Raw genomic sequence first — 55986 nt, forward strand, 5'->3', positions numbered from 1 at the left:
AGCACACCCCGTCCCAGGAACAGGCGCTGTCCCGCCTGGAGACCGCCCTGGCGCTGGTGGAGGGCTGGGTCGAGGAGGTCACCGCGAACGCGGTGGCCCCCCACCTGCCCCACCACGTGCCGTTGCGGGAGATGCTGCGCCGGCGCCGGGCGGCCGGTGGACCGGCCGAGGACACCTTCCACACCCTCGTCGGCCTGGAGTTGCGGCCGCGGCGGGCCCGGGACGCCGCGTCCCTGTGGGCGCTGGTGGCCCGCGAGCAGGGCCTGCAGGCCCGGGACGCCCTGTGGTCCCACCCGGACGTGATCCCCAACGCGGCCGACCTCGACTCCCCGGCCGGCTTCCTGGCCCGGCGTGCCCTCGCGGCCCAGGAGGACCACGACGTCGACGCCGCACTAGCGGCCATGCTGGACGGCGAGCTCGGGTATGAGGCCGGGGCAGCCGAGAACGACGGCGGCGGGCGGGAAGGTACCGAAGGCTCGCCCGAGGATCGGGGCGGGGCCTCCGAGCCCGACGGCGACCGGGACTGACCGGGCCACGCCACCCGGCGGGCCGGGCTGCGGCGACTCAGCCGGCCGGCAGGTCGCGGGCGTGGGTGACCCCGAGCAGGAAGCCGCGGGCCCGCTCGGTCTGCGGGTAGCGTCCGACCAGGTCCCAGAAGTCCGGGCCGTGGCCCGGGACGAGCAGGTGCGCCAACTCGTGCAGGAGCACGTAGTCGAGCACCCACTCGGGCATGCCCTGGGCCCGGTCGGAGATCCGGACGGTGCGGCGCGCCGGCGTGCAGGAACCCCAGCGGGTGTCCTGGTTCGCGACCCAGGCCACCGACGCCGGCGGGGTGAGTCCGTCGAGGTAGGTGGCACACAGGTACGCCGCGCGCGCGGCGAGCGCGTCGTCGGACGGTCGGCGGCGCTGGTCGGAGGCCGCCATCCGGCTCAGCATCCTGGCGACCCAGGCGTCCTCCTCGGCCCGGGTGAACCGGCTCGGGATCGCCACCACGGTCCGGCCCGCCTCACGGTAGGCGGACACGGTCTTGCGACGGCGGGTGCTGCGTCGCACCTCGACCGTGCCGTGGCCCTCGATCTCCCGCTCGCTCATCTCGGCTTCACTGTGGCACAGCACGACCCGGTTATCCACAGCCGCCGTGACTTCCACGACCGGCTCGCGCGCGCCGTGGCACGCTCGGGTCCGAGGGAGGGGACATGCGACTTCACGACGGATTCGAGGTCTACTGGCGATCGCCCGGAGCGTCCCAGGTGGGGCTGGACCCGCGCTGTTCGGTGCTGCTGGAGGAACTGAGCGACGGCGAGCAGCGGGTGCTCGAGGCCCTCGGTCGGGAGATCGACCGGGCGGCCCTGCTCACGCTCGCGAACGCCCACTCGGTGCGCACCGTGGACGTCGACGCCATGCTCGAACGTCTCCGGACGGCGGGGGTCCTGCGGGAGGACGACGAGCAGAGCGCCGGCTCTGGTGCCGACCCGGATGCCCGGTACTGGCGGGCGGCCGAGGTGGCCGGGATCGAGGGCCCGGGCCCGCGGGTCGACCGGGTGGTCCAGGTCTGCGGGGTCGACCAGCTGGGCCTTCGGGTCGCGGGCATCCTGGCCCAGGCGGGCGTCGGGTCCGTCCTTCTGCAGGACCGGTCCCGGGTGCGGCCGGAGGATGTCGGCGCCGGGATGTTCCGCCCGGGCGACGTCGGCGTCAACAGGGCGGAGGTGGGGCGGTCGGTCCTGCGCGCTGCGGATCCGAAGGTGCGGGTGAGCGTGCCGCCCGGCACCCGTCCGGACCTCGTGGTGGTGGTCGAGCACGGGGTGGTCGACCCGGTGCCGTTGCGGGCCCTGATGCGCGAGGACGTCGCGCACCTGCCGGTGCTGGTCAGGGAACTGGACGTCGTCGTCGGTCCACTGGTGCGTCCGGGGCTTGGCGTCTGTCTGCGGTGCGTGGACCTGTACCGGTGCGAGGCGGACCCACGCTGGCCGGCGGTCGCCACCCAGGTGGCGGCCCGCCCGCCCGCCGGGGTCGAGACCTCGCTCGGGTGGTCGGGTGCGGCGGTGGCCGCGGGCCAGGTCCTCGCCGTTCTGGACGGGCGGCCGGCCGCCGTCGAGGGCGCCGGGGTGGAACTGACGGCGTGGGACCCGGTCCCGGTGGTACGCACCTGGCAGGTGCACCCCGAGTGCGGCTGCTCCCCGGCCGCGCTCAGCGCGCCGTCAGGTGGTTCGACCCGGCCGGCACGTGGTTCGACCAGGCCGACCGGGTCGGCGAGGGGCGGGCACCGGTGACCGGTACCCGCCCCTGCGCGGTGGCGTGACCCGCCGTCGCTCAGGCCGCCGAGGAGTCCCGGCGGGCGGACGGTGCGTACGGGTCGTCCTTGCGCGGACGGCCGCGGCCTCGCTTACGGGCCACGACCTGACCGTCGATGAAGACCTCCCCGCCCCAGACGCCCCACGGCTCGTGCCGCTCGATGGCGCCTTCGAGGCACTCCTTGCGGATCGGGCAGGTAACGCAGAGCGCCTTGGCGCGCTCGACGTCGGCGCCTTGTTCGGCGAACCAGAGGTCCTGGTTCCGCGCGTCCTGACACGGCAGCGGCTGGTCGCCCGAGATCGGGAGGTCGATCGTCTGCTCGGGTAGGGGCCAGGTCGTGGCCGATCCCCCGAGGGAGAGTTGATCGAGAACTGATGTGAACTGCACGAGATGCTCCTGAGGCATGGTGTGTGGGTCGACCGGTGGGGTACCGGGTCTGTCACAGACCGGGGAGATCTATCCCTGGAGTAGTGAGAAGAGCCGCGGACCCTTGATGGGCTCCGCGGCTGGGACTCAGTGCAGTGCTGCTGCTAACTGATCCTGGCGGCGGAGCCGGGCATGGCTGTGCCGGGAACGGCGATACCGATGGGCGCGATGCCGGCCTTGCCGGCCGTGCCGATGGCACGGCCCACAGTGAACACAACGAAGCGCGGTCGGAGATCGACGCGGGTGACGGTGACGTCAGACAGATTCATCAATTGTGTTCACTCCCTTCAGGCCTTGGGGGCTGCTTGTCGCTGGCTAGGCGCAACCCATCGATCAGGAACGTGTGACAGCCTACGTCCCCGCGCCCGCGAGGCCCAACCTTTTATCGAACTTTCTTCGAATCAGTTTTCGCCGGGGTCCTCACCGCGCACGACGGCGAGGATCTGAGGGCCGTAGGCCTCGAGTTTCGTGGGGCCGATCCCGCGCAGGATCGCGAGGTGCCGGAGCTCGCGCGGCTGGGCGGCGGCGACGGCGATCAGGGTGGTGTCGTGCAGGATCGTGAAGGGCGGCTTGTCGATCCGTTCTGCGACGCCGGCCCGCCACCGCCGCAACCGCTCGACGAGTTCGGGGTCCGCGTCCTGCGCGGCGATCGCGGAGGTCAGGGCCGCCCGACGCCCGGCCCGGGAGTCCGAGTGGCGCCCCTGGCGGCGCCCGCCGGCGTCCTGGTCCGGCCAGATCCCGTCCAGGAACCGGGACCGCTTGCGGGTGCCCCGCCCACCGGTGTTGCGGGACCGGGCGTAGGACAGGTGCAGGTGCTCGCGGGCGCGCGTGATGCCCACGTACAGGAGCCGGCGCTCCTCCTCGATCGCGTCGTCGCCCTCGGCGAGCGAGATCGGCAGCAGCCCCTCGCTGACCCCGACCAGGAACGCCGCGTCCCATTCCAGACCCTTCGCGGCATGCAGGGACGCCAGCGTCACCCCTTCCACGGTGGGCGCATGCTGGGCGGCGGCGCGCTCGGACAGCTCCGCCACGAACGCCGGCATGTCCGCCCCGCGGGCCGCCGCGAGTTCGTCCGCGAGCCCGACCAGTGAGTTCAGCGACTCCCAACGCTCCCGGACCGCGCCGCGGGCGGCGGGGGCTTCCGGCTCCCAGCCGACGCTGCTCAGCACGTCCCGGACCAGTTCGGGCATCGGGGTCTCCCCCTGGCTCCGGGCGGCCCCGCGTAGCAGGACGACGGCGTCGCGCACCTCCTTGCGGGAGAAGAACCGCTCGCCGCCGCGCACCAGGTAGCCGATCCCGGCGCCGCTGAGCGCCTGCTCGAACGCCTCCGACTGGGCGTTGGTGCGATACAGCACGGCGATCTCGCTCGGCTTCACACCGCCGCGGACCAGATCCCCGATCCGCGCGGCGACCGCGCGAGCCTCGGACTCGTCGTCGTCGTAGGTCTCGAACCCCACGGCCGGCCCGGACGGCCGTTGCGCCCTGAGCTCGACGGCGGCGCTCGAGCGCGCCACACCCGCGCGGGCGAGCACGTTGTTCGCCAGCGAGACCACCTGCGGTGTCGAGCGGTAGTCGCGGACCAGCCGCACGACCGTGGCCCCGGGATGCCGGCGCCCGAACTCGGTCAGGTAGCGCGGGCTCGCACCGGTGAAGGAGTAGATGGTCTGGGAGACGTCCCCGACCACGCAGACCTCGGACCGCTCACCCAGCCAGAGCTCCAGCAACCGGTGCTGGAGCGGGGAGACGTCCTGGAACTCGTCGACGATGAAGTGGCGGTACTGCTTGCGGACCTCGGCGGCGATGTCCCCGCGCTCGGCGAGGATCCCGACCATGAGCAGGAGCACGTCCTCGAAGTCGATCACGTGCCGCTCGGTCTTGGCGTCCTCGTACACCGAGAGCAGCCTGGCGACCGTGGTCAGGTCCTGACCGGCGGCGCCGGCCCGCCCGGCCCGGGCGGCGGCCGCGACGTAGTCCTCGGCGGTGACCATGGAGACCTTGGCCCACTCGACCTCGGCCGCGAGGTCCCGGATGGCCAGCCGGTCCACGGTCACGCCGAGCCGGCCGGCGGCTTCGGCGATCAGCGGAGCCTTGTGCTCGACGATGCGCGGGATGCCACCGCCGATCGCCGCCGGCCAGAAGTAGGAGAGCTGGCGCAGGGCCGCGGCATGGAACGTGCGGGCCTGCACCCCGGAGACCCCGAGGTCGCGCAGGCGGGCGCGCATCTCACCGGCCGCGCGCGCCGTGAACGTCACAGCGAGCACCGTGGTGGGGTTGTACACGCCGGTGACCACCCCGTGTGCGATCCGGTAGGTGACCGCCCGGGTCTTGCCTGTCCCGGCGCCCGCGAGCACGCACACCGGACCGGTGAGCTGGGCGGCGACGGCGCGCTGGTCCTCGTCGAGGGCGGCGAGCAGCTCCTCGGCGCCGGGCAGGGTGGGTACGGACATCACCGATGATTCTCGCAGCCGGCTCCGACACCGGCGTGCGCCATCCACAGCATCCACAACATCCACAGCAGCGGAACAATCGGACGGGGTCCCTGGTTCGCCTCCATGAGGACACCGTGCCGCCGGAACATCCGAGCGGCGCCCACCGATCGCAATCCGGAGGATTCCGTTGAGCACCACCGCACCCGAGGCCGGCACCATCACGATGTACAGCACCACCTGGTGCGGGTACTGCCGTCGGTTGAAGACGCAACTCAAGCGTGCCGGGATCGCCTACACCGAGATCAACATCGAGGAGGATGCGGGCGCCGCGGCGTTCGTGGAGCAGGTCAACGACGGGAACCAGACGGTGCCCACGATCCTGTTCCCGGACGGATCGGCGGCGACGAACCCGTCGCTCGCCCAGGTGCAGGAGCGCCTCGGGGCATGACCTGCGGTCTGGCGCCGGGACTCAGGCCCAGCGCCGGCCGGCCCGGGCCTCGGGCAACGGTTCGCCGTACCACTCCTCGATCAGGCTCCGCGCGATCGACGTCGGACGCGGGAGCCGGATCGCGCCCGTGGTCCACGCCTCCCGCAGCTCGTCGGCGGAGTAGAACCGCGCCTCGGTGATCTCCTCGCCGTCCGGACGGACGTCGGTGCCCGTCGCTCGACCGGCGAAACCGACCATCAGCGAGGCCGGGAACGGCCACGGCTGACTCGCCCGGTAGGTCACCTCACCGACGACCACGTTCGTCTCCTCGAACACCTCCCGGCGCACCGCCGCCTCCAGCGACTCCCCCGGCTCGACGAAGCCGGCCGGCACGGAGAACTGACCCTCGGGCCATTGCGGGGCGTGCCCGAGCAGGATCCGACCCGCCTCGTCGGAGATCGCCATGATCACGGCGGCGTCGGTGCGCGGGTAGTGCAGCGACTCGTCGGCCGGGCAGCGGCGCACCCAGCCGCCGTCGATCACCTCGGTCGGTGTGCCACACCTGGGGCAGTGCGTGTGGGTGCGGTGCCAGTTGGCCAGGGCGAGCGCCCCGACTGCTAGCCCGGCGTCCCGGTCGCCGAGCTGCCAGCCGATGTCCCGGAGAACGGCGTAGGACGGTGGCGGGGACACGGTCGACCCCTGCGGGTCGTCGGTTCGGCGGTCCAGGTCGCCGGCGGCCGGGCGCGGTCCCGCACCGAGTACCTGGGCCAGGTAGGCGGCGTCCTCGTCGCGCCCGAGGTAGAGGAGGCCGGCTCCGGGCACCCGGTCCGACGGCGGCACGAACGCCAGCGCTGCGTCGTCGCTCCCGGCGGTGGCGACCCGGTCGCCGTCGATGGTCAGCACGCGCGTCGAGGGCTCGGCGAGCAGGTCGTCGAGCAGGCCCGGGCGGACCCGCGCGTGCCCGTCCCGATCGACGCTGGCGCGGGCGAGGGGCAGGTGATCGGAGTGCACCCGTTCACCGTAGATCAGACGCGCCGATGCGGCGCACCCTGCTCGGCGGGCCGGTCGCCTACCGTGGGGTTGTGTCCGATTCGAATCCCTCCCGGTCCCCCCTCGCCCTCGCCGCGCTGGCGACCGTCGCCCTGCCGGGGCTCGACGTGGTCGCCACCCGGCCGCCGCGCACCCCTGGAGCGGACTTCGACGTGGTGGGCGTGATGGACGCCACCGGTTCGCGGTGGATCGTCCGTTCCCCGCGGGACGCCGCCGCCGGGGCTGCGCTCGAGGGCGAGGTCGCGCTGCTGGAGGCGCTCGGGCGGGCCAGCGACGACGGTCTGCTGACGTTCGAGGTGCCCGAGCCGGCCGGTTTCGCCCCGCTCCCCGAGGGTGGCCGCGCGATGGTGTATCCGGAACTGCGCGGCAAGCCGCTGCCGATCGAGCGGCTCGCGGCCGGCCCCGGCCTGGCCGCCCAGGTCGGCCGGGCCATCGCAAGCCTGCACGAGCTGCCGGAATCGGTGGTCGCCGATGCCGGCCTGCCCACCTACGACGCGGACGCCTACCGGGCCCGCCGCCTCGCCGAGGTGGACGAGGCCGCCGCCACCGGGCACATCCCGGCGGGACTGCTGCGCCGGTGGGAGCACGCCCTCGAGGACGTCACGCTCTGGCGGTTCCGGGCCACCCCGGTGCACGGGGACCTCGCGGCCGAGCATGTTCTGGTCGACGACGACGACGTGGTCGCGATCCTCGACTGGTCCGACGCCCGCGTCGCCGATCCCGCGGACGATCTGGCCTGGCTGCTGGCCGCCGCACCGGAGGAGTCCCTGGACGCCATCCTCGAGGCCTACGCCTTGGCCCGGACGGAACGGGCCGACGAGCATCTGGCCGCGCGCGCGCTGCTCGCGAGCGAGCTGGCGGTGGCCCGCTGGTTGATGCACGGCGTGCGCCACCGCGACGGAGCGATCATCGACGACGCCGTCCAGATGCTGCGGGAGCTCGACGAGGAGGTGGCCGACCTGGCGCCGATCGGCTACGCCGAACCCGTGGTTGCGGACGTCACACCGCTCGGTGACGACGACGCGGCGGACGGGTGGGATGAGGACGAGCCGGACGGGTGGGACGAGGCGGCCGACGACGACGAGGACGACGAGGACGCGGAAGAGGAGCATCCCGACCACGCCGACGGCGATCTCGAGTGGTCGTCCGCCGCGGTGGTGGCGCCGTCACACCGGGCGGGCGAACTGACCGGTGACGACTCCGACACGGCCGAGCACCCCGTGGTCGCGGACTCGGGCGAGTTCCAGGTGCCCGACTACCGGCGCGGCCGGCCACGGCGCGGGTTCGACGACACACCGACCGCTGAGTTCCCGCCGCAGGCGCCCTGACCCGGGCGCATGCGGAGTTGACTCACACGCAGTGGACTCACCAGAGCGTGTCGGCCACGATCTCCACCTGCGGACGACGGGCCCGGTCCGAGCGGTCGACCCGGGCCCGCGGCCGCGCGGACAGCACGGTCTCCGGGCCGACCTGGGCGAGCACCTCCTCGACCTCCCACTCGGAGAGATCCGCGCCGCCGACCGTGACGGACTCGGCGACGTAGTGGAAGGACGCCCGGACCCGACCCAGGGGTACGTCGTGCAGCCGTGACCAGGCGATCCGGTAGAGCGCCAGCTGCAGTTGCCGAGCCCGCAGTGCCTCGGGCGAGCGGGGCGCGGTCCCGGTCTTCCAGTCGACGATGTGGACCCCGCCGTCGGTCTCGCCGAATACCGCGTCGATCCGGCAACGGATCGTGATCCCCGCGACCGGGGTCTCGATGTCGACCTCCACGGCGAGCGGGGTCCGCGTGGCCCACGGGGAGCCGAGGAACGCCTGCTGCAGGTCCGCGAGCGCGCGGTCCGCCGCGCCCGGCTCGTCGTCGGCGCCGGGAAGGGCGTCCATCTCGATCAGGGAGCTCGCCCCGAAGTACTGCTCCACCCACGCGTGGAACCGGGTGCCTCGCCGTGCGGCAACCGAGGGCTGGTGCGGGATCGGGCGCCGACGATTGCGGATGAACTCCTCGGCGTCGGCCGCGAGGGAGACCACGGCCGACGCGGACAGGTGTTCGGGCGGGGGGACCTGGGTGTGCCCGGCGGCCTCCCGCTCGGCGAGCAGCAGACGGGCGTCACGCCACCAGCCGGCACCGGAGGTGGTCACCGGCGCGTCGGGGCCGTCGGACGAGACGGCGTCCGCGTCCGCCCAGATCTGCTCCCAGCGGTCGGCGATCACGGCGCCGGTCTCCTGCTCCCGGGGCCAGTAGCCCTGCGCCTGCGCTCCCGTACCAGGATTCGACTCGTACGCCGACGCGGCCGGCCACTCACCGTCGGTCTCGACGAGACCGGCGCGGACGAGTTCGAGCAGGAAGACCGACGGCGCCGTGGGGGTCTTGCGGTCGGCGGTCCAGAAAGACCCGCTCAGCATCAGGGTTCGCTTGGCCCGGGTGAGGGCGACGTAGGCGAGGCGGCGCTCCTCGGCGAGGAGCCGCTCACCCTCGGCCTCCTTGAACTCGGCGACCGCGAGATCCATCTCCTTGTGCGTGGTCGGGCCCTCGATGTCCAGCTCGGGGAGCCAGTCGGTGTCCCCGCGCAGCTCGTAGGGCAGGCTCGCGACGGCCGTCAGCCAGCCGTTCCGGGACGGGATGGACGGGAAGCTGCCCTCGTTCAGGCCGGCGACCACGACCGTGTCCCACTCCAGACCCTTGGCCGCGTGCACGGTCATGATCTGGATCGCGGTGGGATCCGGTTCCGCCTCGATCACCTCGAGGCCGCGCTCCTCGTCCTCGGCGACGTCGAGGTACGTCAGGAACGCGCCGAGGGTCGGGGAGTCCGAGTCACCGGCGAACGAGGCCGCGGCCGACGTGAACGCGTCGAGGTGGCGGCGGGCGTGGCCGACGCTGCCCGGGACGGACGCGAGGACCTCGATGTCCAGGTCCAGGATCGTCTCGGCGGCCGTGACCAGTTCGGGCATCGACAGGTAGGTGAGGGACCGGATCTGACGGATCTGGCCGGAGAGCCGGGCGAGCCGCCGGCGCGCCCCGTCGCTGAGGCTCCGACCATCGGCGGTGCGCCACGAGGGAGGTGGCAGGACGTCCACGGCCTCCACGAGGGAGGCCTGCTCGGCTGCCTCGAGGACCACCGGTACCTCGTCGGCATCGTCGTCGGAGCGGGCCACCCACGTGCTCGCCTGCGACCGCGCCCACCGCGACAGCGCGTACAGATCGGCAGCCCCGACGTTCACCGACCCACCGGTGAGCAGTCGCATCATCGCGTCCCCGCGGGACGGGTCGTGCGCGACCTGCAGGGCCGCACGGATGTCCGACACCTCGGGCGTGGACAGCAGCCCGGCCAGACCGACCACCTGGCAGGGCAGCCCGGCTGCGCGCAGCGCCGCCTCGATCACGGGGAACTGGGCGCGCTTGCGGCACAGCACGGCCGCGCTGGCCTGCTCGGGATGCCAGGTGTCGGCGAGCAGGTCGGCGATCCGCGCGGCCTCCTCCGGTGCGGTCTCACAGAACGCGGCCACCGCACGGCCGGGACCGGCGCCGGGCCGGGCCCGCAGTTCGCGCACAGCCCCGCCGACGGAGGCGAGTTCCCGTAGCGGTCCGGCCGTGCGGTTGGCGGCAGTGAGGATGGCGACGTCGTTGCGCCACGCGGTGCTCAGGTGCGCGATCCGGGCCGGCTCCCCGGCGCCGTCGCTGAAGGCGGCCGGGAACGCGAACAGCGTCCCGGCCGCGGCGCCGCGCCACCCGTAGATCGCCTGGTTCGGGTCGCCCACGGCGGTCACCGGGTGCCCCCCGGCGAACAGCGCCCGCAACATCTGCACCTGCGCGATGGAGGTGTCCTGGTACTCGTCCAGGAGCACCACGCGGTACCGGGACCGTTCCGCCTCGCCGACCTCCGGGACGCTCGCGGCGATGGTGGCGGCCAGGCGCACCTGGTCGCCGAAGTCGACGACGCCGTCCCGCTGCTTGCGCTGGGCGAATGCTCCCACGAGGTCCATCAGCTGGCCGCGGGTGCCCAGCGATCCGATCACCTTGAGGACCTGGGCCATCGGTGCCCGGTTCCGGCCGGTCGCCTCCTTGTCCGCGAGCGCGCCGGCGATCCGGTCGATCGCGGCCGCGGCCTCCCCGGGTTCGAGACCGTGCTCGCTGAGTTCGGCGGACAGCGCCGCGACCGCGTCGATGATGGTGGTCGGAGCGAGGCCGGTCTCGATGTCCCCGCTCCATGCGGTCACGATCTGCTCGGCGAGCTGGTAGCGGCCGGCGTCGCCGATCAGGGTCGCATCGGGGTCCACACCGATCCGCAGGGCGTGATCGCGCACGATCGCGGATGCGTAGGAGTTGTAGGTCGCGATCCGCGGCCGGTCCTCCACGGCGTCGCCGCCGTTCACCCCCACCCGGGCCAGCGCGCGCAGCCGCACCCGGATCCGGCCGGAGAGTTCCGCGGCCGCCTTCCTCGTGAAGGTCAGGCCGAGGATTTCCCCGGGCGCCACGAGTCCGTTCGCGACCAGGTGGACGACCCGCGCCGCCATCGTCTCGGTCTTGCCCGAGCCGGCCCCGGCCACGACGAGCATCGGCTCCAGCGGTGCCTCGATGACCTCGGTCTGCTCCGCGGTCGGCGGCGGCTGTCCGAGCGCCTCCGCGATCCGCGCAGCGGTCCAGGTGTGGGTCTGCCCGGTCACGGGGTCGCCTCCGTGGTGGCGCCGCCGAGGGGACCGGTGACCCGAGCCCCTTCCGGCTGCGCCGGGCAGGAGGTCCGCACCGCGCAGGTCCGGCACAGCGGGCCGGGCTGCGCGACGAAGCCGGCGCCGGCCATGGTCTCGGCCGCCCCGGCGAGCATCTCGGTGGCCCAGCCCGGGTCGGGATCCTCACGCAGCGGCGTCTGGTCCCGGGTCACCGCCCCGGACTTCGCGCCGGTGCCCACGTAGAGGAGCGCGGCGCCCGCACCGCGCTGCCCGTCACGGTCACCGAACGCGCCCTGCTCGACGGCCACCTGGTAGCTACCGAGTTGCGGGTTGCGGGCGGCGTCGGCGGCACTGATCGCGGTGCTGCCGGTCTTGAGGTCGACGATCCGCACCCCGGCGTCGGTGTGCTCGACCCGGTCCACCCGGCCCCGGAGGGCGACCCGGCCCAGGTCCGCGGCGAACTCGACCTCGGTCTCCACCGGTCCCGGGTGCGCTGCCTGGTAGCCGGCCAGCTTGCGGACCATCTCCTCCGCCCGGCCCCGGTCCCGGCGGCCGACCCAGCCGTCCCCCAGGTCCAGCTCGTGCCAGCGCGCGTCAAGTTCGGCGAGCAACTCGGCCTCGGTTCCGTGCGGCGCCGCCGCGGCGATCTCGTGGACGAGGTTGCCGAGGCTCTGCGATGCACTGTCCCCCCGGCGCCCGCCCGAGGTGGTCAGTGCCCAGCGCAACGGACAGGCTGCGACGGTCTCGACGGTGGAGGGGGTGACGGTGACCGGGATGCCCTCGCGCCAGAGCGGCTCGGCGGACGTCGGTGCGGTCAGCGCCGGCCAGGTGGCCGGGTCCGCGCCGGGCACGCGGTGTCCGGCCAGATGGGTGAGGACCGCGGCCGCCTCGGACGCTCGGGCCACCTCGTCGGCGCTCACGCGCGCCCCACCGAGCACCGGGCGCACCGCCGCCCGGAGCTCGCCCACCAGGCCCCGCAGGTCCAGTGGGCTGGGCACCCCCCGGACGGCCGCGGACTCGGCGCCGTCCGGGGCAAGTGCCTCGAAGAACGCCGAGGGCCGGGCATCGGTGTCCAGGACCGCGGTGACCAGCAGGCACCGGCGGGCCCGTGAGCACGCCATCACGAACGTGCGCAGCTCCCCCTCGTAGACCTCGCGGCGTGCGCGTCGGTGCCGATCCGCGGCGATGGCACCCCCGCTGCCCCCGTCACCGTCGGCCGAGAGGTCCACGTGCCGAGCGGTGGCGATGTCGGCGAGGTCGGCGGCACCGAGGAGGGTGTCCCGGATGCGCAGGTCCGGCCAGGTGTCCTCCTGCACCCCGGCCACGACCACGACGTCCCACTCCGCACCGGCCGCGCTCGCCGGGGTGTGCACCGCCACCGACTCACCGAGCTCACCGCGGGCGGCGAGGGTATCGGCCGGGAAGTCCTGGGCGGCCAGATGGTGCAGGAAACCCGCGGGTGTGGATCGGGCGGTGCGGTCCACGAACTGCTCGGCCGCACGGAACAGCGCCATGACGGCGTCCAGGTCCGCGTCCGCACGGTCGGCGGCCGCGCCGCCGGTGAGGGCGCGCTGCTGCCAGGTCGCGGCCAGGCCCGCAGTGTCCCAGAGGGCCCAGATCACCGTCTCGACGCTGGACTCGGGGGCGGCCAGGGCCGCCCGTCCGGCGGCCAGCACGTCGGCCACCCGCTGCGGTCCGAGCCGGTGCCGGGTCGGCAGGCTCGCCGCGATCCCGGGCTCGGCGAGTGCCGCGGCCAGTAGATCGTCGGAGTGCCGGTCGCCGCCGTCGACCCGTTCGGCCTGGCGCAGCGCCCGTCGTAGGGACCGCAACGACACCGGGTCCAGCCCACCGAGCGGGGACAGCAGCAGTTCCGTGCCGGCCACCGGATCGACGGCCCCGGCGAGCACGCACTCGAGAGCGATCAGCAGCGGCCGGACCGCGGGTTCGTCCCGCAGTGGCCGGTCCGGAGCCGCCATCGCGAGCGGGACCCCGGCGGTGCGCAGACCGCGCCGGATCGTCCCGATGTCCGAGCCCGAGCGCACGATCACCGCCATCTCGGCCCACGGCACCGCGTCGTGCAGATGCCGCTCCCGCAGTTCCCGGGCGATGAAGGCGACCTCCTGGGCCTGGCTCGCGAGCACCGCCGTACGCACCTGGCCGTCAGCAGGTCCCGCGGCGGCGCCGGCGCGCCGGCGCCGGGTCTCCTGCATCGTCGGCAGCGACGCGGTCAGCGTCGAGATCGCCCCGCGCAGCGGCTGCGGATGGCGCCAGACCGAGCCGAGGACATGCTCCGTGGCGCCCCACAGGCCCGGCGCCTCCGGGCCGGAGCCCGGTCCGCTCCGGGGCGGCGGCAGGGTCGCCGAATGCAGCAACGCCGGCACGCCACCACGGAATCCCTGGACCCCGATGTCCGGGTCGCCGAACAACGCGAGGCGAGTGCCGTCGTCGGCCATCGCGTCCAGGAGCCGGGCCGTGGCCATCGTGGCGTCCTGGTAGTCGTCGTGGACCACGAGCTCCCAGCGCGGGCGGGGCACCCCGGGCACCTCACGCTCCCAGGACCGCAGTGCGCCGACGGCCTCGTCGACGATGGTCGCGGCGTCGAAACGGGCGCCGCGGTCCGGTGTCAGCTCACCGAGGGAGGTGACCTCGGTGTACTCGGTGAGCAACTGGCCCGCGGCCAGCCACTCCGGTCGGCCGTGACGCCGACCCCACTCCGCCAGGCCCGGACCGTCGAGGCCTGCCTCGGCGGCGCGCATCAGCAGGTCGCGCAGTTCGTCACGGAAGGCCCGCAGCGCCCGGGTCTGGGGCCCGACGGCGTTCGGCCAGTCGATGTGGGCGCCCTCGCCCTCGAGGTGGCCGGCCAGGAGCTCGGCGAGCACCTGGTCCTGCTCGGGTCCCGTGATCAGTGTCGGCGCGGCCTGACCCCGGTGACTCGCCCGCAGCCGGAGGATCGCGAACGCCACCGACGCGGGGGTCCGGACCAGGGCCGTGCCTGTGGTCCGCCGGAGCCTGCGCGCCACCTCGTCGCGGAGCACCGCCGCGCGTTGGCGGGTCGGCACCAGGAACAGGTGCGAGGGCTGGTTGCGCCCGGCGGACCGGGCCCCGGCCGGAACAGCGAAGGCGTCCACGAACACGGCCAGGGCCGTCTGCGTCTTCCCGGACCCCGGCGCGCCGTGCACCACGTGGTGTCCGCCGGCGCCGATGGCCCGCCGCACCGACTCCTGTGCGGGGTCCAGCGAGCCCGCCGGATCCCACGCAGCAGGCGGGTGACGGGGTGCCGAACTCATGCGGGCATCACATCACGTGGAGCCGACACCCGGGCGGTTCCCACCCCACCGAGGCGGGACGCCAGCGGGTGGTGGACCGTCACGGATTCGGCCAGGGGTTCGGCAGGCAGCCCCCCAGGCTCATGCTCTGCTGCACCATGACGGGCGCGGGAGCGCCGGCCGCCGGGCACTGGGCATGCTGGTGCCCGAGCAGGTGACCCACCTCGTGCGTCACCAGGTACTGGCGGTAGGACGTCACGTCCCCGCCACCCTCCAGGAACGGGTCGGCGCCGTTCGCCCAGCGTTGCGCGTTCAGCGCCGCGTGTCCGTTGCGGCCACAGGAGTAGAGGGAGACCGTGCGCAGCGGGACGCACAGCTGGTCGATGCGGGTCGGCGAGGCCAGGACCACCCGCAGGTCCGCGTTGCCGTCGGTGCGCGCGAAGCTGATCGCTCCCCCGGCGCCCCAGCCGCGCGGGTCGTTGAGGACCTCCAGCACGAATTGAGCGAACGCCGCGCCGTCCACGGGCAGGCCGGCCTCGACCTCCACCCGGACCTGGAGCACCTCCGGGGCGTCGGGGACCGGCGCGGCCACCACGCCCGGGATGACCAGCAGCTCCCCGCCCAGGGTGGTGGGCACCGCCCGGTCGAGCACGCCGGCCCGGGCATCCGCCAGCTCCTCCGGGCTCGGCGCCGGCACCGGCGTCGGCGGCGCCGGGCCGATGACCGCCTCCGGCCGGACCGGGTCGGCCGGACCGGACTTGGCCAGCCGCTCCGACGGGGGCCATCGATCCGAGAGCACGGTCGGCGCGATCACAAGGCCCGCGAGCAACCCCACGAGGAGGGCAGCGATCAACCAGGCCCGGGCACGCATGGGTCCATGGTGTCATCGACCGGGACATAGACTCGAACCCGCAGCCGCACGCCGGAGGCGGACCACCGCCCGACGCACCGGCCCGCATCCGAACGGCGCACGCGCCGGACCCCGCCGACCTGGCGGACGGCCGCCTGAGACTCGAGGAGAGCACCATGGAGATCACCATCGGCATCAAGAACGTCGCCCGCGAGCTGAGCCTGGAGGTCAGCGAGGACGGGGATGCCGTGGTCGCGGCGATCAACGCAGCCATCGCCAAGGCGGCCGACGGCGAGAACGGCGGGGTGCTCGACCTCACCGACACCAAGGGCCGGCGCGTGGTGGTCCCCGTGGCCGCACTCGGCTACGTGGAGATCGGCGCCGACGAGCCGCGCCGGGTCGGATTCGGCACGCTCTGATCGGGGCGCCCGGTCCCCGATGACCAGACGGCCCGCCTACTTCGAACCCGTCGGCACCGACCGCTACCTCCCGACCGAACACGCCGGTGGCGCCTGGCGCGACGACGAGATCCACTTCAGCCCGCTCGGCGGGCTGATCACGCACGCGATCGACCAGCACCGCGCAGGCCGGCACGACCCGGACCAGCACCCGGACCAGCACCCGGACCAGCACGATGACGGCAAGCACCTCGGCCGGATCAGCTTCGACATCCTGGGGCGGCTCGGCACGGACGAGTGCGGGATCCGGGTCGAGACGATCCGGCCGGGCCGGACCATCGAACTCGTCGAGGCCACCGCGAGCATCGGCGGGAGAGCGGCCGTGCTGGCCCGGGCCTGGTTCGTCGCGTCCGGCGACACCGCGACGGTGGCCGGCGGGCAGCCGGCACCCCTGCCGGCGCCGGACCAGGCGGCCCGTCATCCGATGACGCAGCACTGGGGTGGTGGCTTCGTGACCTCCCTGGACGTGCGGGCGACGGCACCGGCCCAACCGGGCCGCACCACCGCCTGGGTGCGCACCGGCACGGACCTGGTGGCGGGTGAGCGGGTCAGCCCGCACGCCGGCTTCATCGCCCTCGTCGACACCGCGAACGGCATCGCCGTGCGCCAGTCGCCGGCCAGGTGGATGTTCCCGAACCTCGACCTGACCCTCCACCTGCACCGGGTTCCATCCGGTGAGTGGACCGGGCTCGACACCACCGTGACGTTCGGACAAGAGGGCCTGGGGCTGACCAGCACCGTCCTGCACGACGCCTCCGGCCCCGTCGGTCGAGCGGAGCAACTCCTGACCGTGCGGCAGCTCTGAGGCACGTGCCGGGCCCCAGCACGGCGGCCGGCCGGCTGGCGCTAGACTGGTGCCGTACACGGTTGCCCGGTCGCCACTTCACTGGTAGATCACGCGGTACACGTCGGCCCCGGCCGGCAACGAATCCTTCGCGATCGGCTGCCACGACCAGGCGTCCTTCCTCTCCCCCACGCCGCGTGGGGCGGATCCGAGCGAGCGGCGCCGCCAACCGAAGGCATCCTCAGTTGAACGATCACGACACCACAGCTCCCGACCTGCTCGATCCGATCGCCCCCACCGCCGAGCCGGCCGACCCCGCGGAGGCCCTCGACGACGTCGTCGGCGAGACCGTCGACGCCCCGGCCATCGACCCGCACGCGGAGGTCGCCAAGACGTTCGCCGACTTCGGCGTGGACGCCGCGATCGCGGAGGCGCTCTCCGACGTCGGGATCACGCACCCGTTCCCGATCCAGGCGCTCACCCTCCCGGTGGCCCTGCAGGGTCGCGACATCATCGGTCAGGCCAAGACCGGCACCGGCAAGACCCTCGGCTTCGGCATCCCGCTGCTGCAGGGTGTGGCCGGGCCCGGCGAGGACGGCTGGGACGCCGTCCGCGAGCAGGGCAAGCCCCAGGCGCTCGTGATCGTGCCGACCCGTGAGCTCGCGGTCCAGGTCGCCGGCGACCTGGCCACCGCCTCCCGCAAGCGGTCCGTGCGCGTGCTGCAGGTCTACGGCGGCCGCGCCTACGAGCCCCAGATCGACGCGCTCACGAAGGGCGTCGAGGTCGTCGTCGGCACCCCGGGCCGGATGATCGACCTGCTCAAGCAGGGCTACCTCGACCTCGGCCACGTGCGCACCGTGGTCCTCGACGAGGCCGACGAGATGCTCGACCTCGGCTTCCTCCCGGACGTGGAGACCCTCCTCTCCCGCACCCCGGCGAACCGCCACACGATGCTGTTCTCGGCCACCATGCCCGGCCCGGTCATCGCGATGGCCCGCCGTTACATGAGCCGTCCGACGCACATCCGCGCGCACGACCCCAACGACGACGGCGCCACCCTGAAGGCGATCAAGCAGGTGGTCTACCGCGCCCACGCCCTCGACAAGATCGAGATGCTGGCCCGCATCCTGCAGGCCAAGGAACGCGGCCTGACCATCGTGTTCACGCGCACCAAGCGGACCGCCGCGAAGGTCGCCGACGATCTGAACGACCGCAACTTCGCCGCCGCCGCGATCCACGGCGACCTCGGCCAGGGCGCACGTGAGCAGGCCCTGCGGGCCTTCCGCAACGGCAAGGTGGACGTGCTGGTGGCCACGGACGTGGCGGCCCGCGGGATCGACATCGACGACGTCACGCACGTCGTCAACTACCAGTGCCCCGAGGACGAGAAGACCTACCTGCACCGCACCGGGCGCACCGGCCGCGCCGGCAACACCGGCACCGCGGTCACGTTCGTGGACTGGGACGACGTCCCGCGCTGGGGCCTCATCGACCGCGCCCTGGAACTGGGCATCGGGGAGCCGCCGGAGACCTACTCCTCCTCGCCGCACCTGTACAGCGACCTGGAGATCCCCGAGGGTGTCAAGGGCCGGCTGCCCCGGTCCGAGCAGACCCGCGCCGGCCTGGCCGCCGAGGCCGTCGAGGATCTCGGCGAGACCGGCAAGCGGACCGGGTCGGGCGAGCGCTCCGGTCGGGGCCGCGAGGCCAAGCACGACGGCGGCCGGCCGCCCCGGGAGCGTCGCCGCCGCCGGGAGGACGGTCCGGCACGCCAGGGCGACGGCGGACCGTCGGGTTCGCCGAGCCCGTCCGGTTCGTCCGGGGCCGCCGCCGGGGACGGCCCGTCACCGGCTCGCAAGCGTCGCCGCCGCCGTACCCGCGGCGGTCAGCCCACCACTCAGTCCGCGCCGACCGCGGAGTGAGGGCGGCCTGAGCATCGTCCACAGCAAGCGCGCTGAGATAGGACCTGACACGTCGACCTCGACCGTCCCGACGTCCTAGCTCAGCACGGCAGGTCCTAGGTCACCGCACGGTGTGCGGGGGCCCGGCGGAAGCGCGCGCGGCGCCCGCCGCGGCCGGCGCCTCAGGCCGCCTCGATGAACGCCTGGATGGCGTCCGCGATGAGCTGCACGGCGATCGCCGCGAGCAGCAGGCCGGCGATCCGGGTGACCAGGAGGGTGCCGCCGTCGCCGAGGACCCGGTGGATGATCCCGGCGAACCGCATCGCCAGGAACAGGGACAGGTGCACCGCCACGATCGCGAGCAGGATCGCGACCCAGTCCGCGACGCTGCCGTCCGAGCCCTGCACGGCGAGCATCGAGGCCACGATCGCCCCCGGCCCGGCCAGCAGCGGCGTACCCAGCGGCACCAGGGCGACGTTGACCTTGCCGGAGGCCTGTGGTTCCTCGGTCTTGCCGGTGAGCAGGTCCATCGCCACCAGCAGCAGGAGCAGTCCACCCGAGGCCTGCAGGGCGGGTACCGAGATGTGCAGGAAGTTCAGGATCCCCTGACCGAACAGGACGAACGCGAGGATCACCCCGAACGCCACGAGCACCGCCTGGCGGGCCGCCCGGGCGCGCTGCTTCGCGGTCATCGTGGACGTGAGGGCGAGGAACACCGGCACCGTGCCGGGTGGGTCCATGATCACGAACAGGGTCAGGAACGTGGTCAGGAAGAGGGTGCCGTCCAGGACCGCGCTCACGGCCGGACCACCGGCATCCGCCCCTGCTCCTCGATCCGGGCCAGCACCTGCGGGTCGGTCGTGTGCTCGCCGAGCCGGTTCGGCTTGCCGGCGCCGTGGTAGTCGCTCGAGCCGGTCACGAACAGGCCGAGCTCATCGGCGAGCGCGAGCAGTTCGGCGACGGCGGCCGGGGCGTGGTCGCGGTGGTGCACCTCGAGCCCGGCGAGGCCGGCCCCGGCCATCTCCCGGATCACGTCGTCGCCGACCACGCGCCCGCGCAGGACCGCGCGGGGGTGCGCGAACACGGGCACGCCACCGGCGCCGCGGACGAGACCGACCGCGGCGACGGCGTCGGGCGCGTGATAACGGACGTAGTACGGCCCCGCGGGCGACAGGACGCGCTCGAACGCGGCGGAGCGGTCCGTCAGGTATCCCTTCGCCACCAGGGCATCGGCGATGTGCGGGCGCCCGATGGTGGTCCCCGGCTGTGCCTGCGCCTGCACGTCCGCCCAAGTGAGCTCGTAGTCCACGGCGAGGCGGGTGACCATGTCCTGGGCGCGGGTGTCGCGCGAACCCCGGGACGCCAGCAGCTGCGCGACAAGCGCCGGGTCGTCGGGGTCGTGCAGATAGCTGAGCAGGTGCACGCTCATCCGGCCGGCCCGGGCGGAGATCTCCGTGCCGCGGACCAGGGCCACCCCGGTGGCGGGGACGGCGTCGGCGGCCTCGGCCCAGCCGGCGGTCGTGTCGTGGTCGGTGAGGGCCACCACGTCCAGGCCGGCCGCCGCGGCGTCGCGCATCAGAGTGGCCGGCGCGTCGGTGCCGTCGGACACGCGTGAGTGCGTGTGCAGATCGATGCGCATGGGACCCCAGACTAGGTCCTCGGCGACCCTGAATCCCACCACGTGAGACGCGCACGGGCGGGCAGCAATGAGACGATGAGCACATGATGTCCGAGCCGACCCCCGAGACCACCCCCACCGCCAGCGAACAGGACCTCACCGACCGAGGCTCGAACCGCTCCCAGCGACCCCAGTCCCAGGCGTTCCGGGAGTTCGTGGCCGCCGACTGGGCGCCGCGGGCCGAGCCGGACGTGGCCCGGGACCCGGTGGCCGATCACGCCGCCCGCCGCCGGGAGTCGATCTCGGCCACGTTCGCCGGCGACCGGCTCGTGGTGCCGGCCGGCGGCCTGAAGGTGCGCTCGAACGACACCGACTACCGGTTCCGTCCGCACTCGGCGTTCGCACACCTGACCGGCCTCGGCTCCGACGAGGAGCCGGACGCGGTCCTGGTGTTGCACCCCGAGGACTCCGGACACGAGGCGGTGCTGTACTTCCGCCCGCTCGCCGCGCGGGACACCGAGGAGTTCTACGCCGACGCCCGCTATGGCGAGTTCTGGGTCGGAGCGCGCCCCACCCTGGCCGAGCTCGAGACCCGCACCGGGCTGCGCTGCGCCCACATCGACGAACTCCGTGACGCCCTCGCCAAGGACGCCGGCCAGGTCCGTCTCCGGGTGGTACCCGGCTCGGATGCTGCGGTCGAGGCACTGGTGGAGGAGATCCGCGGCGAGGCGACCGAGGAGGCCGACGACGCCCTGGCCGAGGCGCTCTCCGAGCTGCGGCTGGTCAAGGACCCCTGGGAGGTCGAGCAGCTGCGCGCGGCGGTGGCCGCCTCCGTCGAGGGGTTCGCCGACATCGTCCGGGCGCTGCCGGACGCGGTGGCCCACCGGCGCGGTGAGCGCGTCATCGAGGGGGTGTTCGGGGCGAAGGCCCGCGAGGAGGGCAACGGGATCGGGTACGACACGATCGCCGCGGCCGGGGACCACGCCACCACGCTGCACTGGATCCGCAACGACGGTGCCGTGCGCGCCGGTGAACTGGTGCTCGTCGACGCCGGCGTGGAGGTGGACTCGCTGTACACCGCGGACGTCACCCGCACCCTGCCGGTCGACGGCACGTTCACCGACATCCAGCGCACCATCTACACGGCGGTGCTGGACGCCGCGGACGCCGCGTTCGCCGTCGCCCGTCCGGGCCTGAAGTTCCGGGACCTGCACACCGCCGCCCTCGAGGTCCTCGCGGACCGGCTCGAACGGTGGGGCCTGCTCCCGGTCGAGGCCGCGGTCGCGATCACCCCGGAGGGGCAGCAGCACCGCCGGTGGATGCCGCACGGCACCAGCCACCACCTCGGCCTGGACGTGCACGACTGTGCGCAGGCCCGGCGGGAGATGTACCTGGACGCCGAGCTCGTCCCGGGCATGGTCTTCACGATCGAGCCCGGCCTGTACTTCAAGGCGGACGATCTGGCGATCCCGCCGGAGTACCGGGGCATCGGCGTGCGGATCGAGGACGACGTCCTGGTCACGGCCGACGGCGTGGAGAACCTCTCCGCCGCACTGCCCCGCCGTCCGGAGGACGTCGAGGCCTGGATGGCGTCCCTGGCCCGGTGAGCACCGCCGTCACCGGGGCCGACGAACGTCCGGTCCACGGCGCCGCGGGCGCCGCCGCCTATCGCCCGCCCCGGCGCGCGCACCTGCTGATGGCGAGCACCGCCGTCGGGCTGGTCACGACGCTCCTGTACACCGTGTTCTCCTGGCGGCAGTGGGCGCGGTTCCAGGTGCCGTCCTGGGACCTGGGCATCTTCACCCAGATCCTGCGGGCCTACTCCGAGGGCCGGGCCCCGGTGGTGCCGATCAAGGGCGAGGGCTTCATGATCCTCGGCGACCACTTCCACCCGCTGCTGGTGGTCCTGGCGCCGGTGTACGCGGCGTTCCCGTCCGGCCTGACCCTGCTCGCGGCGCAGGCGGTGCTGGTCGGGATCTCGGCCGTGGTCGTGACCTGGTGCGCGGTCCGGCACCTCGGGCGGCTGCCCGGGACCACTCTGGGGCTCGCCTACGGGCTGTCCTGGGGGCTGCAGTCCGCGGTCGCGTCGCAGTTCCACGAGGTGGCCCTGGCGCTGCCGTTCCTGGCGCTGTCCCTGGCCGCGCTGGTCCGCCGGGACCACCGGGCCGCGGCGCTGTGGGCGCTGCCGATGGTGCTGATCAAGGAGGACCTCGGGCTCACGGTGGCCGCGATCGGCGTGGTCATCGTGATCCGCGGCTCCCGCCGGCTCGGCGCCGCCCTCGCGGTGGGTGGCGTGGCCGCGTTCGTGATCACCACGAGGGTGGTCCTGCCCGCCCTCAACCCGGACGGCGTCTGGGACTACGCGGACGACTCGATCGTCTCGGTGCTGTTCACCGATCCCGGCGCAGCCCTCAACGGGCTGTTCACCGGCGTCGGCCACAAGGCCGCCCTGGTGCTGCTGGTGTTCGGGGTCACCGGGTTCCTGGCGCTGCGCTCACCGCTGGCGCTGATCACGTTGCCGACGTTCGCGTGGCGGCTGACCTCGGACGTGCCGTTCCACTGGAGCGCCGACTGGCACTACTCGGCGGTGCTGATGCCGATCGTCTTCCTCGCGGTGGTCGACACGTTCGTGACGGCGCGCGGGGCGCGGCGGTTCGCGGCCCCGGTGGGCATCGGGGCCCTGATCCTGGCGCTCGTGATCACCGTGTGGTTCCCCTTGTGGAAGTTGACCGAACCGGAGACCTACGCGCCGTCCCACCAGGATGCGGCGGCCCGCCAGGTGCTCGAGCTCATCGGCGACGGGGCGGTGGTGGACACCGACATCACGATGATGGCCTATCTCGCCCCCCGGGCCGACGTCTACTGGGTCGGCAACGAGGGCAACCCGGTCCCGGACTACGTGGTGGTCAACCGGCAGTCCGGGATCTACGGCGGGAACCCGCCGTCGGACGTCGTCGAGTACGCCACCTCGAAGTTTCCCGGGGAGACGTTCGTGGAGGTGCTCGACTCCGACGGATTCCTTGTGGCCGAGCACGTGCCGCAGGCCAACTGACCCGGTCTCACGTGGACCCGTGGTGAGCGGTGCGGCGGTCCGCCGAGCGGCGGGCCTCAGCGACCGAGCGGGTCCTGCTGCGGCGGGAGTTCCTGCAGGAGCGCCCGGGCCTGGTGGGCGGTCTCGGCGAGGCAGAGGACCGCGAACTTGCTGGCCACCACCTGAGAGGAGGAGGTGAAGTCGCGCCGGCCGCCGGTGAACGCGTAGGACACCACCGCGAACAGCATCCCGAAGCCGGCACCGATGAGCAGCGCCGGCACGATCGTGGTCAGCAGCGATCCGGTGCCGAACAGCGAGAGCAGCAGGCCGACGAACAGACCGAAGTACGCACCGGAGGCCGCACCCTGCAGCGCCACCGACGGGTACGTGCGCCGGCCGGTGATCCGCTCGACCATCTTCAGGTCGGTGCCGACGATGGTCACCGCCTTCACCCCGAACTCCTTGTCGGCGAGGAAATCGACCGCGCGCTGCGCCTCGAGGTAGGTGTCGTAGCTGGCGATCTCGTCGCCACGCGGCTGGATCCCCCCACGCGGGTCGGTCGGCGTTCCCATGGATGGCATGGGGACATTCTCCCCCGTCGGTGTCGCGGCTGTCACCTCGGGCCCCCATAGGGTCGCTGGCATAGGCTGACGGCCGTGAGCAATGCGACGAGCCGGGTGTACGTGGCCCGCCTGGCCGGGACCGGCGTCTTCGACCCGCTCGGGGACCGGGTGGGCCGGGTCCATGACGTCGTGGTGCTGCTCCGGGTCAAACTGCCACCGCGGGCGGTCGGCCTGGTGGTGGAGGTCCCGGGCCGACGGCGGGTGTTCCTGCCGCTCTCACGCGTCACCTCGATCGACCAGGGTGCCGTGATCACGACCGGCCTGGTGAACATCCGGCGGTTCGAGCAGCGCGCGGCGGAGACCCTGGTCGTGAGCCAGCTGTTCGACCGACACGTCACGATGCTCGACGGCTCCGGGCAGGTGGCCATCGAGGATGCGGCCATCGAGCAGCAGCGCAACCGGGACTGGCTGGTCACGAAGCTGTTCGTGCGCCGACGGGCTCCCTCCAAGGGCGGACTGTTCCGCCGCGGCGAGTCGATGGTCATCGACGTCGGCGCCGTACAGGGGCTCGCCCCGACGGAGTCGCAGCAGGGCGCCACCGCCCTGTTGGCGACGATGGAGGACCTCAAGCCGGCCGACCTCGCGGACGTGCTGCACGACCTACCGGACCGGCGCCGGCTCGAGGTCGCCGCGGCGCTGCCGGACGAGCGCCTGGCCGACGTCCTGGAGGAGCTCGGCGACGACGACCGGGTTTCGATCGTCTCCGCCCTGACCGCGGACCGCGCCGCCGACGTGCTCGATGCGATGCAGCCCGATGACGCCGCCGACCTGATCTCCGAGCTGCCCACCCAGCAGGCGTCCGAGCTGCTCGAGCTGATGGAGCCCGAGGAGGCCGAGGACGTCCGCCGCCTGCTCGTCTACGCCGACCACAGCGCGGGTGGTCTGATGACCACGGAACCGATCATCCTGCCGCCGGAGGCCACCGTGGCGACGGCCCTGGCGCACGCGAGGCGCGAGGACGTCACCCCGGCCCTGGCCGCGATGGTGTTCGTGGTCCGCCCCCCGCTGGAGACCCCGACCGGGCGGCTGCTCGGCGTGGCGCACCTGCAACGGATGCTGCGCGAGCCCCCGCACGAGGCGATCGGGACGTTCCTGGACAAGGACATCGAGCCGGTCAGCCCGCACGCCGGCATCGGGTCGCTGACCCGGCTGCTGGCCACCTACAACCTCACGGCGCTGCCGGTGGTCGACGAGGAGCGGCGACTCCTGGGCGCGGTGAGCGTCGACGACGTGCTCGACCACCTGCTGCCGGAGGACTGGCGCGAGGCCGACGACGACGTGACCGACCGGGCGATGGGGGGCGCTCATGGCTGACGACGACGGCCTGGCCGTCCCGCTCTCGGCGCGGCGTCGCTGGCTGCCCCGGCGCACCGAACGGGACAAGGACACGTTCGGGAAGGTCGCCGAGGGGATCGCCACGTTCATGGGCACCCCGCGGTTCCTGCTGTACATGACGGTCTTCTGCTTCGCGTGGCTGGCCTGGAACACCCTCGCCCCCGAGCACCTGCAGTTCGACCCGCGGGCCCTGAACTTCACGCTGCTCACCCTGATGCTCTCGCTGCAGGCGTCCTACTCCGCCCCGCTGATCCTGCTCGCCCAGGACCGGCAGGCGGACCGGGACCGGGTCTCGGCCGAGCAGGACCGCCGCCGGGCCGAGCGCAACCTGGCCGACACCGAGTACCTGGCTCGCGAGATGGCGGCGCTGCGGATGGCGCTGAACGACGTGGCCACCCGGGACTTCGTCCGCGGTGAACTGCGCTCCTTGCTGGAGGAGATCCAGGCTGAGCGGGCCGAGGAGCCCGCCGAGGACGCGGGCTGAGAGACCCCTCACACCCCTCCCGCCGGGGGCCGGAGGCGGTTGCGACGGGCTTAGACTCGACGCATGTCAGCGTCACCCTCCCCGGCCCCGTCCACCAGTTCCTCCGCCGCTGCGGCACCTTCCGAGGAACGGGTCCGTGAAGCCCTGACGACCGTCCTCGACCCGGAGATCCGCCGGCCCATCACGGACCTCGACATGGTCCGTGGCGTCGGGATCGAGCCCGGGCACGACGGCGCGGCGGTGACCGTCGGTATCGCGCTGACCACCTCCGGGTGCCCGCTGCGGGACACGATCATCCGCGACGTCACCGCCGCCGTCGAGAAGGTCCCGGGCGTGGCCCGGGTGGTCGTGGACATGACGGTGATGACCGACGACGAGCGCACCGCCCTGCGGACGAAGCTGCGCGGCGGGGTCGCCGAACCGGTCATCCCGTTCTCCCAGCCGGACAACCTGACCCGCGTCTACGCCGTCGCCTCCGGCAAGGGCGGCGTCGGCAAGTCGACCGTGACCGCGAACCTGGCCGCCGCAATGGCCGCCGACGGCCTCAAGGTGGGCGTCCTGGACGCCGACGTGTACGGCTTCTCGATCCCCCGGATGCTGGGCGTGGAGCACCCGCCCACGAAGGTCGACGACATGATCCTGCCCCCGGTCGCCGGGGATGTGAAGGTCATCTCGATCGGCATGTTCACCCAGCCCGGGCGGCCCGTGGTGTGGCGCGGCCCGATGCTGCACCGGGCGTTGCAGCAGTTCCTCGCGGACGTGTTCTGGGGCGACCTGGACGTGCTCCTCCTGGACCTGCCACCGGGCACCGGCGACATCGCCATCTCCGTGGCCCAGCTGCTGCCGAACGCGGAGCTGCTCGTGGTCACCACCCCGCAGCTCGCGGCCGCCGAGGTCGCCGAGCGGGCCGGTTCGATGGCCCAGGCCACGTCGCAGAAGGTGGTCGGCGTGATCGAGAACATGTCCTGGCTCGTCCAGGACGACGGGTCCCGCCTGGAGATCTTCGGCTCCGGCGGTGGCCAGCGGGTGGCCGACGAGCTCGGCCGGACCCTCGAGACCGAGGTGCCGCTGCTCGGGCAGGTCCCGCTCGAGGTCTCGCTGCGTGAGGGCGGCGACAGTGGTGAGCCCTCGGTGCGGACCGCGACCGACTCCCCTGCCGCGGACGTGCTGCGGGACATCGCGCGCACCCTCGGTCACCGTTCCCGCGGCCTGGCCGGACGCAAACTGGCGATCTCGCCGGTCGGCTGAGCCCGGACGACCGGGAGCCAGGGTTCAGGCGGTCCGGACCGACGGCGTCAGGTGGCCTCGTCGTCGAACGGCGCGGCGGTCATGGTCGCACCGACCAGTTCGCCGCCCTCGTCGCCGTCCGCGACCGCTCCGGTGGCACCCGAGGCGCCGGCGACCGCCGCCGCTGTACCCGTGGCGGCTGCCGCCACCGTGCCGGCGGCCGTGGCGGCCACCTTCTCGGTGGACCGGGACGACTTCGGCTTCGCCGGGGAACTCGCGAACGGGGTGTCCTCGAGCAGGGCGTCCCGCACGATCCGGCGCGGGTCGTACTTGCGCGGGTCGAACTTGCTGAGGTCGATGTCGGCGGCGTCCGGGCCGAGCTCCTCCTTGACCATCTGGGTGGCGCCGGTCGCCATCTGCTTCAGCTGGCGCACGAGGCGGCCCAGCTGTTCGGCATAGGCCGGCAACCGCTCGGGGCCGATGACGACCGCAGCGATGACGATGAGGAGGAGGATCTCCTCGCCGTTGAGATTCACGATGCCATGCTACCTGCCGCTACTGGCTCTCTTGTTCGCCGAGGGTGACCTCGATGTCCCGCTCGCTTCCGTCCTCCAGGAGCGTGAGGGTGACGACATCCCCGGGCGCGTGGGCGCGGATCTTCACGATCAGCTCGTCGGCGGTGGTCACCGGCTCGCCGTCGATGGCGACGATCACGTCGCCGGCCTCCAGCCCGGCCGCGTCCGCCGGACCGCCGGGGGTGACCGGCTCCACGCCGTCGGCCTGGTCCGCGGGCACCACCTGCACGCCCTCGCCGGTGTAGTCCCCGGCGATCGTGGCGCCGATGATCGGGTAGGTCGCCCGCCCGGTCTCGATGATCTGCTCGGCGGTGCGCCGCACCTGCACGCTGGGGATCGCGAACCCGAGGCCGATCGCGCCGGCCTGCTGGTCCGTCGCGATGGCGGTGTTCACGCCGATCACCTCACCGGAGGCGTTCACGAGCGGGCCGCCGGAATTGCCCGGATTGATGGCGGCGTCGGTCTGGATCGCGTTGATGAAGCTGCGATCGCTGCCGCCGGCCACACTGACCGGCCGGTCCAGGGCACTGACGATGCCGGACGTGACCGTGCCCTCGAGGCCGAGCGGGGCGCCGATCGCGACCACGGGTTCCCCGACCACGACCGCGTCGGAGTCCGCGAGCACGAGTGGGGTCAGGTCGCCACGGTCCACCCGCAGCACGGCGAGGTCGTAGTCCGAGGTGGACCCGACGATCTCGGCCTCCTCCTGGGACCCGTCCGGGAACACCACCACGACCTGCCCGGCGCCGTTGCTCGCGGCCGCGATCACGTGTGAGTTCGTGACGACGTAACCGTCCTCGCGGAGCACGAAGCCACTACCGGTGCTCCCGCCCGCGCCCGTTCGTACCTCGATGTAGACGGTGCTGGGCAGGACCCGTGCGGCGATGCCTGCCACGGAGTCCGGGTTCAGGTCACCGCCGGCGGAGCCACCCGAGCCGGTCGCGACGTCCGAGGTGGGGATCTCCGACCCTCGGGAGCCGTCCTGGAGCAGCACCCGTCCGCCGACGATCCCGCCGAGGACGCCCAGGAGCAGACACAGGGCCATCAGGAGCGCGACCACGGCCGCGGGGACGCCCCGGCGCCGCGGCCGCGGGCGTGGTGCGTCACCGGGATGCGGCGGGAAGCCGGTGGGCCCCTGGTTCGCCGGCACCGACGGCGGTGTGGGCCCTGATGAAATCGAGGGCCCCGCCGTCGGGCCCGCGAAGCCCGACGGCGCAAGGGCGCCCGTGCCCCGCGGAGTCGGCTGGGTCGGGTGGCCGGGTGGGCCGTAGCCGCCCTGGGCCGAGCCGTCCGTGCGGCCGGGTGAGGCGTAGCCGCCCTGGGTCGTCACCTCGGTCCGGCCGGGCGCGGCATACCCCTGGTTCGGGGCGGACCAGCCGGCCATCGGCGCGGTCGCGTTCGTCGGGCCGGGACCGCCGGCCGCCGCGGCGCCGCCGGTCGGCGCCCAGGCCCCGTCGGGATGCGGGCGCTCTTCCGGCCGGTCCTGCTCGCCGGACGGTCCGCCGGATGTGGTCATGGGGTCCATTCTCTCCCGATCCACGGCGGCCCGGCACACGGTGGCCGAGCCGCGCACCTCCGGCCCCCGGGTTCGGGCGTCCGAGCCACGGCGATCAGAACGTCGGGATCAGGCCGGACAGGGTCGTGGTCAACCGGTCGAGGACGGATCCGCCGCCGGCCGGCAGGCCCTCGATGAAGTCGTGGGCGGCGCTCCCGTCGGTTCCGGAGCTGACCGCGACCACGGAGTCGTCGCACTGGACGACCCACCACTCACCGGAGACGAGATAGACGGTGTGGTCACCGATCCGGGTCGGCTCCAACGGGGCGAGCATCGCCGGGTCGAGCACCCCGTGCTGCTCGAGGACCATGACCTCCCGGTCGGATCCGGGTGTGCTGAGGGTGACCTGCAGGATCTCGCCCGTCTCGGGCGCCGGCGGCAGCAGACCGACATCGGCGATCACCATGCCGGCGGGGAGCTCGTCCGGGGCGGCCCATCCCGACTCGATGATCCACTCGGTGCGGGACCTGTCGTCGGCGGTGTCCGCCGGGGCGGCCCCGGTCCCGGGGGTGGTGCTGGTGCTGCCCGCCTGGGCGCCGCCGGCGTCCATGAGCGGAGTCAGGTCGTCGACACGGCGGGGCTGCTCGCCCAGCACGAACAGCGTGAGTGCGAACACTCCGAGCGACGCGACCGCGCCGGTCAGGACCCGGGTCCGCAACGGATGGCTCGCGGTGACGGGTCGCCGGGCGGGCGCTCCCAGTGCTGCCGGGTCGATCCTCGGGCCGACCGGTCCGGGGCGTTGTCCGGGGATCTGGAGCGCGAGCAGGCGCGCGGTCAGGTCCTCGCTCGGGCGGGCGTCCCCGGCGGACCGGGCCGCGGACCGCCAGGCGCGCTCCTCGGCGACCTCCGCACGGCACTGCGCGCAGGAGGCCACGTGCGACATCGCTCGTTCGGCCTTGGCCGGCGGCAGCTGGCCGTCGATGAGTGGGGAGATCAGCGGTCCGAGGTGGCTCATTGCTCCGCCTCCTGGGCCGCGGCGATCGCCTGTGGCGACCGGTGCGCGAGTTCCTTGCGCAGCTGGGCGCGGCCGCGGTGGATCCGGGAGCGGACGGTGCCCATCGAGATCCCGAGGGTGGCGGCGATCTCCTCGTAGGACAGTCCCTCGATGTCGCAGAGCACCACGGCCGCGCGGTACTGCGGCTTGAGGGTGTCGAGTGCGACCTGGATGTCCAGATCGAGGTTCTCGTGCTCGTAGCCACGTTCCGGCGACCCACGTTCACCGGTCTCGGGGATCCACTCGGCCGCCTGACCGAGCGCGTCGAAACGGATCCGCTTCTTGCGCCGCTGACCGTCCAGGAACAGGTTCGTGGTGATGCGGTGCAGCCAGCCCTCGAAGGTGCCCGGCTTGTAGGAGTGCAGGGAGCGGAACACCCGGACGAAGACCTCCTGGGTGAGATCCTCTGCGTCGGCCCGGTTGCCGGTGAGCCGGTAGGCCAGCCGGTAGACCCGGTCGGAGTTCTCGCGGACCACGCGCTCCCACGTGGGCGGTTCCCAGAGCGGCTCGGTTGCCTCGGGAGTCGTCAGGTCCCCCGCGACCGGCGTGACCGAGCCACCGACCAGTTCCCCTACGTCGGCCTGGGCCACCACCACCGGCTGCTCCTCCATGATCCGTCGAGTCTAGGTCGGTTACCTGAGAACTCCCTGGGAGAACGAACGGGGACGCCGCGAGGTTCCGAACCGTTCCGCGGCGTTCGTGGCGCAGGTTCTCGTGGGCTCGTCGGGCTGCTCAGGACGGCTGGTGGCGGGTCAGCAGTGCGATCTCGGCGTCGACGTACTCGTCGTCGATACCGGCGGCGAGCAGGTCACGCTTGAGGGCGCGCTGCATGCCCAGAGCCTGCGCGTCGCGGCCGAGGAGCCGTAACGTCCACGCGACCATCCACCGGGCGATCTGCTCCTCGCGTCCCTGCCCGGCGTCGTGCCGGAGCCGCTGTGCCTGCCGGAACACCGCCAGGGCGGAGTCCGGATCGCCGGCGTCGACCAGCGCGCAGCCGAGGTTGTTCAGCACACTCGCCTCCCATCGCCGGGCCCCCGGGTCCACCGCCGCCCGCGCGGCCCGCAGCGCCGTGCGGTTCGCGGCCACCTGCTCCTGCGGGGTCGGCGCGATCAGTGCCAGCATGTGCAGGGCGTCGATCCGGAGCGCCTCAAGCCCCGCGGCGGCGGCGAGCTCGGCGGCCTCCCGCAGCGGCGGCTCCGGGTCGGAACGCCCGCCGCTGCGACGGAGCCGGCCGCGCTCGAGGGCCACCCGGACCGCGACCTCGGCCGGGGGCGCCCCAGGACGAGCCCCGGGGGTGAGGCTGTTCAGCAGGCGCTCCGCCTCGTCGTGCTCGCCGCACAGACCGAGCGCGCGGGCGAGGTGCGTGGTCAGGACGTCCCGTTCGATCCCGTCGGCGCCCGCGATCGCCACCCGGAACCGTTCGGCGCTGCCGGCCGGGTCGTCGAAGTTCCAGAGTGCGTCGACGTCGTCGGACATTCCTCTCCCTCCGGGCCGGCAGGGCCGACACTGCCCGGTACCGCCCGACCCGCAACCACCCGGCGCAGGCCGGCGCGGGATGGCGACCCACCCGCCCGCCTGCGGTAACGATACGATCCACTCCACACACGCTCGCACCGGGAGGCCCACCATCGCTGCCGACAAGGCCCAGAGCTGGGCCTACACCGAAGACTTCATCACCGAATCCGAGGCTGCCGCGGCCGCCCGGGCGCGCGCGGAGGAGTTCGGTATCCCCGCCGTCTCCACGGGCACCGGCGCCGCCCTGCGGCTCCTCGCTGCCGCCTCCCATGCCCGCGCGGTCGCCGAGATCGGCACCGGGACGGGGGTTTCGGGCCTGTGGCTCCTGGACGGGATGCACCCCGAGGGCGTCCTGACCACCATCGACGTCGAGGTGGAGCACCAGCGCGCCGCCAAGGAGGCGTTCGCCGCCGCCGGGGTCCGTGCCACCCGCACCCGACCGATCTCGGGGCGCGCCCTCGACGTGCTGCCCCGCCTGGCGGACGCCGCCTACGACCTGGTGTTCATCGACGCCGAGCCGTCCGAGGCGGGCGACTACGCCGACCAGGCGGTGCGGATGCTGCGCAGCGGCGGCTCGCTGGCGGTGACCGACGCGCTCTGGCACGACCGCGTCGCCGACCCGGCGCGCCGGGACGAGGCGACCGTGGCGATGCGCGAACTCGGCCGGCGTCTGCGCGAGGACGAACGGCTGATCCCGGCCATGCTGCCCAGCGGGGACGGCCTGCTGGTGGCCGTCAAACGCTGAGGCGAGTTCCGCCGTCGCCCCTCATGACAGCGACTGCAACCAGCGCAGCAGCACCCGGGCGCCGAACCCGGTGGCCCCCTCAGTGACCTCGTGCTCGGCCTTGGCCGAGCGGGCCGGGCCGGCGATGTCGAGGTGCGCCCACGGCGTCGCCCCGGCGAAATGCTGCAGGAACAGCGCGGCCGTGATCGACCCCCCGGACACGTGCGGGTCCGTGGTGATGTGGGACAGGTCCGCCACGGCCGAGTCGAGGGCGTGCCGGTACTCCTCGACGAGCGGCATCGGCCAGAGGGGCTCGCCGGCCAGCTCCCCCGCGGCCACCAGCGCGTCGCGCAGGTCGTCTGCGGTGGCGTACAACGCGCCGTGGCGCTTGCCCAGGCCGAGGCTCGCGGCGCCGGTCAGGGTGGCCACGTCGACCAGGATGCCGGGCTCGAACTCGGTCCGGGCCCAGGCCATCGCGTCGGCGAGCACCAGCCGCCCCTCGGCGTCGGTGTTCCCGATCTCGACCGTGGTGCCGTCCACCATGGTCAGCACGTCGCCGGGTCGGTAGGAGGACCCGGAGAACGCGTTCTCGGCCAACGGCAGCACGCCGATGACGCGGACCGGCAGTTCGGCCCGGGCGGCGCCGAGCACCGCCCCGAGCACCGCCGCCGCGCCGGCCATGTCCGTCTTCATGCCGATCATGGCGTCCCGGGGCTTGATCGAGATACCGCCGGAGTCGTAGGTGATGCCCTTGCCGACGAGGACGACGGGGGTGCCGCTCGCCCCGGCCGGGTTGTGGTCCACGACGACCAGGCGAGGTGGCGTGACCGAGCCGTGCCCGACCGCGAGGATCCCGTTCAGTCCCCGATCGGCCAGCCAGGTCTCGGTGTGCACGGTGACCTTAACCGTGCGCCGGCCGCGGGCGAGGCTGCGGACCTGGTCCGCGAGCCACTGCGGGTTCTTCAGGTTCGAGGGGGTGGCCGCGAGGGTTCGGGTGAGCAGGGTGGCGCCCGCGGCGATCTCGGCGTGAGCCACGGTGCCGCGGTCCGCGTCACCGACCAGCGCGATCCGGCCCACCGGTGCACTCGGCCCGGTGCCGGTCCCGGTGAACGGCGGCCGGTAGGAGCCGAGCAGCGCGCCCTCGACGAAGGGCTGGACCTCATCCTCGACACCGTCGGCGGCGAGCGTGGTGACGACGGTCCCGACGCCGGCCGCGCACTTCGCGACGGCGGCACCGGCGCGTCGCATGGCGACGGTCGAGCCGTCCCCCACCCCGACGAGGACGATCCGGCCCGGCAGCCCGTCCCACGGCGCGGCCCCGCCCGTGAGGGCGGGCAACGGAACGCCGATGGCCTCACCGACCGCGCCGGTGGAGCCGGACCGGGCGGCGAGGTCGTCGAGGTCGATCCCGTAGGCGGTCGCGGCCTCGGCGGCACCGGCCCCGGGTTGCACCCGGCCGCCGTCGGAGCCGGCCGGGGCGATCGGCAGCGCGAGCACGGCCTCCCGACCGAACCCGGCGAGCAGGTCCCGGCTCAGCGGCCCCGGTCGTACCTCAAACTCGGGACTCGCCTGCACCATCGGGGCGTCAGCCGGCGACGGCGCTCAGTGCGTCACTGAGTTCGCTCGCCTCGGTGGCGTTCAACTCGACGACGAGTCGACCTCCGCCCTCAAGCGGAACGCGCATGATGATGCCCCGACCCTCCTTGGTGACCTCGAGCGGTCCGTCACCGGTCCTGGGCTTCATGGCGGCCATGGGCAAACTCCCTGCTGTCATCGGGTGGTGCGCCCTCGCGGTTGGAGGCAACGTTGTCTGCCGACGTCCCCGGAGTGGTGCTCTGCTCGGCCCATTCTATGCCAGTTCGCCTCCCGGCTTCCGCCGCGCCCCCGATCCGGCCGGTCGAGACGAGCCAGGCGACGACCAGCACGACCACGATCATCAGCGCGAACACGCCGGTGACCCACGTCACCCAGCTCATGCCTCAGCCCCGGCCGGTTCGGGAACGTGTCGGCGGGCCGCCCGAGACCGTCATTCCGGGCCCATGGCGCCGGCCCGGGAGGCGGCCGCCTGGGCTGCTGCGAGTTCCTCGCGGCGTCGGCTCCGGTTCGCGTTCAGCACGATCTCGACGGCCTCACGCGGGTCGTCGGTCAGGTGCAACAGGTCCGGGTCGTGCGCCGAGATCGTGCCGCGCTCGACCAGCGTGTTCTGCATCCAGTCGATCAGACCGGCCCAGAACGTCGTCCCGATGAGCACGATCGGGAACCGCTTGACCTTGGTGGTCTGGACCAGGGTGAGCGCCTCGAAGAGCTCGTCGAGAGTGCCGAACCCGCCGGGGAGCACGATGAAACCCTCGGCGTACTTCACGAACATCGTCTTGCGGGCGAAGAAGTACCGGAAGTTCACCCCGAGGTCCACGTACTCGTTCATGCCCTGCTCGAACGGCAGCTCGATGCCGAGACCCACGGAGGTCCCCCCGGCCTCGTGGGCGCCCTTGTTCGCCCCCTCCATCACGCCGGGGCCACCGCCGGTGATGACCGCGTACCCGGCCTCGACGATGTGCCGGGCCACCTCGATCGCCAGGGCGTACTCCGGGTCCGCCGGCTTGAACCGCGCCGAACCGAACACACTGATCGCGGGGCCGAGCTCGGCCAGGGCGCCGAAGCCCTCCACGAACTCGGCCTGGATGCGCATCACCCGCCACGGGTCCATGTGCAGCCAGTCCGCACCCTCGGCCGGCTCGAGGAGCCGTTCGTCGGTGGTCTTCTCCGGGATCAGCTTGCCGCGCAGTTGCACCGGACCCTTCCGGTAGTTCGCTCGGTTGTTCGTGATGCTCATCGGCCTTCCGTTCCGTCCGTGGCGGCCTGCGGAGCCGAGGCCGTCGGTGTACTCAACCACGCCGCGAGAGCCCGCGTGCACGTCCTGATCTGTTCGGTCGCCACCTGTTCGTCGTCGGCATGCGCCAGCATCGGGTCGCCCGGGCCGAAGTTCACGGCGGGTATCCCGAGTTCGGTGAACCGGGCCACATCGGTCCAGCCGTACTTCGGGCCCGCCTCGCCGCCGGTCACCGCGGTGATCGCCTCCACGAACTGGCGGGCAACCGGGTGGTCCAGGCCGGGCCGGGCGCCGGCGGAACCGTCCGTGAGGGTCACCTCGAAGCCGTCGAAGACCTCCCGCACGTGCTCGAACGCCTGCTCGAGGGTGGCCGACGGGGCGAACCGGTAGTTCACCGACACCGTGCACTCGTCCGGGATCATGTTGCCCGCGATGCCGCCGGAGATGCCGACGGCGTTCAGCCCCTCCCGGTAGGCCAGCCCGTCGACGTCGACCTCGGCCGGGACGTACCGGGCGAGTCGGTCCAGGATCGGGGCGGCGTCGTGGATGGCGTTGTGCCCACGCCATGCGCGCGCCGAGTGGGCGGTGGTGCCGTGCGTGCGGACATCGACTCGCAGGGTTCCGTTGCAGCCGCCCTCGATGCCCCCGGCGGTGGGCTCGCCGAGCACGGCGAAGTCGCCGGCGAGCCAGTCCGGGTGGGCGGCGACCACGCGGCCGAGGCCGTTCTCGTCGGCGCTGACCTCCTCGTGGTCGTAGAAGACCCAGGTGACGTCCTTGCCCGGTTCGGGCAGCGTCATCGCCAGGTGCAGCGCCACCGCGACGCCAGCCTTCATGTCGACGGTGCCGCGCCCCCAGAGGACCGGCTCGCCGTCGGGGCCGGTGCGCTCCTGGGTGGGCAGATTGCCCTGGATCGGGACGGTGTCGATATGCCCGGCGATGACGACCCGCTGGGCCCGCCCGAGCCGGGTCCGCGCCACGACCGTGTCGCCGTCCCGGAGCACCTCGAGGTGCGGTGCGCTCAGCAGGAGTGCCTCGATGAGGTCGGCAAGCGCCGTCTCGTCGCCGCTGACACTGGGGACGTCGCAGATCGCGCGGGTGAGTGCGACCACATCGGTGGTCGCCGGATCGGGCAGTCGGTCAGGCGCGGGTCCGAACATGATGGCGAGCCTAACGGGCGGCACGGGGGCTAACCCCACCCCGGGTTCAGGTGCGGGCCCGATCGTCGGGGGCCGTACGACCGCACAGGCTTGAGGCACACCCGAGCGGCCTGTGCCGGTGCTCGGCCCCGACCCGAACGGACCCCCATGACCGGACCTCGCCCGCCAGGTCCGGGAGGCCGGCCTCCTGCGCCGTCGACCCCGGTACTACGCCGCGAAGATGACCGGACTGCTGGTCGCGTATGTGATCGCCGGATGGGCGCTGGTGACCATCGGCACGTCCTGGTGGCAGCTGGCCCTGGCCGCAGGGCTTGGGGTGCTGCTGACCCAGACCGCCTACCTCGCCCACGATGCCGCGCACCGGCAGATCTTCACCTCGGGACGAGCCAACGACTGGGCGGCGCTGGTGATCTCCGACCTGTTCGTCGGGCTGAGTCACGGCTGGTGGCAGCGCAAGCACACCCGTCACCACGGGAAGCCCAACCAGATCGGCGCCGACCCGGACATCGGCACCGGGGCGCTGGTGTTCATCCCCGCGGACGTGCCCACCCGCACGGGCTTCGCGGCGTGGTTCGTGCGCCGGCAGGGGTGGCTGTTCTTCCCGTTGATCACCCTGGAGGGTCTGGCCCTGCACGTCACCGCGATCCGCACCGTGTTCGGGCGCGCGCCCGTGAAGCACCGGTCCGTGGAGATCGTGTTCCTGCTGGTGCGGATCGTCGGGTACCTGGCCGTGGTGTTCTGGGTGATGGGCGTCGGACTGGGGCTGGCGTTCGTGGCCGTCCAGCTCGCCGTGTTCGGCTTCTACATGGGCGCCACGTTCGCACCGAACCACAAGGGCATGCCACTGGTCCCGCCGGACGCCCGGATCGACTTCCTGCGCCGCCAGGTGCTGATGTCCCGCAACATCTCGGGCTCGCGGGTGGTGGACGTGCTGATGGGTGGGCTGAACCACCAGATCGAGCACCACTTGTTCCCGAGCATGCCCCGTCCGAGTCTGCGCCGGGCGAAGCCGCTGGTCCGCGCCCACTGCGCGGCCCACGGGATCGCCTACACCGAGACCACGCTCCTCGGGTCGTACCGGATCGTGGTGCGTTACCTCAACGACGTCGGGCTGGGCCGGATGGACCCGTTCGAGTGCCCGGTGACGGCACAGTTCCGGACCAGATGACGTTCGGCGGTCCCCGGCACGCCGCGCGGGCGCCGACCTTCTGCCCTAGCCTGCGTTGCGAGGGCCGGGCGAGACCGGCGCGACCACGCACCGCGCCTGGCCCGTAGGGGAGGGCCCCATGTCCGCAGGGAGTGAAACCGGCGACACCCCCGCGGTGAGCCGGTTGAACGCACGCATCATCGGGATCTGTGTCGCTGCAGCCGTCGGGGGGTTCCTGTTCGGTTTCGACACGGCGGTCATCAACGGCGCCGTCGACGCGCTGGCCGAGGAGTTCGCGCTCGGCGCCGGGCTGAAGGGCTTCGCGGTCTCCTCGGCGCTGATCGGGTGCGCCGTCGGTGCCTGGTTCGCCGGCCCGGTCGCGAACAAGCTCGGCCGGGTGCCGGTGATGCTGATCGCCTCGGTGCTGTTCCTGGTGTCCGCGATCGGTTCCGGGCTGGCGTTCGGGGTGACCGACCTGATCATCTGGCGGGTGATCGGCGGCTTCGGCGTCGGCGCCGCCTCCGTGATCGCTCCCGCCTACATCGCGGAGGTCTCCCCGGCCCACGTGCGCGGTCGCCTCGGGTCGCTCCAGCAGCTTGCGATCGTCACCGGCATCTTCGTGGCCCTGCTGTCCGACGCGCTGCTCGCGAACACGGCGGGCGGGGCCGCCGAGGAGCTCTGGCTCGGTCACCAGGCGTGGCGCTGGATGTTCATGGCCGAGGCCATCCCGGCCGTGCTCTACGGTCTGTTCGCGCTGCGGCTGCCCGAGTCGCCGCGATTCCTGGTGGCGCGCGGCAAGTACGACAAGGCCTCGGCGGTGCTGCACGACTTCACCGGGATCGTCGAGGTGAACCTGAAGATCGAGGAGATCAAGAAGACCCTCAACCGGGAGAAGAAGGAGTCGCTGAGCGACCTGCGCGGGCGTCGGCTCGGACTCAAGCCGATCGTCTGGGTCGGGATCCTGCTCTCGGTCTTCCAGCAGTTCGTCGGCATCAACGTGATCTTCTACTACTCCACGACGCTGTGGCGCTCGGTCGGGTTCGAGGAGTCCGACGCGCTGACGATCACGGTCATCACCTCCGTCACGAACATCCTCGTCACGATCGTGGCGATCCTCCTCGTGGACCGGGTCGGACGCCGCCCGATGCTGCTCGTCGGCTCGGTCGGCATGGCCGTGTCCCTTGGCCTGATGGCGCTGGCGTTCTCGTTCGCCACCGTCGTGGAGGCCGCCGACGGCACCAGCACCGCCGAGCTGGCGGCACCGTGGTCCACGGTCGCGCTGATCGCGGCGAACGTGTTCGTGGTGGCGTTCGGGGCCACCTGGGGTCCGCTGGTGTGGGTGCTGCTCGGCGAGATCTTCCCCAACTCGATCCGCGCCGGAGCGCTCGCCGTCGCGGCCGCGGCGCAGTGGGCGGCAAACTTCCTGGTCTCGACCACGTTCCCGGCCCTGGCCGACGTCGGGCTCACCCTCGCGTACGGCATCTATGCCGTGATGGCCGTGCTGTCCTTCTTCTTCGTGTGGTTCAAGATCCCCGAGACCAAGGGGCGCGAGCTGGAGGACATGAACGAGGACCTGGTGGTGCGCCGTGGCCGGGTGCGAACGACCTGAGCCGGCCACGGGCCGCACGGGCCGAACCGGAAGGAATAGCCGGACCCGCTGCGGGCGTTGACCGCGATGACCCCAAGAACCGACCCGGAGTGCCCCGTGACCGACCTCGCCCCGTCCGCCGATCGTCCCGACGACGGAGGGCGAAGCGGCCCCGACCACACCGGCGCCACGGCCGAGGGCGCAGCGGCTGCGAGCGCCAGGCCGGGGAGCGGCACCGTGGCCGTCCTCGGCGCCGGCCGCGTCGGCACGGCCATCGCCCGGGTCGCGATGCGGTCCGGATACCGGGTCCGGCTCGCCGCCTCCGGCGACCCGAAGCTGATCGAGCTGATCGCGCAGATCATGGCGCCCGGGGCCCTCACGGCCACGGCGGCGGAGGCGGTCGCGCCGGCGGACCTCGTGATCCTGGCCGTGCCGTTGGGCAAGCACACGACGCTCGACGGCGACGCCCTCGCCGGGAAGATCGTCGTGGACGCCATGAACTACTGGCCGAGCACGGACGGCCGCGACCCCGAGCTCGAGACCGCCCCCAGCACCTCCGAGGTCGTCGCGCGGCACCTGACCCGCTCGGCCGTGGTCAAGACGCTCAACCACATCGGCTACCACGACCTCGAGGAGCAGGGCCGCCCGGCTGGCAACCCGGGTCGGCGGGCCCTCGCGGTCGCGGGTGACGACCCCGACGCCACCGCGTTCGTGCGCACCTTCGTGGACCGACTCGGCTTCGACCCCGTCGACGCCGGGGACCTCGCCGCCGGCGTGCACCTGCAACCGGGCACGCCGGTCTTCAACGGGCAGCACGACGCGACCACCCTGGTGACGCTCCTACGCGAGGCACCCGCCGCCGTCGGGCACTGAGCAGACGCCCGGCACGCCGGGCAGATGCCCGGCGGCACCCGGACCGCCGGACTCAGCCGCGGGCGTCGTGCAGTGTGCGCGCGGCCTCGGCGATCGACCCGGACAGCGAGGGGTAGACCGTGAACGCGCTGGCGACCTGGTCCACGGTGAGCCGGTTGCTGATCGCCAGGGTGATCGGGAAGATCAGTTCGCTTGCCCGCGGTCCCACGACCACCCCCCCGATGACCAGACCCGAGGCCCGGTGGGAGAACATCTTGACGAACCCCTCGCGGATGCCGAGCATCTTCGCACGCGGGTTCCGGGCCAGTGGCAGCGTGGTGATCGCGCCACGCACCTCACCCGACGTGATCCGGTGCTCGGGCACTCCCACGGTGGCGATCTCCGGCGCGGTGAACACGTTCGCCGAGACCTGGCTCAAGTCCAGCGGGGCCACGGCGTCACCCAGTGAGTGCCACATGGCGATCCGGCCCTGCATCGCCGCCACCGACGCGAGGGCGAGCACGCCGGTGCAGTCCCCGGCCGCGTAGACGCCCCGGGCGGTGGTCCGGGAGACCCGGTCCACCTGGATGTGGCCGGACTCGCTGACCCGCACCCCGGCGCTGTCCAGCCCGAGGCCCTCGGTGTTCGGCACCGCGCCGACCGCGATGAGGCAGTGCGAGCCGCTCACGACGCGACCGTCCGCGAGGTCGACCTCGACCCCGTCGCCGACCCGGCGTGCCCCCGCCGCCCGCGACCGGGAGAGCACCACCATGCCGCGCCGCTTGAACACGGTCTCGATGAGCTCGGCGGCGTCCGGGTCCTCGCCGGGCAGCACCCGGTCCCGGCTGGACACCAGGACCACCTCGGCACCGAGCCCGTTGTAGGCGCCCGCGAACTCGGCCCCGGTGACCCCCGAGCCCACCACGATCAGTCGCTCCGGCACCTCCGTCATGGCGTACAGCTGGGTCCAGTTGAGGATGCGCTCGCCGTCGGGAACGGCGGTCGGCAGCACCCGGGGCCGGGCACCGGTGGCCAGCAGCACCACGTCCGCGGGCAGGCGCTGGTCGCCGTAGTCGGTGCTCGCGACGACCGCGCTCGGGCCGTCCATGCGCCCCTCGCCGTCGACCAGGGCCACGCCCTCGCGCTCCAGCCGGGTGCGGATGTCCGCCGACTGGGCCTTCGCGAGGTCCAGCACCCGGGCGTCGACGGTCGCGAAGTCCGCCTCGAACGAGCCGGCCTCGCCGTCGGCCGGCCGGATCCCCAGCTCCGCGGCACCCTCGGTCAGGGTCATCCACTCGGCCGTGGCGATCAAGGTCTTGGAGGGCACCACGTCGGTCAGGACCGCGGACCCGCCCAGGCCCTGCCGCTCCACCACGGTGACCTCGGCGCCTAGCTGCCGGGCCACCAGGGCCGCCTCGTACCCGCCGGGCCCGCCACCGATGACCACCACCCGGGATCCCTCTCGGGTGGAGGAGCGGCCGACGCCGGACGCGGGCTCGGTGGTCGTCGGTGCAGTCGGGGTGGAAGTCACGTGCGACATTGTGCCGTCACGAAGGTAGGTTCGGCATCGTGAGCAGCACCGAAGCCCCCGAGCCCGGCCCCGGCACCGACCTGGACGACCCGGCGACCGACCCGTTCGACGCCGCCGCGGAGGCCGCGGCAGCCATCACGGCGCGCAGCGGCGTCCCCCATCACGACGTGGCCCTGGTCCTCGGCTCCGGGTGGGGCGAGGCCGCGGACGTCCTCGGTGAGACCGTCGCCGAGATCGCCGCCGAGGACGTGCCCGGATTCTCCCGGTCCGGGGTGGCCGGGCACGCCGGCACCCTCCGCTCGGTGCGCTTCGTCGCGGCCGACGGCGAGACCCGCCACGCGCTGGTGCTCGGCGCCCGAACGCACTACTACGAGGGGCGCGGCGTGCGCCGGGTCGCGCACGGCGTGCGGACCGCGGCGGCCGCGGGCGCGCGCACCGTCGTCCTCACGAACGGGTGCGGCGGGCTGCACCGCGCGTGGGTGCCGGGGACCCCGGTGCTGATCAGCGACCACCTCAACCTGACCGGCACCTCCCCGCTCGAGGGGGCCACGTTCGTGGACCTGACCGACCTGTACTCGGCCCGGTTGCGTGAGGTGGCGAGGTCCGTGGACGAGACCCTGGACGAGGGCGTCTACGCCCAGTTCCGCGGCCCGCACTACGAGACGCCCGCAGAGGTCCGGATGGTCAAGGGGCTCGGCGGCGACCTGGTCGGCATGTCCACCGCGCTCGAGGCGATCGCCGCGCGGCACGCGGGGCTGGACGTCCTCGGGATCTCCCTGGTCACGAACCTCGCCGCCGGCATCTCGCCGGTCCCGCTCTCCCACGCCGAGGTTCTCGACGCCGGGGCGGCCGCCGGCCCGCGGATCAGCGCCCTGCTGGCCGAGATCGTCCGCCGGATCGCCTCATGAGCGACCTGGTCGCCGCCGCCCGGGCGTGGATCGCCGACGACCCGGACCCCGCCACCGCGGACGAGTTGCGGGAACTGCTCGACCACGCCCTCGGTGACGGGTTCACCGAGGGGGAGCAGCGGGCGGCACTGGCCGAGCTCGCGGACCGGTTCTCCGGGCCGCTCGAGTTCGGCACCGCCGGCCTGCGCGGGGCACTCGGCGCCGGCCCGCACCGGATGAACCGGGCCGTGGTCATCCGGGCTGCGGCCGGACTGGTGCGCTACCTCACCGATACCCTCGGCGCCGGGCCGCGCGTGGTGATCGGCTACGACGCCCGGTTCGGCTCGAGCGACTTCGCCGCCGACACCGCCGACGTGGTCGCCGCGGCCGGTGGGCACGCCTACCTGCTCCCCGCGGCGCTGCCCACCCCGGTGCTCGCGTTCGCGGTGCGCCACCTCGATGCGGATGCCGGCGTCATGGTCACCGCCTCCCACAACCCGCCCCAGGACAACGGGTACAAGGTCTACCTCGGCGGCCGTGTCGTCACCGACGCCGGGCAGGGCGCACAGATCGTGCCGCCCGCGGACGCGGAGATCTCGGCCCGGATCGCGCAGGTGCCCTCCGTGGCGTCGGTGCCGCGTTCGGCCGATGCCGCCGCCGCGACCGGCGGCCGGCGGGAACTGCTCGCAGCCGACATCGTCGACGCGTACGTCGACCGGGCCACGGGCCTGGTGCCCGACGGCGCCCCGCGCGACCTGCGCATCGTCCTCACCCCGCTGCACGGTGTGGGTGGGGCCCTCGCGGGCCGGGTGCTGGCCGAGGCGGGGTTCGCGGACGTCACACTCGTGGCCGAGCAGGCCGACCCCGACCCGACGTTCCCGACGGTGGCGTTCCCGAACCCGGAGGAGCCGGGGGCCCTCGACCTGGCCTTTGCCACGGCGGCCCGGGTGGGTGCGGACCTGATCATCGCGAACGACCCGGACGCGGACCGGTGTTCGGTGGCGGTGCCCGACCGCGACGCGGACACGGGCTGGCGCCAGCTCACCGGCGACGAGGTGGGTGCCCTGCTCGGGGAGCAGGCGGCCACCTCGTCGGCGCCGGCCGGTGGTGATGGTGAAGGCGTGCTGGCCAGTTCGATCGTGTCCTCCCGGCTGCTCGCAGCGATCGCGGTGCACCACGGCCTGACGCACCGGGCGACGCTCACCGGGTTCAAGTGGATCAGCCGGGTGGACGGGCTCGTCTTCGGCTACGAGGAGGCCCTCGGGTACTGCACGGACCCGGCCGCGGTGCGGGACAAGGACGGCATCACGGCCGCCGTCCGGGTCGCGACCCTGGCCGCCGGCCTGCGTGCACGCGGGCGCACGCTCACCGACGTGCTCGACGATCTGGCCCGGCGGCACGGGCTGCACGCCACCGCTCCGCTGTCGGTGCGGGTCGAGGACCGCGCCCTGATCGCGGCGGCCCAGGACCGGCTCCGGAAGGTGCCGCCGACCACCTTGGCGGATTCCGCCGTCGTCAGCGCGGTCGACCTGGCCACCGGCAGCCCTGACCTGCCGCCGACCGACGGCCTGCTCTACCTGACCGAGGCGAACGACCGGATCATCGTGCGACCGTCCGGGACCGAGCCGAAGCTCAAGTGCTACCTCGAGGTGATCGAGGCCGTCGGCCCGGACGAGGACCTCGGCCCCGTGCGGACCCGGGCCGTGGCCCGCCTGGACCGGCTGAGGGCGGACATCGCCGCGGCGGCCGGGCTGGATGCCGTGCCATGACCGGGGCGGCACCCGATTCGGTGACCGCGACCGGGGTGCGTGAGTCCGCCCAACGGATCCAGCACGCGGTGCACCGCACCCCGCTGCTCCGGTGGGAGCGGATGAGCGCGGCCACCGGTGCGACGGTGCTGCTCAAGCGCGAGGACCTGCAGACGGTGCGCTCGTACAAGGTGCGCGGAGCGTTCAACCTGATGCTGCGGCTGGACGCTGCCGAGCGGGAGCGGGGCGTGGTGTGCGCGAGCGCCGGCAACCACGCCCAAGGGGTCGCGAAGGCCTGCCACGAACTCCGGATCCAGGGTCGGATCTACGTGCCTCGGACCACTCCGCGGCAGAAGCTGGACCGGATCACCGCGCTCGGTGGTGCGTTCGTCACGATCGTGCCCGTGGGCTCCACGTACGACGAGGCGTCCGCGGCCGCCGCGGACTTCGCCCGTACCGACGGCGCCGTGCAGGTGCACCCGTTCGACGATGCGCGCACGATCGTGGGGCAGGGCACCGTGGCCAAGGAGATCCACGACCAGCTCGGCCGGAGCCCGGACGTCGTGGTCGTGCCCGTGGGCGGCGGCGGCTTGCTGGCCGGCATGGGGACCTATCTCGCGGACGCGTGCCCGACCACCCAGGTCGTCGGGATCGAACCGGCCGGGGCGGCATCCATGGCGGCCGCCCTGACCGCGGGCGGACCGGTCACCCTGGAGAACATCGACACGTTCGTCGACGGCGCCGCCGTGCGCCGGGTGGGCGCGCTCAGCTACGCGGTGGTCGCCACGCTCGGCGCCCCGGTGCGGCAGATCGCCGAGGGGCGCGTGTGCACCGAGATGCTCGAGCTCTACCAGACCGAGGGGATCATCACCGAGCCGGCGGGTGCCCTGGCCCTGGCGGCCGTCGGCCCGGCCGGCTCCGGTGCTCCCGTCGAGATCTCGCCCGGCTCGACGGTGGTGTGCCTGCTCTCCGGTGGGAACAACGACATCTCCCGATACGCCGAAGTGGTCGAACGGTCCCTGGTCTATCAGGGGCTGCGGCACTACTTCGTGGTCGACTTCCCGCAGGAGCCCGGGGCGTTGCGCACCTTCCTGGACTCGGTGCTCGGCCCCGAGGACGACATCTCGCTCTTCGAGTACACCAAGCGCTCCAACCGGGAGACCGGGCCGGCGTTCGTGGGGCTGACGCTCGGCTCGGCGGACGGCTACGACCCCCTGCTGGCCCGGATGGACGCCTCCGGGCTCACCTACCGGGTGATCGCCCCGGACTCCCCGCTGTTCCGGTTCTTCGCCTGAGCCGGCCACAGTGGACCGCGAGCAGGGCGCACCCTGCGGACGCCGTCAGGCCGCGAACACCGATCGGGCCGCCCCGTTCGAGGGGCGGCCCGACCACTCCCGAGCGGTGCTGCCTGCGCTTCGGGTGACCCCGGCGTCGCCAAGACGTTGGCCTTCCCCCCTGCCGCAGCACCGCGGGCGGACGCGGCGTTACCAGTGTGACTGGGGCGGGTAGCCTGACTCCCCGCGCGCCGCGGCACCAGGATAGCGGCACCCCGGGCGCGGAACGCGCCGGGGCATCCCCTCGACCCGCTGGCCGGACGAGCCGGGAATCGGCGGATTCCGGGCGCTCGCGCGGTACCGTCGGACCATGAGTGACACCGGGTACGGCGACTTCGAGTTCGAGCGGAAGTTCCTCGTCACCGATCTGCCCGTCGCGCTCCTCGACGAGCCGGCGCCGGACGTGATCGTGCAGAGCTACTTCCTCGCCTCGGACGGCTACGCGCTGCGGATCCGGCTGCAGATGCCGGCGCCGGCGGACGTGCCCCGCACGGGTGCGGAGGTGCTTGACGCGCTCTCGGGAGGGTTCACGTTCTGCACGCTGACCGCGAAGGGGCCCTCGAACGGCGGCACCAGGTATGAGGCCGAACGCGAGCTCGACCCGCATGTGGCCGAGCAGATGGTGCGCCGGGGCGGACAGCACGTGGTCAAGTTCCGGCACGCCGTGTGGCTCGGCGGGGACGGGTGGGTCATCGACGAGTTCCTCGACGACAACGCCCCGCTGCTCGTGGCGGAGGTGGAGCGCGGTGGCCCGGTCACCGACCTGGTCATCCCGGACTTCTGCGTCACCGAGGTCTCCGACGACCCAAGGTTCGGCAACGAGGCGCTGGCCGGGCGTCCCTATCGAGGTTGGGCGGCCGACTTCGAGCGTGAGTTCGCTGCCACCGGTCCCCGGTTCCTCCAGGAGTTCGGCCGCAACGAACGGCCCTGACCCGGCGCTGCGCTCGGCACCGCCATGTTGCCGCGGGCGCGACCGACCCGGGTCGTCCGGATGCCGGACACCAGTAGACTCGACGGCATGACTTCAACGGTGACGACGCCGTCGTCCGAGTCCGTGCCCAGGTCCCACCCGGCGGACCGGACCGGCGCCCAGGTGGCCGCCGACGCGGCCGCGGTGATCGGCTCGGCGGACCTGTCCGAGGCCGGCCTGCGCAGGTTCCTGCACGGCCTGCCCGGCGTGGACCGGGTCGGCGCGGACGGGCGCGCGGCCCACCTGGGCACCCGCTCGATCAAGACCACCGCCAAGGCGTGGGCGCTGGACCTGACCATCTCGATGGTCGACCTGACCACCCTCGAGGGCGCCGACACCCCCGGCAAGGTGCGCTCCCTGGTCGCGAAGGCGCGCACCCCCGAACCCGGTGACCCGACCTGCCCCCGTCCGGCGGCCGTGTGCGTGTACGGCGACATGGTCGCCGAGGCGCGCGACGCCGTCGGGAACTCCGGCATCAGGGTGGCCGCGGTCGCCACCGCGTTCCCCTCCGGGCGGGCCGGGCGCCAGGTGCGCCTGGCGGACACCCGCGACGCGGTGGCCGCCGGCGCCGACGAGATCGACATGGTGATCGACCGGGGCGCGTTCCTGTCCGGTGGGTTCCGCAAGGTCTACGACGACATCGTCGCGGTCCGGGAGGTCTGCCACGACGCCGAGCATCCCGCGCACCTGAAGGTGATCCTGGAGACCGGCGAGCTCGCCACCTACGACAACGTACGCCGGGCGTCGTGGCTCGCGATGCTCGCCGGCGCGGACTTCATCAAGACCTCCACCGGCAAGGTCTCCCCCGCCGCGACGCTGCCCGTCACCGTGATCATGCTCGAGGCGGTCCGGGACTTCCTGGCCACCACCGGGGTGCAGGTCGGGGTGAAGCCGGCGGGTGGCATCCGCACCGCGAAGGACGCGATCAAGTATCTGGTCTCGGTCAACGAGGTCGCCGGCGAGCCGTGGCTGGACCCGGACTACTTCCGGTTCGGGGCGTCGTCGCTGCTCAACGACGTGCTCCTGCAGCGCCAGAAGCTGGCCACCGGCGCCTACTCCGGCCCCGACTACGTGACGATCGACTGAGGACCCCACCCATGCCACGATTCGAATACGCACCGGCCCCGGAGTCCCGGGCCGTCGTCGACATCGCCTCCTCCTACGGGCTGTTCATCGACGGCGAGTTCGTCGAGTCCGCCTCCGGTGGTTCCCTGAAGACGATCAACCCCGCCACCGAGGAGTCCCTCGCGGACGTCGCCGTCGCCGACGAGGCCGACGTCGACCGAGCCGTCCGCGCCGCCCGCAGGGCCCAGGAGAAGGTCTGGGGCCCGATGCCGGGTGCGGAACGGGCGAAGTACCTGTTCCGGATCGCTCGGCTGCTGGCCGAGCGTTCCCGTGAGTTCGCGGTGCTCGAGGTGCTGGACAACGGCAAGCCGATCCGTGAGGCCCGGGACGTCGACGTGCCGACGGCGGCCGCGCACTTCTTCTACTACGCCGGCTGGGCGGACAAGCTCGACCACGCCGGCTTCGGGCCTTCGCCGCGCCCGCACGGGGTGGCCGGGCAGGTGATCCCCTGGAACTTCCCGCTGCTGATGCTGGCCTGGAAGATCGCGCCGGCGCTGGCCACCGGGAACACCGTGGTCCTCAAGCCGGCCGAGACCACCCCGCTCACGGCGCTGCTGTTCGCGGACCTGCTCCGCCAGGCCGAGCTGCCGCCGGGCGTGGTGAACATCGTCACGGGGGCCGGGGCCACCGGCGCCGCCGTGGTGGCCCACCCGGGCGTGGACAAGGTCGCGTTCACAGGCTCCACCGCGGTGGGCAAGCGGATCGCGAAGGAGATCGCGGGCACCCGCAAGCACGCCACCCTCGAACTCGGCGGCAAGGCGGCGAACATCGTCTTCGACGACGCTCCGATCGACCAGGCCGTCGAGGGCATCGTCAACGGCATCTTCTTCAACCAGGGCCAGGTGTGCTGCGCGGGCTCGCGGCTGCTGGTCCAGGAGTCGGTCGCCGCAGAGGTCGTCGAACGGCTGAAGGTCCGGCTCGGCACCCTGCGGGTCGGGGACCCGATGGACAAGAACACGGACGTCGGCGCGATCAACTCGGCCGCGCAGCTGGCCCGGATCACGGACCTGACGAAGGCCGGCGAGGAGGAGGGCGCGGTGCGCTGGACCGCCGACTGCGCCCTGCCGGAGCAGGGCTTCTGGTTCGCGCCGACGGTGTTCACGGACGTCTCCGCGGCGCACCGGATCGCCCGTGAGGAGATCTTCGGCCCGGTGCTGTCGGTGCTGACCTTCCGCACCCCGGCCGAGGCCGTGGCGAAGGCGAACAACACCCCGTACGGTCTGTCCGCGGGGATCTGGACGGAGAAGGGTTCGCGGATCCTGTCGATGGCGGACAAGCTCCGCGCCGGCGTCGTCTGGGCGAACACGTTCAATAGGTTCGACCCCACCAGCCCGTTCGGTGGGTACAAGGAGTCCGGCTACGGCCGGGAGGGCGGCCGCCACGGCCTGGCCTCCTACCTGATCGAGGGGAGCACCCGATGAGGGCGCCCGCACCCGCACGCATCGACGTGCGCAAGACCTACAAGCTGTTCATCGGCGGCGCCTTCCCGCGCTCGGAGTCCGGCCGGACGTACGAGGTGACCAGCGCGAAGGGCGCGTTCCTGGCGAACGCCGCGCAGGGTTCGCGCAAGGACGCCCGGGACGCCGTTCGGGCGGCCCGGTCCGCGCAGCCCGGGTGGGCCGGGGCGACGGCGTACAACCGCGGGCAGGTCCTGTACCGGGTCGCCGAGCTGCTCGAGGGCCGCCGGGCCCAGTTCGTCGCCGACGTCGCCGCCGGGGAGGGTCTGACCGAGCGGCGCGCACAGGACGCGGTGGCCGCGGCCATCGACCGGTGGGTCTGGTACGCGGGCTGGTCGGACAAGGTCGCCCAGGTCGCCGGCAACGCGAACCCGGTGGCCGGGCCGTACTTCAACCTCTCCGCCCCGGAGCCGACCGGGGTGGTCGCGGTGATCGCGCCGCAGGCCTCCTCGCTGCTCGGCCTGGTGTCCGTGCTGGCACCGGCGATCGTCACCGGGAACACCGTGGTGGTGGTCGCGTCCGAGGACCGCCCGCTGCCCGCGATCAGCCTCGCCGAGGTGCTCGCCACCTCGGACGTGCCCGCCGGTGTGGTCAACATCCTGACCGGCCGCACCGCGGAGATCGCCCCGCACCTGGCCAAGCACATGGATGTGAACGCCCTCGACGTGGCCGGTGCCCTCGGCGCCGACGGCATCACCTGGGGTGCGCTCGAGGCCGACGCCGCGGACACCGTCAAACGGGTGCTGCGCCCGGCCGGGGACGACGAGGCCTCCTGGGCCGACGCCCAGTCCCTGAACGCGATCCTCGCCTACACCGAGACCAAGACGGTCTGGCACCCGAAGGGCATGTGAACGGTCGAGAAGGACGCTCGACCGCGCGGAAACCCCCGGTCCGGCCCGGCGAGACCGGGGGCTTCCGCGCGGTCGGCAGCAGGTCGTCGATCCCTTGCCCGAGGCGCGGGCTGGCCAGGACCCACGGTCAGGGTCTGCGCCCGACCAGTTCGTCGTATCGGATCGCGGCCACCCCGGCCACGATCAGCAGTCCGCCGAGGAGTTGCACGAGGCTCGGTAACTCCCCGACGAGCAGCCACGCGAGCACGATCGCGAACAGCACCTCCACCAGGCCGACGAACGAGGCGAGCTTGGCGCCCAGGCGCCGGGTCGCGGCGATCCCGGTCGTGTAGGCGACCACCGTGGAGACCAGGACGAGCGCGATCAGCGCCCCCCACCACGGCACCGAGGCGCCGCTGAGGGTGACGTCCGCCGCGACCACGTGGAGCGGCAGCAGGCCGACCAGGCCGAGCAGCCCGAGGGCTGCCCCGCCGACGGTCATGCCACCCGCCGCCAGCACGAGCGGCGGCAGACCGGTGGTCACGTTCCCGCTGAGCACGAAGTAGCCGGCCAGCCCGCAGGCCGCGGCCAGACCCCAGAGCACGCCAACCAGGTCCACGTCCGCGGCGCCGGTGAGGTCGAGGACGAGCACGAGCCCGGCGAGGGCGAGGGCAACCCCGGCCACGGTCGCCCTCCGGGGCCGCTGGGCGTGCCGCAGCCACAGCCAGAGCACCACCAGGACGACGCCGAGGTATTCCAGCAGCAGTGCGACCCCGACCGTGACGTGGGCGATCGCGGAGAAGTAAGCGAACTGGGTCAGGGCCAGGGCGAGCAGCCCGTAGCCGACGATGAGGCGGGCGTTCGTGCGCAGCAGCGACCACCGGCCGCGCAACTGCACCAGCGCGGGCACCAGGAGCACCAGGGCGGCGCCGGCGATCCGGGCGGTCACCGCCGCCCCGGCGCTCCAGCCGATCTCGAGCAGCGCCCGGGCGATCGGCCCGGACGTTGCGAACACGGCGGCCGAGACCAGTCCCAGCCACAGCCCGCCCACCTGAGCCCGGACCGCGGGGACGGTGTGCGCGAACGAGCCACCGCCGTCGGGCCTGTGCGGACCGGCCCCACCCGCGGCGCTCACGCGTGCAGCCGGGCGAGGAACTCGCGGGTACGCGGCTGCTCGGGTGCGCCGAGGACCTGTTCCGGCGGACCGGACTCGAGCACCCGGCCGCCGTCGAGGAAGCAGACCAGGTCCGCGGCCTGCCGGGCGAAGCCCATCTCGTGGGTCGCGACCAGCATCGTCGTGCCTTCGGCGCGCAGTTCGGCGAGCAGGTCGAGGACCTCCCCCACGAGTTCCGGGTCGAGAGCGGAGGTGACCTCGTCCAGGAGCAGCAGTTCGGGGCCGTTGACGAGGGCCCGGGCGATCGCGGCCCGCTGTTGCTGCCCACCGGAGAGCTGGTCGGGGTAGGCGGTGATCTTGTCGCCCAGACCCACCCGTTCGAGCATCGCGACCGCCGCGGCCTCCGCCTCCTCCTTCGTGCGGCCGTGCACCAGCCGGGGCGCGAGCGTGACGTTCGCGAGCACGCTCATGTGCCCGAACAGGTTGTAGGACTGGAACACCATGCCCATCCGGGCGCGGGCCGCGTTCGCGTCCACCCAGGGGTCGGCGAGATCGACACCACGCAGTTCGATGACGCCGTCGTCGACCTCCTCCAGCAGGTCAACGGCGCGCAGCAGCGTCGACTTGCCGGACCCGGAGGCCCCGATGAGCACCACGCAGGAGTGCTCGGCGACATCGAGGTCCAGGTCGTCCAGCACGAGGTTCGTCCCGAACGACTTGCGGAGCCCGGCCACCCGCAGCAGCGGCGGTCGGAGCGGCTTCGGGGTGGGCCCGGTCATCGGATCGCCCCCACCATCGCGGCGCCGACGCCCCGGCCGCCGCGCCGAGCGTTGTAGGCGTCCACGAGCCTGGTCAGCGGCACCGAGATGAGCAGGAACAGGAAGCCGGCCACCACGTAGGCGGTGAAGTTGTAGCTGCCGCTGACCGCGATCTCGGCGGCCCGGATCGCGTCCACGGCGCCGAGGATCGAGATCAGCCCGGAGTCCTTCTGCAGGGCCACGATCATGTTCAGCAGTGCCGGTGTGACCGCCCGCACGGCCTGCGGGACCACGACCCGGCGAGTGGTCTGGCCGCGGGTGAGGCCGAGGGCCCGGGCCGCCGCCACCTGGGAGGGGTGCACGGACTCGATGCCGGCCCGGAAGATCTCCGCGAGGTAGGCGGTGTAGGTGAGCACGATGGCCAGCGTGCCCAGGAACGTCGCGGTGATCGGCAACCAGGGCAGCCGCAACGCAGGCAGGCCGAAGCCCACCAGGAGCAGGACCAACAGCACCGGCACGCCGCGGAACACGTCGATGTAGATCGTCACGACCGCGCGCAGCGGGAACAGCGCGGGGGCCGTGGTGGTACGGGCGACCGCCAGCGCCAGCCCACCGACCACGGCGATCACACCGGCGACAACCCAGACCCGCAGGTTCAGCCAGAGCCCCTGCGCCACCGCGGGCAGCACCGCCACGAACTCGACCGGGTCGAAGAACGCCTCCCGGGCCCGGTCCCAGCCTGGCGAGCCGACGAGCACCACGAAGGCGAGCACGGCCACCACCACGGTGGACGCGAGCGCGACCAGGAACGACCGGCGCCGCCGGCCGCGCCGGTACGCCGCGCGCGCCAGCGCCCGCTGCGACGGTGTCCACTGCCCGCTCACGGCGGCGGCGTCAGCTCAGCGCGGGGATGTCGTCCGTGCGCAACCACTGCGTGCTGAGCTCGGCGAGCGTGCCGTCTCCCTGCAGGGCGTCGACGGCGGCGGAGACACAGCCGGTCAGGTCGGAGCCGAGGTCGAGGACGAAACCGATCTGGGCCGTCTGACCCGCCTCGGGCAGGGTTCCGATCACGGCGGAGTCCGGGAAGTACACGGTGGAGGCGGCCACGGCCTGGTTCACGTCCATCACGACGGCGTCGATCTGGTCGTTCGTCATCGCCTGCATGGCCAGGCCGGCGTCGTCGAACGGCACCAGCTCGACGGCGTCGCCCCAGGCCGCCTCGGCGATCGGCATCGAGGTCTGACCGGCGGTCACGCCGACCCGGGCGCCCTCGAGCTCCGCGAGCGTGGTCGCGGCGCCGTAGGCACCCGTCTCCTGCACGACGAGTCCCTGCAGGGTGTCCAGATACGGGGTGGAGAAGTCGACCACCTCGGCACGCTCGGGCGTGATCGTGGTCTGGTACGCAGCGAAGTCGAAGGGCTTGATGCTCGGGGCGATGATCTGCTCGAACGTCACGGTCTCCCAGATCACCTGGTCGTGGTCGTAACCGAGGTGCTCGGCGACGGCGTACACGAGCGCCGACTCGAAACCCTCGCCCGTGGTCGGATCCTCGCCCACGTACCACGGCTCGTACGGGACGCTCGTGCCGACGGTCAGGACGCCGTCGGTCAGGGTCGGCAGGTCGCCGCCCACGCACACGGACGCGTCGCCGGTGCTCCCGGGCTCCGTGGTGGATTCCTCGGCACCGCCACCGGAACAGCCGGCCACGGTGGCGAGCGCTGCGGTCAGGACCAGGGCAGGAAGACGACGACGCACAACAGGCCTCTCTCAGGCGAACCAGGGTGGCGCCAGCCGCTGGGCACTGCCCGCGGGCGACATTTGAACTCTAGAACAATCCCGCTGGTACGGGTCCTGATGGCCGGCGACCGAGACATACGTCACGTCACCGGCCGGCCTCAGCCGCCGGTCCGCTCCCGGTGGCTGGCGCGGGCGCGCTCGAGCAGTCCCATGAATTGCGCCTCATCGCGGATCCAGGCGCGCTGCTTCTCGGGCAGCGCCTTCAGCATCGCTTCCTCGGCGAGCAGCTGGTTGTAGACCTCCGCCTGCACCTGCGGGTCCTCGTCCTCGGCCTCCAGGTAGGTCGTCGCGTGCCGCTGCGCGCCCTTGATCGCGTTCATGGCCCGGCCCTTCGGGCTCAACAGCGACGCGAAGATCGTGACCACGAGCACCCCGATGATCACGGTCAGGGACAGTGCGGTGGAGATCTCCACCACCGGGACCGGGTCGCCATCGTTGATGAACGGGACGTTGTTCTCATGCAGCGCGTGCAGGATCAGCTTCACCCCGATGAACCCGAGGATGGCGGCAAGCCCGTAGGAGAGGTAGATCAGCCGGTCGAGCAGCCCGTCGAGCAGGAAGTAGAGCTGGCGCAGCCCGAGCAGCGAGAACGTGGTGGCGGTGAACACGATGTACACGTTGGTGGTGAGGCCGAAGATGGCCGGGATCGAGTCCAGGGCGAACAGCACGTCGGTGCCGCCGATCGCCACCATCACGAGCAGCATCGGGGTGAGCGCCCGCTTGCCGTCCACGATCGTGAAGAGCTTGTCGCCGTCGTAGTGGTCGGAGGTGTGCAGGAACCGGCGGGCCAGCCGGACCATGATGTTCTCGCCGTCGTCGTCGTGCCCCGGCTTGAGCATGTTCCCCGCGGTGATCAGCAGGATCAGCCCGAAGAAGTAGAACACCCAGGCGAAGGTGTTGATCAGCGCGGCGCCGAGGAAGATGAACCCGGTGCGGGCGAACAGCGAGAACACGATGCCGAACAGCAGGACCTTCTGCTGGTCCGCCCGGGGCACCTTGAAACTCGTCATGATGATCAGGAACACGAACAGGTTGTCCACCGAGAGAGCCTTCTCGGTGATGTACCCGGCGAAGTACTCGGCGCCCATGTCCGGGCCGCCGAGGACGAGCACGCCCACCCCGAACAGCAGCGCGATGCCGACGTAGAAGGCGGACCATCGGGCCGCTTCCCCGAGCGTGGGGATGTGCGCCTTGCGCACGTGGAACCAGAAGTCGAAGAACAGCAGCCCCACGATCCCTACGACCGTGACGGCCCAGATCCAGCCGGGCACCTCCATCAGGCTTCCCCTGTCCTACTTCGGTCGTCGTTGTGGTCGCCGGACTGCGCCGCGGCGTATCCGGGTTCGATCTGGTCGGCGATGATGACGCGCATCTCCTGGTGCGGGGCGAACGCGTTCCAGGCGGCGGTCAGGGTGACCTGCTCGAAGTCCTCGAGGGTCCAGCCCGCCTCGGTCGCGAGCGCGAACATCTCCCGGCTCATCGAGGTGGCGGACATCAGCCGGTTGTCCGGGTTCAGGGTGACGGCGAAACCCATGTCCCGCAGGACCGTGATCGGGTGTTCGGCCACCGACGCCGCGATCCCGGTCTGCAGGTTCGACTGCGGGCAGACCTCCAACGGGATCTGCCGGTCCAGCACCCACTGGGCGAGGTCGCCGAGCGCCGCGAACAACTCACCGTCGGGATCGGTGCCCAACTCGATGTCGTCCATGATGCGCACGCCATGGCCGAGCCGCAGGGTGCCGCACAACTGGAGCGCTTCCCAGATGCTCTCCGTGCCGGCCGCCTCCCCCGCATGGATCGTGTACGGGAAGTTCGCCTCGCGCAGGCCCCGCAGCGCGGGCAGGTGTCGGGACGGCGGGAAGCCGTCCTCGGGCCCGGCGAGGTCGAACCCGACGGCGCCGCGATCGCGGTTCGCAAGGGTCATCTCGGCGATCTCGGCGCTCCGATCGAACTGCCGCATCGCGGACGGCAGGGTGCCGACCCGGATCCGGCGGCCGGCCTCCGTGGCCTCGGCGACGCCCTCGCCCAGGCCCGCGTGCACCGCGTCGAGCACCTCCTGCAGGCTCAGCCCACCGGCCAGGTGCTGCTCGGGGGCGTACCGAAGTTCGGCGTAGACGACGCCGTCTGCGGCGAGATCGACCACGGCCTCGCGGGCCACCCGACGCAGACCCGCCTCGGTCTGGGTGACCGCCAGCGTGTGCACGAAGGTCTCGAGGTAGCGGTTCAGGTCACCGGCGGAGGCCGCCTGCACGAACCAGGCCGCGAGCCCGTCCGGGTCGGTGCTGGGCAGCTGGTGCCCCACCTCCGCGGCCAGGTCGATGATGGTCGCCGGGCGCAGACCACCGTCGAGGTGATCGTGGAGCACCACCTTCGGCAGCGCGACGATGTCCTCGTAGGTGAGCGTCATAGGCCGAGCGTAATGGCGCACCGGACCCCGCGCGCAACGCACTTCACGCGGCCAGACCCGCGATCGCGAGGGTGGCACCGAGCCCAGCCAGCACCACGACCGACAGGCCGACGTGCAGCAGCGCGGTCCACGGCCCGTTCCCCTCGTGCCGCCAGCGCCGCAGATCACGCAGCACCAGCACCAGCAACGCCAGGGCGGCCAGCCCGGCGACGGCGGCGATCACCGGGCGCT

The 55986-nt window shown here is 72.9% G+C and carries 52 protein-coding genes (2 of these 52 cut by a window edge); 23 read left to right on the forward strand and 29 right to left on the reverse strand.

Going from position 1 to position 55986, the window contains the following annotated elements; translation table 11 throughout:
• Positions 1 to 527: the 3' end of a zinc-dependent metalloprotease gene (locus tag EXU48_RS04765; RefSeq protein ID WP_133106427.1), read on the forward strand. The gene continues 940 nt to the left of window position 1, outside the view; 527 of the gene's 1467 nt are visible here — the last part of the coding sequence; its start codon lies off the left edge, out of view; its stop codon occupies positions 525 to 527.
• A gap of 37 nt (positions 528 to 564) precedes the next feature.
• Here the strand turns inward: EXU48_RS04765 and EXU48_RS04770 are convergent, their stop codons facing one another.
• The gene (locus EXU48_RS04770; protein WP_133106428.1) at positions 565 to 1092 is read right to left on the reverse strand and encodes a M48 metallopeptidase family protein; all 528 of its coding nucleotides are present in this window, start codon (positions 1090 to 1092) and stop codon (positions 565 to 567) included.
• Positions 1093 to 1196: 104 nt separating this feature from the next.
• Here EXU48_RS04770 and EXU48_RS04775 point away from each other — a divergent pair, with 104 nt between their 5' ends.
• Positions 1197 to 2270 (forward strand): ThiF family adenylyltransferase, encoded by a 1074-nt coding sequence (locus tag EXU48_RS04775; protein WP_133106429.1) that lies wholly within the window; start codon positions 1197 to 1199, stop codon positions 2268 to 2270.
• Between the two features lie 40 nt (positions 2271 to 2310).
• Here the strand turns inward: EXU48_RS04775 and EXU48_RS04780 are convergent, their stop codons facing one another.
• The 3 genes from EXU48_RS04780 to EXU48_RS04785 all read right to left on the reverse strand — a co-directional run bounded on the left by EXU48_RS04780 (position 2311) and on the right by EXU48_RS04785 (position 5165).
• A complete protein-coding gene (locus tag EXU48_RS04780) occupies positions 2311 to 2679 on the reverse strand; it encodes a WhiB family transcriptional regulator (RefSeq protein ID WP_328591620.1) in 369 nt (122 codons plus the stop codon).
• A gap of 143 nt (positions 2680 to 2822) precedes the next feature.
• The gene (locus EXU48_RS24420; protein ID WP_165962684.1) at positions 2823 to 2987 is read right to left on the reverse strand and encodes a hypothetical protein; all 165 of its coding nucleotides are present in this window, start codon (positions 2985 to 2987) and stop codon (positions 2823 to 2825) included.
• 132 nt (positions 2988 to 3119) lie between these two features.
• Entirely contained in the window at positions 3120 to 5165 is a 2046-nt protein-coding gene (locus EXU48_RS04785; protein ID WP_133106431.1) for an ATP-dependent helicase, read from the reverse strand.
• Between the two features lie 205 nt (positions 5166 to 5370).
• Here EXU48_RS04785 and EXU48_RS04790 point away from each other — a divergent pair, with 205 nt between their 5' ends.
• Complete coding sequence (locus EXU48_RS04790; protein WP_133106652.1) at positions 5371 to 5595, forward strand: mycoredoxin; 225 nt, start codon at positions 5371 to 5373, stop codon at positions 5593 to 5595.
• Positions 5596 to 5616: 21 nt separating this feature from the next.
• Here the strand turns inward: EXU48_RS04790 and nudC are convergent, their stop codons facing one another.
• A complete protein-coding gene (nudC, locus tag EXU48_RS04795; protein ID WP_133106432.1) occupies positions 5617 to 6585 on the reverse strand; it encodes an NAD(+) diphosphatase in 969 nt (322 codons plus the stop codon).
• A 71-nt stretch (positions 6586 to 6656) separates the two neighbouring features.
• Here nudC and EXU48_RS04800 point away from each other — a divergent pair, with 71 nt between their 5' ends.
• The gene (locus EXU48_RS04800; RefSeq protein WP_235856833.1) at positions 6657 to 7952 is read left to right on the forward strand and encodes a phosphotransferase; all 1296 of its coding nucleotides are present in this window, start codon (positions 6657 to 6659) and stop codon (positions 7950 to 7952) included.
• A 37-nt stretch (positions 7953 to 7989) separates the two neighbouring features.
• Here EXU48_RS04800 and EXU48_RS04805 read toward each other — a convergent pair whose 3' ends face one another.
• From EXU48_RS04805 to EXU48_RS25285, 3 genes are all read right to left on the reverse strand, one after another.
• Positions 7990 to 11283 carry an ATP-dependent helicase gene (locus EXU48_RS04805; RefSeq protein WP_235856834.1) on the reverse strand — a complete coding sequence of 1098 codons (3294 nt, stop codon included), beginning with the start codon at positions 11281 to 11283 and terminating at the stop codon, positions 7990 to 7992.
• A complete protein-coding gene (locus EXU48_RS04810; RefSeq protein ID WP_133106433.1) occupies positions 11280 to 14573 on the reverse strand; it encodes a UrvD/REP family ATP-dependent DNA helicase in 3294 nt (1097 codons plus the stop codon). The genes EXU48_RS04805 and EXU48_RS04810 overlap by 4 nt, the downstream gene beginning before the upstream one ends.
• Positions 14574 to 14652: 79 nt before the next feature.
• Positions 14653 to 15423: a DUF3152 domain-containing protein gene (locus tag EXU48_RS25285; protein ID WP_133106434.1), complete on the reverse strand. Its 771-nt coding sequence runs from the start codon at positions 15421 to 15423 to the stop codon at positions 14653 to 14655.
• Between the two features lie 155 nt (positions 15424 to 15578).
• Between EXU48_RS25285 and EXU48_RS04820 the strand changes: the two genes are divergently transcribed.
• The 3 genes from EXU48_RS04820 to EXU48_RS04830 all read left to right on the forward strand — a co-directional run bounded on the left by EXU48_RS04820 (position 15579) and on the right by EXU48_RS04830 (position 18563).
• Positions 15579 to 15821 (forward strand): DUF3107 domain-containing protein, encoded by a 243-nt coding sequence (locus tag EXU48_RS04820; RefSeq protein WP_133106435.1) that lies wholly within the window; start codon positions 15579 to 15581, stop codon positions 15819 to 15821.
• Between the two features lie 19 nt (positions 15822 to 15840).
• A complete protein-coding gene (locus EXU48_RS04825; protein WP_133106436.1) occupies positions 15841 to 16665 on the forward strand; it encodes a thioesterase family protein in 825 nt (274 codons plus the stop codon).
• Positions 16666 to 16889: 224 nt separating this feature from the next.
• On the forward strand, positions 16890 to 18563 hold the full coding sequence (locus EXU48_RS04830; RefSeq protein ID WP_133106437.1) for a DEAD/DEAH box helicase: 1674 nt from the start codon (positions 16890 to 16892) through the stop codon (positions 18561 to 18563).
• A gap of 161 nt (positions 18564 to 18724) precedes the next feature.
• Here the strand turns inward: EXU48_RS04830 and EXU48_RS04835 are convergent, their stop codons facing one another.
• Complete coding sequence (locus EXU48_RS04835; protein ID WP_133106438.1) at positions 18725 to 19342, reverse strand: MarC family protein; 618 nt, start codon at positions 19340 to 19342, stop codon at positions 18725 to 18727.
• Positions 19339 to 20181, reverse strand: a complete 843-nt coding sequence (locus tag EXU48_RS04840) for a PHP domain-containing protein (RefSeq protein WP_133106439.1) — start codon at positions 20179 to 20181, stop codon at positions 19339 to 19341. The genes EXU48_RS04835 and EXU48_RS04840 overlap by 4 nt, the downstream gene beginning before the upstream one ends.
• A gap of 83 nt (positions 20182 to 20264) precedes the next feature.
• Here EXU48_RS04840 and EXU48_RS04845 point away from each other — a divergent pair, with 83 nt between their 5' ends.
• Both EXU48_RS04845 and EXU48_RS04850 read left to right on the forward strand, forming a co-directional pair.
• The gene (locus EXU48_RS04845) at positions 20265 to 21767 is read left to right on the forward strand and encodes an aminopeptidase P family protein (RefSeq protein ID WP_407938711.1); all 1503 of its coding nucleotides are present in this window, start codon (positions 20265 to 20267) and stop codon (positions 21765 to 21767) included.
• Entirely contained in the window at positions 21764 to 23212 is a 1449-nt protein-coding gene (locus tag EXU48_RS04850; RefSeq protein WP_133106441.1) for a DUF2079 domain-containing protein, read from the forward strand. The genes EXU48_RS04845 and EXU48_RS04850 overlap by 4 nt, the downstream gene beginning before the upstream one ends.
• Positions 23213 to 23268: 56 nt before the next feature.
• On the opposite strand, the gene EXU48_RS04855 is transcribed toward EXU48_RS04850, so the two are convergent.
• Positions 23269 to 23772 carry a general stress protein gene (locus tag EXU48_RS04855; RefSeq protein WP_133106442.1) on the reverse strand — a complete coding sequence of 168 codons (504 nt, stop codon included), beginning with the start codon at positions 23770 to 23772 and terminating at the stop codon, positions 23269 to 23271.
• A gap of 75 nt (positions 23773 to 23847) precedes the next feature.
• Between EXU48_RS04855 and EXU48_RS04860 the strand changes: the two genes are divergently transcribed.
• The 3 genes from EXU48_RS04860 to EXU48_RS04870 all read left to right on the forward strand — a co-directional run bounded on the left by EXU48_RS04860 (position 23848) and on the right by EXU48_RS04870 (position 26881).
• The gene (locus EXU48_RS04860; RefSeq protein WP_133106443.1) at positions 23848 to 25128 is read left to right on the forward strand and encodes a magnesium transporter MgtE N-terminal domain-containing protein; all 1281 of its coding nucleotides are present in this window, start codon (positions 23848 to 23850) and stop codon (positions 25126 to 25128) included.
• Complete coding sequence (locus EXU48_RS04865) at positions 25121 to 25633, forward strand: DUF1003 domain-containing protein (protein ID WP_133106444.1); 513 nt, start codon at positions 25121 to 25123, stop codon at positions 25631 to 25633. Before EXU48_RS04860 ends, EXU48_RS04865 begins: the two co-directional genes overlap by 8 nt.
• A 63-nt stretch (positions 25634 to 25696) precedes the next feature.
• Positions 25697 to 26881 carry an Mrp/NBP35 family ATP-binding protein gene (locus EXU48_RS04870; RefSeq protein ID WP_133106445.1) on the forward strand — a complete coding sequence of 395 codons (1185 nt, stop codon included), beginning with the start codon at positions 25697 to 25699 and terminating at the stop codon, positions 26879 to 26881.
• Between the two features lie 47 nt (positions 26882 to 26928).
• Here EXU48_RS04870 and EXU48_RS04875 read toward each other — a convergent pair whose 3' ends face one another.
• From EXU48_RS04875 to EXU48_RS04895, 5 genes are all read right to left on the reverse strand, one after another.
• Positions 26929 to 27396, reverse strand: a complete 468-nt coding sequence (locus EXU48_RS04875; protein ID WP_235856835.1) for a twin-arginine translocase TatA/TatE family subunit — start codon at positions 27394 to 27396, stop codon at positions 26929 to 26931.
• A gap of 19 nt (positions 27397 to 27415) precedes the next feature.
• Positions 27416 to 28951 carry a trypsin-like peptidase domain-containing protein gene (locus EXU48_RS04880; RefSeq protein ID WP_235856836.1) on the reverse strand — a complete coding sequence of 512 codons (1536 nt, stop codon included), beginning with the start codon at positions 28949 to 28951 and terminating at the stop codon, positions 27416 to 27418.
• A 94-nt stretch (positions 28952 to 29045) separates the two neighbouring features.
• The gene (locus EXU48_RS04885; protein WP_133106447.1) at positions 29046 to 29945 is read right to left on the reverse strand and encodes an anti-sigma factor family protein; all 900 of its coding nucleotides are present in this window, start codon (positions 29943 to 29945) and stop codon (positions 29046 to 29048) included.
• Entirely contained in the window at positions 29942 to 30595 is a 654-nt protein-coding gene (gene sigE, locus EXU48_RS04890) for an RNA polymerase sigma factor SigE (protein WP_133106448.1), read from the reverse strand. The genes EXU48_RS04885 and sigE overlap by 4 nt, the downstream gene beginning before the upstream one ends.
• A 121-nt stretch (positions 30596 to 30716) precedes the next feature.
• The gene (locus tag EXU48_RS04895) at positions 30717 to 31460 is read right to left on the reverse strand and encodes a tetratricopeptide repeat protein (protein ID WP_165962685.1); all 744 of its coding nucleotides are present in this window, start codon (positions 31458 to 31460) and stop codon (positions 30717 to 30719) included.
• Positions 31461 to 31611: 151 nt separating this feature from the next.
• Here EXU48_RS04895 and EXU48_RS04900 point away from each other — a divergent pair, with 151 nt between their 5' ends.
• Entirely contained in the window at positions 31612 to 32244 is a 633-nt protein-coding gene (locus tag EXU48_RS04900) for an O-methyltransferase (RefSeq protein WP_328591624.1), read from the forward strand.
• Positions 32245 to 32265: 21 nt separating this feature from the next.
• On the opposite strand, the gene EXU48_RS04905 is transcribed toward EXU48_RS04900, so the two are convergent.
• Genes EXU48_RS04905 through dapE form a run of 5 tightly spaced genes read right to left on the reverse strand, consistent with a single transcriptional unit; the run spans position 32266 to position 36210 of the window.
• On the reverse strand, positions 32266 to 33801 hold the full coding sequence (locus EXU48_RS04905; protein WP_133106451.1) for a leucyl aminopeptidase family protein: 1536 nt from the start codon (positions 33799 to 33801) through the stop codon (positions 32266 to 32268).
• 7 nt (positions 33802 to 33808) lie between these two features.
• Positions 33809 to 33976: a DUF3117 domain-containing protein gene (locus EXU48_RS04910; RefSeq protein WP_133106452.1), complete on the reverse strand. Its 168-nt coding sequence runs from the start codon at positions 33974 to 33976 to the stop codon at positions 33809 to 33811.
• Positions 33948 to 34199, reverse strand: a complete 252-nt coding sequence (locus EXU48_RS04915) for a hypothetical protein (RefSeq protein WP_133106453.1) — start codon at positions 34197 to 34199, stop codon at positions 33948 to 33950. Before EXU48_RS04915 ends, EXU48_RS04910 begins: the two co-directional genes overlap by 29 nt.
• Positions 34200 to 34249: 50 nt before the next feature.
• On the reverse strand, positions 34250 to 35056 hold the full coding sequence (locus EXU48_RS04920) for an LOG family protein (protein ID WP_133106454.1): 807 nt from the start codon (positions 35054 to 35056) through the stop codon (positions 34250 to 34252).
• Positions 35053 to 36210 carry a succinyl-diaminopimelate desuccinylase gene (gene dapE / locus EXU48_RS04925; RefSeq protein WP_133106455.1) on the reverse strand — a complete coding sequence of 386 codons (1158 nt, stop codon included), beginning with the start codon at positions 36208 to 36210 and terminating at the stop codon, positions 35053 to 35055. The genes EXU48_RS04920 and dapE overlap by 4 nt, the downstream gene beginning before the upstream one ends.
• Positions 36211 to 36430: 220 nt before the next feature.
• On the opposite strand from dapE, the gene EXU48_RS04930 reads away from it, so the two are divergent.
• The 3 genes from EXU48_RS04930 (at position 36431) to EXU48_RS04940 (ending at position 39818) form a co-directional block, all read left to right on the forward strand.
• A complete protein-coding gene (locus EXU48_RS04930) occupies positions 36431 to 37378 on the forward strand; it encodes a fatty acid desaturase family protein (protein WP_133106456.1) in 948 nt (315 codons plus the stop codon).
• 118 nt (positions 37379 to 37496) lie between these two features.
• On the forward strand, positions 37497 to 38966 hold the full coding sequence (locus EXU48_RS04935) for a sugar porter family MFS transporter (RefSeq protein WP_133106457.1): 1470 nt from the start codon (positions 37497 to 37499) through the stop codon (positions 38964 to 38966).
• A gap of 96 nt (positions 38967 to 39062) precedes the next feature.
• Positions 39063 to 39818: an NADPH-dependent F420 reductase gene (locus EXU48_RS04940; protein ID WP_235856837.1), complete on the forward strand. Its 756-nt coding sequence runs from the start codon at positions 39063 to 39065 to the stop codon at positions 39816 to 39818.
• A 52-nt stretch (positions 39819 to 39870) separates the two neighbouring features.
• Here EXU48_RS04940 and EXU48_RS04945 read toward each other — a convergent pair whose 3' ends face one another.
• Positions 39871 to 41337: an NAD(P)H-quinone dehydrogenase gene (locus EXU48_RS04945; protein ID WP_133106459.1), complete on the reverse strand. Its 1467-nt coding sequence runs from the start codon at positions 41335 to 41337 to the stop codon at positions 39871 to 39873.
• Positions 41338 to 41366: 29 nt separating this feature from the next.
• Between EXU48_RS04945 and EXU48_RS04950 the strand changes: the two genes are divergently transcribed.
• From EXU48_RS04950 to EXU48_RS04980, 7 genes are all read left to right on the forward strand, one after another.
• Positions 41367 to 42236, forward strand: coding sequence for a purine-nucleoside phosphorylase (locus EXU48_RS04950; RefSeq protein ID WP_133106460.1), 870 nt, complete (start codon positions 41367 to 41369; stop codon positions 42234 to 42236).
• The gene (locus EXU48_RS04955) at positions 42233 to 43984 is read left to right on the forward strand and encodes a phospho-sugar mutase (protein ID WP_133106461.1); all 1752 of its coding nucleotides are present in this window, start codon (positions 42233 to 42235) and stop codon (positions 43982 to 43984) included. The genes EXU48_RS04950 and EXU48_RS04955 overlap by 4 nt, the downstream gene beginning before the upstream one ends.
• The gene (ilvA, locus tag EXU48_RS04960; RefSeq protein ID WP_133106462.1) at positions 43981 to 45258 is read left to right on the forward strand and encodes a threonine ammonia-lyase IlvA; all 1278 of its coding nucleotides are present in this window, start codon (positions 43981 to 43983) and stop codon (positions 45256 to 45258) included. The genes EXU48_RS04955 and ilvA overlap by 4 nt, the downstream gene beginning before the upstream one ends.
• 349 nt (positions 45259 to 45607) lie before the next feature.
• Entirely contained in the window at positions 45608 to 46228 is a 621-nt protein-coding gene (locus tag EXU48_RS04965) for a CYTH domain-containing protein (protein WP_133106463.1), read from the forward strand.
• An 87-nt stretch (positions 46229 to 46315) separates the two neighbouring features.
• On the forward strand, positions 46316 to 47353 hold the full coding sequence (gene deoC / locus EXU48_RS04970) for a deoxyribose-phosphate aldolase (protein WP_133106464.1): 1038 nt from the start codon (positions 46316 to 46318) through the stop codon (positions 47351 to 47353).
• An 11-nt stretch (positions 47354 to 47364) separates the two neighbouring features.
• A complete protein-coding gene (locus EXU48_RS04975; protein WP_133106465.1) occupies positions 47365 to 48813 on the forward strand; it encodes an aldehyde dehydrogenase family protein in 1449 nt (482 codons plus the stop codon).
• Complete coding sequence (locus EXU48_RS04980; RefSeq protein ID WP_133106466.1) at positions 48810 to 49700, forward strand: aldehyde dehydrogenase family protein; 891 nt, start codon at positions 48810 to 48812, stop codon at positions 49698 to 49700. The genes EXU48_RS04975 and EXU48_RS04980 overlap by 4 nt, the downstream gene beginning before the upstream one ends.
• A gap of 127 nt (positions 49701 to 49827) precedes the next feature.
• Here EXU48_RS04980 and EXU48_RS04985 read toward each other — a convergent pair whose 3' ends face one another.
• The 7 genes from EXU48_RS04985 to EXU48_RS05015 all read right to left on the reverse strand — a co-directional run.
• Positions 49828 to 50814, reverse strand: coding sequence for an EamA family transporter (locus tag EXU48_RS04985; protein WP_207947627.1), 987 nt, complete (start codon positions 50812 to 50814; stop codon positions 49828 to 49830).
• Positions 50811 to 51572, reverse strand: coding sequence for an amino acid ABC transporter ATP-binding protein (locus EXU48_RS04990; protein WP_133106467.1), 762 nt, complete (start codon positions 51570 to 51572; stop codon positions 50811 to 50813). The genes EXU48_RS04985 and EXU48_RS04990 overlap by 4 nt, the downstream gene beginning before the upstream one ends.
• Entirely contained in the window at positions 51569 to 52435 is an 867-nt protein-coding gene (locus EXU48_RS04995) for an amino acid ABC transporter permease (RefSeq protein ID WP_133106468.1), read from the reverse strand. Before EXU48_RS04995 ends, EXU48_RS04990 begins: the two co-directional genes overlap by 4 nt.
• A gap of 10 nt (positions 52436 to 52445) precedes the next feature.
• Positions 52446 to 53306 carry an ABC transporter substrate-binding protein gene (locus tag EXU48_RS05000; protein ID WP_133106469.1) on the reverse strand — a complete coding sequence of 287 codons (861 nt, stop codon included), beginning with the start codon at positions 53304 to 53306 and terminating at the stop codon, positions 52446 to 52448.
• Positions 53307 to 53446: 140 nt separating this feature from the next.
• Entirely contained in the window at positions 53447 to 54625 is a 1179-nt protein-coding gene (locus EXU48_RS05005) for a TerC family protein (RefSeq protein WP_133106470.1), read from the reverse strand.
• Positions 54625 to 55755, reverse strand: coding sequence for an adenosine deaminase (locus EXU48_RS05010; RefSeq protein WP_133106471.1), 1131 nt, complete (start codon positions 55753 to 55755; stop codon positions 54625 to 54627). Before EXU48_RS05010 ends, EXU48_RS05005 begins: the two co-directional genes overlap by 1 nt.
• A gap of 43 nt (positions 55756 to 55798) precedes the next feature.
• Positions 55799 to 55986, reverse strand: the 3' portion of a protein-coding gene (locus EXU48_RS05015; protein WP_133106472.1) for a DUF202 domain-containing protein. Its footprint extends 130 nt past the window's final position; 188 of the gene's 318 nt are visible here — the last part of the coding sequence; its start codon lies off the right edge, out of view; it ends in the stop codon at positions 55799 to 55801.

Source organism: Occultella glacieicola (assembly GCF_004353825.1).
In the GTDB taxonomy this organism is placed as follows: domain Bacteria; phylum Actinomycetota; class Actinomycetes; order Actinomycetales; family Beutenbergiaceae; genus Occultella; species Occultella glacieicola.

What these genes read in the sequence shown, in the direction of transcription:
- EXU48_RS04770 (WP_133106428.1), bottom strand. Translation starts at nt 1,092, where the DNA reads ATGAGCGAGCGGGAGATCGAGGGCCACGGCACGGTCGAGGTGCGACGC.
- EXU48_RS04775 (WP_133106429.1), top strand. Translation starts at nt 1,197, where the DNA reads ATGCGACTTCACGACGGATTCGAGGTCTACTGGCGATCGCCCGGAGCG.
- EXU48_RS24420 (WP_165962684.1), bottom strand. Translation starts at nt 2,987, where the DNA reads ATGAATCTGTCTGACGTCACCGTCACCCGCGTCGATCTCCGACCGCGC.
- EXU48_RS04785 (WP_133106431.1), bottom strand. Translation starts at nt 5,165, where the DNA reads ATGTCCGTACCCACCCTGCCCGGCGCCGAGGAGCTGCTCGCCGCCCTC.
- EXU48_RS04790 (WP_133106652.1), top strand. Translation starts at nt 5,371, where the DNA reads ATGTACAGCACCACCTGGTGCGGGTACTGCCGTCGGTTGAAGACGCAA.
- EXU48_RS04810 (WP_133106433.1), bottom strand. Translation starts at nt 14,573, where the DNA reads ATGAGTTCGGCACCCCGTCACCCGCCTGCTGCGTGGGATCCGGCGGGC.
- EXU48_RS25285 (WP_133106434.1), bottom strand. Translation starts at nt 15,423, where the DNA reads ATGCGTGCCCGGGCCTGGTTGATCGCTGCCCTCCTCGTGGGGTTGCTC.
- EXU48_RS04820 (WP_133106435.1), top strand. Translation starts at nt 15,579, where the DNA reads ATGGAGATCACCATCGGCATCAAGAACGTCGCCCGCGAGCTGAGCCTG.
- EXU48_RS04825 (WP_133106436.1), top strand. Translation starts at nt 15,841, where the DNA reads ATGACCAGACGGCCCGCCTACTTCGAACCCGTCGGCACCGACCGCTAC.
- EXU48_RS04840 (WP_133106439.1), bottom strand. Translation starts at nt 20,181, where the DNA reads ATGCGCATCGATCTGCACACGCACTCACGCGTGTCCGACGGCACCGAC.
- EXU48_RS04845 (WP_407938711.1), top strand. Translation starts at nt 20,265, where the DNA reads ATGATGTCCGAGCCGACCCCCGAGACCACCCCCACCGCCAGCGAACAG.
- EXU48_RS04855 (WP_133106442.1), bottom strand. Translation starts at nt 23,772, where the DNA reads ATGCCATCCATGGGAACGCCGACCGACCCGCGTGGGGGGATCCAGCCG.
- EXU48_RS04865 (WP_133106444.1), top strand. Translation starts at nt 25,121, where the DNA reads ATGGCTGACGACGACGGCCTGGCCGTCCCGCTCTCGGCGCGGCGTCGC.
- EXU48_RS04870 (WP_133106445.1), top strand. Translation starts at nt 25,697, where the DNA reads ATGTCAGCGTCACCCTCCCCGGCCCCGTCCACCAGTTCCTCCGCCGCT.
- EXU48_RS04880 (WP_235856836.1), bottom strand. Translation starts at nt 28,951, where the DNA reads ATGACCACATCCGGCGGACCGTCCGGCGAGCAGGACCGGCCGGAAGAG.
- EXU48_RS04885 (WP_133106447.1), bottom strand. Translation starts at nt 29,945, where the DNA reads ATGAGCCACCTCGGACCGCTGATCTCCCCACTCATCGACGGCCAGCTG.
- sigE (WP_133106448.1), bottom strand. Translation starts at nt 30,595, where the DNA reads ATGGAGGAGCAGCCGGTGGTGGTGGCCCAGGCCGACGTAGGGGAACTG.
- EXU48_RS04895 (WP_165962685.1), bottom strand. Translation starts at nt 31,460, where the DNA reads ATGTCCGACGACGTCGACGCACTCTGGAACTTCGACGACCCGGCCGGC.
- EXU48_RS04905 (WP_133106451.1), bottom strand. Translation starts at nt 33,801, where the DNA reads ATGGTGCAGGCGAGTCCCGAGTTTGAGGTACGACCGGGGCCGCTGAGC.
- EXU48_RS04910 (WP_133106452.1), bottom strand. Translation starts at nt 33,976, where the DNA reads ATGGCCGCCATGAAGCCCAGGACCGGTGACGGACCGCTCGAGGTCACC.
- EXU48_RS04915 (WP_133106453.1), bottom strand. Translation starts at nt 34,199, where the DNA reads ATGAGCTGGGTGACGTGGGTCACCGGCGTGTTCGCGCTGATGATCGTG.
- EXU48_RS04920 (WP_133106454.1), bottom strand. Translation starts at nt 35,056, where the DNA reads ATGAGCATCACGAACAACCGAGCGAACTACCGGAAGGGTCCGGTGCAA.
- dapE (WP_133106455.1), bottom strand. Translation starts at nt 36,210, where the DNA reads ATGTTCGGACCCGCGCCTGACCGACTGCCCGATCCGGCGACCACCGAT.
- EXU48_RS04930 (WP_133106456.1), top strand. Translation starts at nt 36,431, where the DNA reads ATGACCGGACTGCTGGTCGCGTATGTGATCGCCGGATGGGCGCTGGTG.
- EXU48_RS04935 (WP_133106457.1), top strand. Translation starts at nt 37,497, where the DNA reads ATGTCCGCAGGGAGTGAAACCGGCGACACCCCCGCGGTGAGCCGGTTG.
- EXU48_RS04945 (WP_133106459.1), bottom strand. Translation starts at nt 41,337, where the DNA reads ATGTCGCACGTGACTTCCACCCCGACTGCACCGACGACCACCGAGCCC.
- EXU48_RS04955 (WP_133106461.1), top strand. Translation starts at nt 42,233, where the DNA reads ATGAGCGACCTGGTCGCCGCCGCCCGGGCGTGGATCGCCGACGACCCG.
- ilvA (WP_133106462.1), top strand. Translation starts at nt 43,981, where the DNA reads ATGACCGGGGCGGCACCCGATTCGGTGACCGCGACCGGGGTGCGTGAG.
- EXU48_RS04965 (WP_133106463.1), top strand. Translation starts at nt 45,608, where the DNA reads ATGAGTGACACCGGGTACGGCGACTTCGAGTTCGAGCGGAAGTTCCTC.
- deoC (WP_133106464.1), top strand. Translation starts at nt 46,316, where the DNA reads ATGACTTCAACGGTGACGACGCCGTCGTCCGAGTCCGTGCCCAGGTCC.
- EXU48_RS04975 (WP_133106465.1), top strand. Translation starts at nt 47,365, where the DNA reads ATGCCACGATTCGAATACGCACCGGCCCCGGAGTCCCGGGCCGTCGTC.
- EXU48_RS04980 (WP_133106466.1), top strand. Translation starts at nt 48,810, where the DNA reads ATGAGGGCGCCCGCACCCGCACGCATCGACGTGCGCAAGACCTACAAG.
- EXU48_RS04990 (WP_133106467.1), bottom strand. Translation starts at nt 51,572, where the DNA reads ATGACCGGGCCCACCCCGAAGCCGCTCCGACCGCCGCTGCTGCGGGTG.
- EXU48_RS05005 (WP_133106470.1), bottom strand. Translation starts at nt 54,625, where the DNA reads ATGGAGGTGCCCGGCTGGATCTGGGCCGTCACGGTCGTAGGGATCGTG.
- EXU48_RS05010 (WP_133106471.1), bottom strand. Translation starts at nt 55,755, where the DNA reads ATGACGCTCACCTACGAGGACATCGTCGCGCTGCCGAAGGTGGTGCTC.